This is a genomic window from Nostoc sp., from assembly GCF_036917575.1.
In the GTDB taxonomy this organism is placed as follows: domain Bacteria; phylum Cyanobacteriota; class Cyanobacteriia; order Cyanobacteriales; family Nostocaceae; genus Nostoc.
The window spans coordinates 1-57,671 of sequence record NZ_JBALDC010000090.1; the positions used below are offsets into that span (position 1 = coordinate 1).

The 57,671-nt window shown below is 42.1% G+C and carries 39 protein-coding genes and 2 pseudogenes (1 of these 41 running past the window's edge); 20 read left to right on the forward strand and 21 right to left on the reverse strand.

From position 1 onward, the window contains the following. The first annotated feature begins 102 nt into the window (after nt 1-102). On the forward strand, nt 103-417 hold the full coding sequence (locus tag V7K79_RS26160) for a DUF29 domain-containing protein (protein WP_335051859.1): 315 nt from the start codon (nt 103-105) through the stop codon (nt 415-417). Between the two features lie 309 nt (nt 418-726). Continuing rightward, nucleotides 727-1,347 (forward strand): TMEM165/GDT1 family protein, encoded by a 621-nt coding sequence (locus V7K79_RS26165; RefSeq protein WP_335051861.1) that lies wholly within the window; start codon nt 727-729, stop codon nt 1,345-1,347. Nucleotides 1,348-1,468: 121 nt separating this feature from the next. On the opposite strand, the gene V7K79_RS26170 is transcribed toward V7K79_RS26165, so the two are convergent. After that, nucleotides 1,469-2,362 carry a tetratricopeptide repeat protein gene (locus tag V7K79_RS26170; protein WP_335051863.1) on the reverse strand — a complete coding sequence of 298 codons (894 nt, stop codon included), beginning with the start codon at nt 2,360-2,362 and terminating at the stop codon, nt 1,469-1,471. A gap of 378 nt (nt 2,363-2,740) precedes the next feature. Between V7K79_RS26170 and V7K79_RS26175 the strand changes: the two genes are divergently transcribed. Continuing rightward, nucleotides 2,741-3,766, forward strand: coding sequence for a hypothetical protein (locus tag V7K79_RS26175; RefSeq protein WP_335051864.1), 1,026 nt, complete (start codon nt 2,741-2,743; stop codon nt 3,764-3,766). A 121-nt stretch (nt 3,767-3,887) separates the two neighbouring features. Here V7K79_RS26175 and V7K79_RS26180 read toward each other — a convergent pair whose 3' ends face one another. Then, a complete protein-coding gene (locus V7K79_RS26180) occupies nt 3,888-5,057 on the reverse strand; it encodes a homocysteine biosynthesis protein (RefSeq protein ID WP_335051866.1) in 1,170 nt (389 codons plus the stop codon). On the opposite strand from V7K79_RS26180, the gene V7K79_RS26185 reads away from it, so the two are divergent. The 3 genes from V7K79_RS26185 (at nt 5,048) to V7K79_RS26195 (ending at nt 8,645) form a co-directional block, all read left to right on the forward strand. Further along, nucleotides 5,048-5,245: a hypothetical protein gene (locus V7K79_RS26185; RefSeq protein ID WP_335051868.1), complete on the forward strand. Its 198-nt coding sequence runs from the start codon at nt 5,048-5,050 to the stop codon at nt 5,243-5,245. The two genes, V7K79_RS26180 and V7K79_RS26185, sit on opposite strands and share 10 nt — an antisense overlap. Before the next feature lie 713 nt (nt 5,246-5,958). Next, nucleotides 5,959-7,737: a protein kinase domain-containing protein gene (locus V7K79_RS26190; RefSeq protein WP_335051870.1), complete on the forward strand. Its 1,779-nt coding sequence runs from the start codon at nt 5,959-5,961 to the stop codon at nt 7,735-7,737. A 695-nt stretch (nt 7,738-8,432) separates the two neighbouring features. Next, a complete protein-coding gene (locus V7K79_RS26195; RefSeq protein ID WP_335051872.1) occupies nt 8,433-8,645 on the forward strand; it encodes a hypothetical protein in 213 nt (70 codons plus the stop codon). Between the two features lie 65 nt (nt 8,646-8,710). Here V7K79_RS26195 and ribD read toward each other — a convergent pair whose 3' ends face one another. Beyond that, nucleotides 8,711-9,928 carry a bifunctional diaminohydroxyphosphoribosylaminopyrimidine deaminase/5-amino-6-(5-phosphoribosylamino)uracil reductase RibD gene (gene ribD, locus V7K79_RS26200; RefSeq protein WP_335052031.1) on the reverse strand — a complete coding sequence of 406 codons (1,218 nt, stop codon included), beginning with the start codon at nt 9,926-9,928 and terminating at the stop codon, nt 8,711-8,713. A gap of 910 nt (nt 9,929-10,838) precedes the next feature. Between ribD and V7K79_RS26205 the strand changes: the two genes are divergently transcribed. Next, on the forward strand, nt 10,839-11,441 hold the full coding sequence (locus tag V7K79_RS26205; RefSeq protein ID WP_335051874.1) for a hypothetical protein: 603 nt from the start codon (nt 10,839-10,841) through the stop codon (nt 11,439-11,441). Nucleotides 11,442-11,556: 115 nt separating this feature from the next. Here V7K79_RS26205 and V7K79_RS26210 read toward each other — a convergent pair whose 3' ends face one another. Continuing rightward, complete coding sequence (locus V7K79_RS26210) at nt 11,557-12,888, reverse strand: serpin family protein (RefSeq protein ID WP_335051876.1); 1,332 nt, start codon at nt 12,886-12,888, stop codon at nt 11,557-11,559. 397 nt (nt 12,889-13,285) lie between these two features. After that, nucleotides 13,286-14,881 (reverse strand): S8 family serine peptidase, encoded by a 1,596-nt coding sequence (locus V7K79_RS26215; RefSeq protein WP_335051878.1) that lies wholly within the window; start codon nt 14,879-14,881, stop codon nt 13,286-13,288. A gap of 239 nt (nt 14,882-15,120) precedes the next feature. Between V7K79_RS26215 and rpe the strand changes: the two genes are divergently transcribed. Further along, nucleotides 15,121-15,831 carry a ribulose-phosphate 3-epimerase gene (gene rpe, locus V7K79_RS26220; protein ID WP_335052033.1) on the forward strand — a complete coding sequence of 237 codons (711 nt, stop codon included), beginning with the start codon at nt 15,121-15,123 and terminating at the stop codon, nt 15,829-15,831. Nucleotides 15,832-17,067: 1,236 nt separating this feature from the next. Here rpe and V7K79_RS26225 read toward each other — a convergent pair. The 3 genes from V7K79_RS26225 to V7K79_RS26235 all read right to left on the reverse strand — a co-directional run bounded on the left by V7K79_RS26225 (nt 17,068) and on the right by V7K79_RS26235 (nt 21,748). Continuing rightward, on the reverse strand, nt 17,068-17,415 hold the full coding sequence (locus V7K79_RS26225; RefSeq protein ID WP_335052035.1) for a HetP family heterocyst commitment protein: 348 nt from the start codon (nt 17,413-17,415) through the stop codon (nt 17,068-17,070). A gap of 1,077 nt (nt 17,416-18,492) precedes the next feature. Continuing rightward, nucleotides 18,493-18,615, reverse strand: coding sequence for a hypothetical protein (locus V7K79_RS26230; RefSeq protein ID WP_335051880.1), 123 nt, complete (start codon nt 18,613-18,615; stop codon nt 18,493-18,495). A gap of 724 nt (nt 18,616-19,339) precedes the next feature. Next, on the reverse strand, nt 19,340-21,748 hold the full coding sequence (locus V7K79_RS26235) for a GH116 family glycosyl hydrolase (protein ID WP_335051881.1): 2,409 nt from the start codon (nt 21,746-21,748) through the stop codon (nt 19,340-19,342). Nucleotides 21,749-22,087: 339 nt separating this feature from the next. On the opposite strand from V7K79_RS26235, the gene V7K79_RS26240 reads away from it, so the two are divergent. Both V7K79_RS26240 and V7K79_RS26245 read left to right on the forward strand, forming a co-directional pair. Beyond that, nucleotides 22,088-25,267 carry a WD40 repeat domain-containing protein gene (locus V7K79_RS26240; protein WP_335051882.1) on the forward strand — a complete coding sequence of 1,060 codons (3,180 nt, stop codon included), beginning with the start codon at nt 22,088-22,090 and terminating at the stop codon, nt 25,265-25,267. 98 nt (nt 25,268-25,365) lie between these two features. Next, nucleotides 25,366-25,686, forward strand: a pseudogene (locus V7K79_RS26245) (IS4 family transposase); the annotation flags it as partial. Between the two features lie 169 nt (nt 25,687-25,855). On the opposite strand, the gene V7K79_RS26250 reads toward V7K79_RS26245, so the two are convergent. From V7K79_RS26250 to V7K79_RS26270, 5 genes are all read right to left on the reverse strand, one after another. Continuing rightward, on the reverse strand, nt 25,856-28,417 hold the full coding sequence (locus V7K79_RS26250) for a CHAT domain-containing protein (protein ID WP_335052037.1): 2,562 nt from the start codon (nt 28,415-28,417) through the stop codon (nt 25,856-25,858). A 135-nt stretch (nt 28,418-28,552) separates the two neighbouring features. After that, entirely contained in the window at nt 28,553-31,867 is a 3,315-nt protein-coding gene (locus V7K79_RS26255) for a two-partner secretion domain-containing protein (RefSeq protein ID WP_335051884.1), read from the reverse strand. Nucleotides 31,868-31,997: 130 nt separating this feature from the next. Then, nucleotides 31,998-33,500 (reverse strand): HlyD family efflux transporter periplasmic adaptor subunit, encoded by a 1,503-nt coding sequence (locus V7K79_RS26260; RefSeq protein WP_335051886.1) that lies wholly within the window; start codon nt 33,498-33,500, stop codon nt 31,998-32,000. Between the two features lie 25 nt (nt 33,501-33,525). After that, the gene (locus V7K79_RS26265; protein ID WP_335051888.1) at nt 33,526-35,745 is read right to left on the reverse strand and encodes a peptidase domain-containing ABC transporter; all 2,220 of its coding nucleotides are present in this window, start codon (nt 35,743-35,745) and stop codon (nt 33,526-33,528) included. 392 nt (nt 35,746-36,137) lie between these two features. Further along, nucleotides 36,138-36,485: a hypothetical protein gene (locus V7K79_RS26270; RefSeq protein ID WP_335051890.1), complete on the reverse strand. Its 348-nt coding sequence runs from the start codon at nt 36,483-36,485 to the stop codon at nt 36,138-36,140. A gap of 335 nt (nt 36,486-36,820) precedes the next feature. On the opposite strand from V7K79_RS26270, the gene V7K79_RS26275 reads away from it, so the two are divergent. From V7K79_RS26275 to V7K79_RS26300, 6 genes and pseudogenes are all read left to right on the forward strand, one after another. Then, nucleotides 36,821-38,023, forward strand: coding sequence for a sigma-70 family RNA polymerase sigma factor (locus tag V7K79_RS26275; protein ID WP_335051892.1), 1,203 nt, complete (start codon nt 36,821-36,823; stop codon nt 38,021-38,023). A gap of 54 nt (nt 38,024-38,077) precedes the next feature. Further along, complete coding sequence (locus V7K79_RS26280; RefSeq protein WP_335051894.1) at nt 38,078-39,229, forward strand: DUF1822 family protein; 1,152 nt, start codon at nt 38,078-38,080, stop codon at nt 39,227-39,229. Nucleotides 39,230-39,665: 436 nt separating this feature from the next. Beyond that, entirely contained in the window at nt 39,666-42,044 is a 2,379-nt protein-coding gene (locus tag V7K79_RS26285; RefSeq protein WP_335051896.1) for a CHASE2 domain-containing protein, read from the forward strand. A 60-nt stretch (nt 42,045-42,104) separates the two neighbouring features. Further along, nucleotides 42,105-42,920, forward strand: coding sequence for a DUF928 domain-containing protein (locus V7K79_RS26290; RefSeq protein ID WP_335051897.1), 816 nt, complete (start codon nt 42,105-42,107; stop codon nt 42,918-42,920). Between the two features lie 350 nt (nt 42,921-43,270). Beyond that, nucleotides 43,271-43,554: pseudogene (locus V7K79_RS26295) on the forward strand (hypothetical protein); the annotation flags it as partial. 794 nt (nt 43,555-44,348) lie between these two features. After that, nucleotides 44,349-46,967: a chemotaxis protein CheB gene (locus tag V7K79_RS26300; RefSeq protein ID WP_335051899.1), complete on the forward strand. Its 2,619-nt coding sequence runs from the start codon at nt 44,349-44,351 to the stop codon at nt 46,965-46,967. Between the two features lie 71 nt (nt 46,968-47,038). Here V7K79_RS26300 and V7K79_RS26305 read toward each other — a convergent pair whose 3' ends face one another. The 6 genes from V7K79_RS26305 to surE form a co-directional block, all read right to left on the reverse strand. Next, a complete protein-coding gene (locus tag V7K79_RS26305; RefSeq protein ID WP_335051901.1) occupies nt 47,039-47,626 on the reverse strand; it encodes a cytochrome C in 588 nt (195 codons plus the stop codon). Between the two features lie 357 nt (nt 47,627-47,983). Continuing rightward, nucleotides 47,984-48,118 (reverse strand): hypothetical protein, encoded by a 135-nt coding sequence (locus V7K79_RS26310; RefSeq protein WP_335051903.1) that lies wholly within the window; start codon nt 48,116-48,118, stop codon nt 47,984-47,986. Between the two features lie 115 nt (nt 48,119-48,233). Then, nucleotides 48,234-49,142, reverse strand: a complete 909-nt coding sequence (locus tag V7K79_RS26315) for an AAA family ATPase (protein ID WP_335051904.1) — start codon at nt 49,140-49,142, stop codon at nt 48,234-48,236. Between the two features lie 167 nt (nt 49,143-49,309). Continuing rightward, the gene (locus V7K79_RS26320) at nt 49,310-50,374 is read right to left on the reverse strand and encodes a bifunctional riboflavin kinase/FAD synthetase (protein WP_335051906.1); all 1,065 of its coding nucleotides are present in this window, start codon (nt 50,372-50,374) and stop codon (nt 49,310-49,312) included. A 465-nt stretch (nt 50,375-50,839) separates the two neighbouring features. Beyond that, nucleotides 50,840-51,736, reverse strand: coding sequence for an MBL fold metallo-hydrolase (locus V7K79_RS26325; protein WP_335051908.1), 897 nt, complete (start codon nt 51,734-51,736; stop codon nt 50,840-50,842). A 277-nt stretch (nt 51,737-52,013) separates the two neighbouring features. Further along, entirely contained in the window at nt 52,014-52,820 is an 807-nt protein-coding gene (gene surE, locus V7K79_RS26330; RefSeq protein ID WP_335052039.1) for a 5'/3'-nucleotidase SurE, read from the reverse strand. Between the two features lie 306 nt (nt 52,821-53,126). On the opposite strand from surE, the gene pheS reads away from it, so the two are divergent. The 4 genes from pheS to V7K79_RS26350 all read left to right on the forward strand — a co-directional run bounded on the left by pheS (nt 53,127) and on the right by V7K79_RS26350 (nt 55,080). Further along, complete coding sequence (gene pheS / locus V7K79_RS26335) at nt 53,127-54,119, forward strand: phenylalanine--tRNA ligase subunit alpha (protein ID WP_335051910.1); 993 nt, start codon at nt 53,127-53,129, stop codon at nt 54,117-54,119. A gap of 124 nt (nt 54,120-54,243) precedes the next feature. Further along, nucleotides 54,244-54,366, forward strand: a complete 123-nt coding sequence (locus V7K79_RS26340; protein ID WP_335051912.1) for a hypothetical protein — start codon at nt 54,244-54,246, stop codon at nt 54,364-54,366. Between the two features lie 79 nt (nt 54,367-54,445). After that, a complete protein-coding gene (locus V7K79_RS26345) occupies nt 54,446-54,739 on the forward strand; it encodes a DUF433 domain-containing protein (RefSeq protein ID WP_335051914.1) in 294 nt (97 codons plus the stop codon). Further along, nucleotides 54,736-55,080: a DUF5615 family PIN-like protein gene (locus tag V7K79_RS26350; RefSeq protein WP_335051916.1), complete on the forward strand. Its 345-nt coding sequence runs from the start codon at nt 54,736-54,738 to the stop codon at nt 55,078-55,080. Before V7K79_RS26345 ends, V7K79_RS26350 begins: the two co-directional genes overlap by 4 nt. A 63-nt stretch (nt 55,081-55,143) precedes the next feature. On the opposite strand, the gene V7K79_RS26355 is transcribed toward V7K79_RS26350, so the two are convergent. Both V7K79_RS26355 and V7K79_RS26360 read right to left on the reverse strand, forming a co-directional pair. Then, nucleotides 55,144-57,030, reverse strand: coding sequence for a S9 family peptidase (locus tag V7K79_RS26355; protein WP_335051918.1), 1,887 nt, complete (start codon nt 57,028-57,030; stop codon nt 55,144-55,146). Between the two features lie 443 nt (nt 57,031-57,473). Continuing rightward, nucleotides 57,474-57,671: the 3' end of a RecQ family ATP-dependent DNA helicase gene (locus tag V7K79_RS26360; protein ID WP_335051920.1), read on the reverse strand. 1,248 nt of this gene lie beyond the right edge of the window; only the last 198 of its 1,446 coding nucleotides appear in the window; its start codon lies beyond the right edge, outside the window — the gene reads right to left on this strand; its stop codon occupies nt 57,474-57,476.

Below are 57,671 nucleotides of genomic sequence, written 5' to 3' on the forward strand. Positions count from 1 at the left end.
AGCTAAGAACATCGGGAGCCGTGTACACGGAAACGGGTACGCACGGATCTAACTGAGAGGTGCAGGGAATAATATCCCCCATCGACTCAACCAATTGCTGATATGGGAAGGAGTGAGCGCCGGAGTCTCAAGAGTAATTTGATTGTAATTCTGATGCATTTGCTCAAATGGCAATATCAGCCCGACAAAAGAAGCGGTAGCTGGGAAGGAAGCATAATTGAACATCGTAGACGTGTTAAAGAAGCTCTAGATGATTCACCTAGTCTCAAATCCTATCTTGAGATAGTTTTTGCTGAGTGTTATGCACAAGCGGTTAAGCAAGCAAAAGCTGAAACTGGCTTGTCAATGGAATCCTTTCCTCTGAACTGTCCATACCAACTAGCAGAAGTTACAGATGATGGGTTTTTACCTCAGTAAGCACTGAATTGTTCTGTATGTACTGTTTCACTCTCAAGTTATACCTCTTTATTCCCTACCGCCTTGACTTATACATGGGAAATATGTATAATTGTAATCGCATAGAAGGGGAGTAGCTGCTGGCAAAAAGCATAAAAGCCAGTACATCTGAATCAACATACTGGCGATGAGCCTGGTTCAGGTGGCAAGTAATCAATATTTGAAAGCGAGACCTTCACTAAGTTCACACCGAAAAGTGTAAACTTGGTGAGGTCTTTTGGCTCTCATCAAGCTTCACATCGGTAAACGATTCTTCAGGAGCTTGAGAGAGTGTTAACAGCTTTTACCGCAGGTTTATTACTAATTACAGTTTCCGAACTAGGCGATAAAACATTTTTTATTGCTGTAATTTTGGCAATGCACCACCCGCGGCGGTTGGTGTTTGTAGGTGTAACAGCTGCTTTAGCCGCGATGACAATCCTTTCGGTGCTATTTGGACAAGCAGTATCTTTATTGCCAAAAGTTTATATTCATTACGCCGAAATAGCTTTATTTATTGTCTTCGGTATCAAGCTGCTATATGACGCGAGTAAGATGTCAGCTGCTTCTTGTGATGCAGAAGTCGTAGAAGAGGCCCAAGCTGCGGTGAAAAAGGCAGATTTGCAGTTACCAAAGCAAAAAACTTCCTTAGGAATTGTCATAGAAGCTTTTGTGTTGACATTTATGGCAGAGTGGGGCGATCGCACCCAGATTGCCACTATTGCCTTAGCAGCAGGCAATAACCCCATTGGAGTCACAATAGGTGCAATTTTAGGACATTCGATTTGTGCTGCGATCGCAGTTATCGGTGGCAAAATGATTGCCGGACGCATTTCCGAGCGTCAACTCACCCTGATTGGCGGATGCCTGTTTTTAGTCTTTGGTGTCGTTGCTGCCATTGAAGGAGCGTGAGGGGGAAGAAGCAGGGGAGCAGGCGAGACAAGGAGGAATTATTGAACAAGTCTCTCCCTTGTCTTCCCCATCTTCCTTGTCTACCTTGTCTGTTCTCCATGCCCTGTTTGTCCAATGCCCATTACTTAGGCGTACTTTCCGGTGAAGGCGCGGGAGATGCAACAGGATTAGGCGTGGGGGAAGCCGTTGCTGCCTTTTTGATTCCGTCTTTGTACTGAGCAGGTGCTAAAGCTACGGCACTATCAAACAAAGGTTTTGCATCTGCGTCTTTGCCCTGTTGTTTTAGGAGCATCGCTTTTGCCACAACAGGGCGAAAATCTTTGGGATCTTTCTTAATTGCCTGGTCATATACAGAGCTAGCTTGAACGTAGCGTTTCTGGGAAGCGTGAACAGAACCTAACAGCACCTGCACGGCTACTATATCTACACTTCCAGGCTGAATTGTATTTGCTTGGGCTGCATTGGAGAGAGTTTCTTGCAACAAACCAATGGCTGCTTCGGGGCGTTGTTGACTAATCAATAGAGCTACCATTCCTTGCAAAGCCTTCAAATCCCCTGGTTTCGTAGACAAAATCGAGCGATAAGCTTGAGCGGCTCCTTCGCGATCGCCAATTTGCTGTTTGGCTTGAGCTAGTAACACTGAATATTCTGACTGTTCGGGATTCAGCTTTGCTAGCTTTTCTAGGGGTTCAATGACAACTTGGATATCGGCTGGTTTAACCTCGCTTTTATCTTTTTGACTCAGTAATTGCAGCCGTGCTTGTAACAGACCCTTAAGCGCAGTCTGATTTTCTGGTTCCCTTTGCAAAACCTGTTCATAACCCCGTACTTCGTCTTCCAGTTTTGATTTTTGGTCAGCAGAGGGCAAACTACCTCTGGTATTAGCGGTATTTTGACTTGAGGGTGGCGTATTATTAAATGCTCCAATTATGGGAATCACCGAAACACCCACAAAAGCAAGAATTGCCACTGCTAAGACGACTTGAACTATCCAACGATTGCGCGGTTGAGACACAGTTTTGTCTTTCTCCTGAACTCTAATGACATTATTATTTACACAAATCGTAAAGTTAAAAATTTCCAAAACTTTGCGGAATACCGCCAATTGCCTGTGAATTTTATAACAATTAACTATCCACACTGCTAAAGTAAGTGATGACTTTAGGAGGAGCCGTCAGAATTGTAGCTATGATATGCTTCCGAAACTAGTGTAAAGGCCTTAAATTAGACATTTAGTGTTTATACATTAAATTTAGCGCCTTTAGGATTGTATAGAGTACCCTAGTGTGATTTTGTGAAAAGCCAATATACTTTCATCAGTCGCACAAATGCTCTTTCCAGCTGCCTTTGTAAAATCCCACAATGGGATGTGTCTGTGCCGCAAGGAGTTTTTATGAATTCCGACCTGATGCCGTTGCCTGAATCTTCCAATTCTTCTGCCTCTAACCAGGGCCCAACTAACGTAGAAGCAGCCGCTAATGTTCATATAGCAGCCCAGTCCTCTAAAAAAGTTGAAAATTTGCCTGTCAACCTTAGTGAGACTGACTCAAATGGGAACTTGATTAATCGCCAGCAACCGATTCCACCTCCTAGTGAACCGATGCAGTATCGAGCCATCGGGTTAGTCCGGGGTCGCTATCATGCTAGCAGCGAACAATTTACTCAAGGTACGCTGCTGACCGCAGATGGTGTAGAACTCAATGCCGTCCTCCTAGGTCGGATTATGAGCTTAGTCAAGAATCATCTAGACTTAGAAAAAGAACATTTGTGGGTAGTATATCCACGTACTAGACAAGAAAATGATACCTTGCACATCCAAATCGTTGGAGTTTGGGAGCCAGAAAATCTGGCTAAAAACTTAACAGATGAGGACGAATCGGATTTTGAGTTGCAAGAGTTACAGACACTCGATGATGGCTTATCCGAGAACTCTGAACTAAGTACAACTGCCCCCAAACCTTCATCAGAAGTTGCAGATGGCGGTTTTTCTGTTCGTGGTGAAGTAGTATACCAATCTTTTGATGCTAAAAGCTTGGTAGTCAAAATTAGGCAGGCTCCACGCAAATCAACTGACAAACCGAAGTATTTTAAGTTGAAATTGAGGGGTGTGCTAACTACCAAAGCAGTGGGCAAATTCTGGGACTTCCAAGCCAAGCGAGAAGCTGACGTTTTGATAGTAGAAAAAGCCGAGGCGATCGCTGATTTGCCCAAAAAACGCAAACCACCATTTAAAGGCGGACTTCGTGCTGGCAGTGGTGGTGCTGGTGGTAGAAAACCATTCCCCCCCAGACGCACTGGCGAAACTCCTCGCCCCATCAAGAAAACAAGTACAGGCGGCGACCCCTCAGTGGTGTCAAAACCTATACCAAGAACACCCGCTCCTAAACCCATTAAGCGACCTAAACCAACTCAAGATTAGGGAATTGGGGATTAGGTACTGGGGACTGGGGATTAGGGATTGGGAGTTTAGATTCAATATTAGGGTTCAACTAATTTTTTCCATTCTCCATTCCCCAGTCCCTACTCCCCAGTCGCCACGATCAAAAATCCGTCCGACGATCTTGGGGTAGAAAAGATCGCTCCATCGGAATTGGAGAAACTGGTTCTGTAAGGGTAAACGTACCTGCTTCGATCCACTTTTTCAACTCTAGTGCGACTTGCCTAGAAAAAAACAAACTCGCTAAGGGGGCAGAGCGTACTGCTTTGCCCTCTATAATGACCCTCCCGGATTTGAGTTGAGCGTAACTCACTAAACCAAAGGTAGGACGGACGCGCCGGGGAATGGAAAAATCTACTATTGGGGCTACTAAGTCTTGATCTTGGACGGCACAGTGTTCAATTACTTGTTCATTTAATACAGGTAGCGGTACACCAACCCCTAACATTAATGAGGGTCCGTAACTTTTGAAGTAACACCCCCGCACCCAATAAGCATCCATTTGCTTGGCATCACCAATTAAAGCTAAAGTGGCAGAAGGCCCAATCGGTGTACGATTAGCTAAACGCTTTTGTAAGGGGAAGTGCTGAGTGCCTTCCCAGGCCACATATCCAACACCACCACCTAAAAAAATTCGAGTACCTATACCAACAAGTTGTAAATCGGGGTCGTTGAGTAAAGGGGAAATAGCACCGGGGTTAGAATAAACAGCATTCCCCAGACGCGGCTGTAAAGGCCCGAGATAGGTGAAGAGAGGGCGATCGCCACCATTTACACCAACAATAAAATTTTGATAAAGATTGCGCGGATTGAATAAATAAAACTGATTAATTGTGTCACTGGTAATTGTAGTTTCAAAATTTGCTCTGGGGTAACAATCTGTTACTTGTCCTTGCGCTTTTACGTGTATAGGTTTACCAGCGATTAAATCTTCGATTACATGACCACCACCACGTTCTCGCACTTCTTCCCCATCTGTCGTCTCCACAGCACAACTTGCACCCAAATACAAATCTACTGCCCCAAAACCAGAGTATGCTGGCACGCCATCTAACCAACAACGGCGAATTTTTATCGGGGGGTCAGTATGTCCCAGATTGATAATTGCACCACTTGATTCCATCGGCTCAAAAGTACCAGTGGTAATTACGTCAACTTCTTTAGTAGCTTTAGTAACACCGATTTCTACAACTCGTGCTTTTAATTCTTCAGTTGTCAACACCACTGCACGTTGGCGCTTAATTTTCTCGTTAATTTCGGCAATTGTTCGCATCTTATCAGTGCTTACGCTTCCTGGTGAGTGGGGAATGGGCAGAGACGCGATTAATCGCATCTGATTTTATTGCTACATTTGATCAAAAGGCAAGTCAGGCATTAGAATATTTTATTGTTCAAGTAAACAATCCAGGACTTACGCAACTGGCACAGTGCGATCGCTATTTTTTAGTACATCAGTATTAATAAATCGCTTTATCTTAGCTTTCTAAAGTCGCTGTCTTGGAAGCACTATTAAAATATTTATGAGAAAATAAATATAGGTTGTATTAGATAAATTTTGCTGACGGTAATGAGATTTACTAAGCAGGACTTACGCAACTGGCACAGCGCGATCGCATTGTTAAGCTTATAAAAGTAGTCAAACAATTTATCAAATAAAACATGGATTATTGCCGAATTATTTAGTTCAGCAAATAAAACGTGGGGATATTGCCATGTTTATCACCTAGTTGTTTGGTGCACACCGCGCCATTGCTCAATTGTAAATGCAGATTTGAACGCAAGTGCGAATATTTTCTGAAAAGTAGCCAGCAATCTAGTAGTTTGCTTTCGTGACTTGGCGGGGTAAAGGGGAAGGGGGAAGGTGGGGCCCCCTCTGGGGATAAGGGGCAGGGGGAAAGGTTTTATAATCCCTTACCCTTTTCCCTTTCCCCTTTCCCCAGCCCTCACCCAGCATCTTTGGGTTGGCAGACTACTAGGCATCGACTTAGGCTTACTGAGTAGACGTTGTTTGACGAACGTAGCGAGAGTTAGACTTTGGATTCTTCAGAATTTTTCTCTGTCTATAGAATTTCAGTAAGACCTAAGAGAATCAACTGATGTACATTTGGAAAGGGCGATGTCTGACGACAAGCCCAGAGACGAAATGTCTCCGGTGTCTACGCTTGTAATTTTTCATGACTTTAACCCTGCTAAACAATCGCTATCAAGTTATCCAGGTAATCGGCGCTGGTGGGTTTGGTGAAACCTTTCTAGCAGAAGATGTCCACATGCCTTCTCGCCGTCGCTGTGTAATCAAGCAACTAAAACCGATAACCAATAATGACCCGCAAACCTACCAACTTATCCAACAACGGTTTGAACGGGAAGCAACAACCTTAGAGTTTTTAGGTGAAAGTAGTCACCAAATTCCCAAACTCTACGCCTACTTTTCTGAGAATGGACAATTTTACCTCGTCCAAGAATGGATTCATGGGCAAACCTTGACACAAATTGTCGAAGCGAAAGGATTTGAGAGTGAAACTGCTGTTCGGCAAATTCTCTTGAGTCTGCTTTCAGTCTTAGATTACATCCACAGTAAAGGCATTATTCACCGAGATATCAAGCCTGAGAATATTATTCTCCGTTCTGTTGATGGTGAGCCAGTTTTGATTGATTTTGGTGCAGTCAAAGAAACAATTCGTTCAGTGGTGAATTCTCCAGGATACCCCACGCGATCGCTTGTCATTGGTACGCCTGGGTATATGTCTAGCGAACAAGCCGTTGGCCGCCCAGTTTACGCCACTGATATCTACAGCTTGGGTTTAACGGCGATTTATCTGCTGACTGGTAAACACCCGCAAGAATTGCTAACCGATCTGAAAACTGGGGAAATACTTTGGCAGCAACACGTCCCTAACGTATCTTCTCAATTGGCGACGGTACTCAATCAGGCAATTAAGCCTCATGCTGGCGATCGCTACAGCACTGCTAGTAAAATGCTATATGCCTTGCAGTCAGCTGCAAATACTTCCACAGTCAGTTTTTCTGCCACTGCTACATCGACTCAACAAACCCAGCCATTATATTATCCGCAAAAAAATTCGGCGATTCCAGTATCTTCCACTTCTTCTGGTAACTGGCAAAAATCTGCTGTGATTGTTGGTAGTTTGCTCATCGGTGGCTTGATTGGTGCAGTAGCAATTCCTAGCATGATTCGTCAGCAACAACCAGAAACAACCATTGGCACAAATCCCACGCCATCGCCAGAATCTTTTCCAACTTCTGCATCTACCGAACCACCCGTTTCCTCCCAAACTTCTCCAGTCCCAGTTATCCCTAGTTCACCACCACGACAGCGACCAACTCTTAATCCTCCAGTTGTACCCATAGCACAGCCAAAAAAAGAGCCTGTCACTTTAGATACTCCAGTACCGATAGCAGTATCTACACCACAGCCAGAACCAAAGGATGAGACGAGCGCAGCTCCTATACCACAAAACAGCAAGCGACTGCCTAGTAAATTAGCTACCACTAACCAAAACGTTCCCGCATTTCCTACAGGTACACCAAGAAGCGCCGTAGAAGCTACCCTCGGCAAACCAAATCAAGATTTAAGAGGTGCATGGGGCAATACTCGTGCGATCGTTTACAAACTAGTGCCAAACAAAATTGACCTTGGCTACTTATTCGATCGTAATTCTAAAACGTTGCGTCAAACTGAGGTATCTTTTGCCCAATCGGTAGACCCACAGGTAATGAAGACTACCTTGAATGGAATGTTAGCAGGGCAAGTTACTGAAGAAATTAAGCAGGGACTCAAACAGGTACAACAGCGCCAATCTGATAATTTTAGTTTTAAAAATGGCTCAGTCAAAGGCCAAATTATCCGCCAAGAATGTGATTTTATTTATATCAGTATTTGGGATGTAGACTTACATGATTTTGTAAGTCCATCTACAGGCAAAAAGTGTTAATCTCTTAATGATATATTTTTAACATTTCCTTGAAGGCAAGAAATGAGGTTTTGAAAATAGTTCGTGAAATGCACTTAATTTTCCAAGAAAAATAGATAGTAAGCTCTAATGTATTGCCTACACAAGAGATAATATCAATTCAAAATTCACGCATTAAGAATCTAGACAGGACAAAGTTTTGGAGATGTGTATCTGTCGCATTCTTTTTTCAAATTAGTATAATTTTCAAAGTATTGAAAGGTATAGCAGGAGGCAGGAGGCAGGAGGCAGCTATGCTGGAGGTAAAACTATTACTATTCCTAGCTTTCACTCTTTTAAAATGTCTTAACCTATGTGACTACGGCTATATAATTTGACTCTTTTAATTTTGCTCAGATGCAAAGACAAATCAAGGTATCAGCCATGTACTGAGATTCTATGTGGCGATCGCTATGAAAGAAAATACCCTTTCTGTATAGAAATGTACCAAACTATATCAGGAATGAACCGCAAAGGGTAGAAAGCACACAAAGGAAGAAAGAAAATTTAGCACCGCCTCACAAAGAAAGTTTAAAATTCTTAATATTCATAAAGTTATAAATACCATTATTAAGTTTTTAATAATACTTGTCTCAATTTCTACATTCATGTAGTAATTTGCGATCAAAGTTGTGTAATCTGAAGACAGCAAAGCTAAATTATTCAATTGAGGTCTGATGACTCCTACAATCATGCGTCAGCTTTGGTCAGTGGTTGAAACCGCGCAAGCCAAGCTCCTCTTACAACTGGATGATGCTAGCTTAGTGCAGTGGTTAGTAAAACAAACCGAAACGCAAGTGTTGTTAGATTCTAACGAAACTGACTTTCTATGCCATTACATTCAATCTCGGCTAGCCCTTATACGTGATATTGTCCATGAACGCCAGTGATCGCGATGCTTAAGGCGGGCTACGCCAACACCAAATCAAGATAATAAATTGATCCTCAAGTGTTATTACTGTTGACTATTAGCTTTTGGGGAAAAATAACCTTCCACTAAGCAGTCAGAGCCGACTACACGCCAACGAACGCGTTCTAAAGACAACGCCTCAGTCATGGTAGTAAAACCTAAATCGCCCACTGGTGTGGGAGCAATATTACCACCAATGATTTTTGGAGCAATAAATGCCAAAACTTTTTGCACTGCTCCTTGAGCGATCGCACTAGCAGCTAAAGTACCACCACACTCCCACAGCACGCTACAAAAACCTCGTTCATATAAGTACGCCATTGCTTTATCCGGTACAAGTGATGCTAATTCCACCACCTCTACACCTTGTTTGAGCAACAGTTCTTGAAAATCGGGATTAGCACCCTTCTGTGTCAACACCAAAGTTGGAGCATCCGCAGTTTGCCACAGATGTGCGCTTGGCGGTAAATTGAGATGGCGACTCATTACTACCCGCAGAGGATTATGCGCCTCCAAATGATGGCTGGTTAAGTAAGGATTATCTTGTCGGACTGTATTTCCACCGACAATTATGGCATCACAAGCCGCCCGTACTAGATGTACTTCATTGCGGGCTTCTTGACTTGTTACCCAAGCGCTATGACCAGAGGTAGTAGCAATTTTACCATCTAAAGTCATGGCATATTTTAAAATTCCCAAAGGTCGCTTATGGAGAATGCGATGTACAAAAGCTTCATTTAGCTGACGGCAAGCTTCTTCTTCTACTCCTACCAACACTTCGATCCCCGCCGCCCGTAAACGGGCGATACCACCTCCAGCCACCAGTGGATTGGGATCAACCATACCCACTACTACTTTTGCCACCCCAGCTTGAATCAATCCTTCCGAACAAGGGGGAGTGCGCCCGTAGTGATTGCAAGGTTCGAGGCTGACATAGATTGTTGCACCACGAGAGCGATCGCCTGCTGCTTTTAAAGCAAACACTTCTGCATGAGGCTCACCTGCGCGAGGATGAAATCCTTCGCCGACAATCTCACCATCCTTGACAATCACCGCTCCCACTAATGGATTTGGCGAAGTCCGTCCTAAAGCACGGCGAGCCAGTTCCAAACACCGCAGCATCATGCGAGAGTCAAAGTCACTTCCTACTTTTTGCTTCGGTGGTGAATTCGAGCCAGCTACTGACTCTACTATTTGTGTATTTTCCTGAGTGTAATTTGGTAAAGATGCATCTGCTTGAGCGACCACTGGGGAATTATCCATAATTTTAGGCAATACTGTAATATTCTGCACGCGATCGCGCAGCCTCTCCACAAAAGAATCGTGCTTTGCTCCTGATAATTAAACAGTAATATCTAGGCGCATTATTGGCTGTCTCAACTTACATGAGTCTGTAATATTCACACTTACAGTTCAGGGTAACTGAAAGTTAGAGACATTTCAAAACCCTTTATCCAAATGAAGGGTTAATAAGATCAGGTCAGAGGAATTATTTTACACAATTCCTGCAACAGTAGGTTTACGACTTTAAAGCGATGTGCGACTTTTTTATTCTTGTGGGATGGACATCTTGTCCGTCCCTTGTGGTATAGCAAGATGCCTACCCCACAATGGAATCTTTAACAAAATTAAATTGCACACGGCGTGACTTTACTCATAAGCTTGCCTTGGATGTGCTTACCACCTAGCAGCTTCAGCTAAATGTCGGATTGCCGTTTGTCCGTCTTTGCGTAGCTTGCTGCCGTAAGCGTTGCGCTCGATTCGCTTCATGGCTTACCATTTACACCCAAGAATGATTCAAAAGCATAAATGCTGGTCAATAAACGCGATCGCATTCGCAAACCAAAGCTGAACTTGTAAAATACGCTTGTGTAGGGCTTGAGGGACGCATTTCACTGTGAACGTTGCACTTATATCTATATTAACTTGCAGACACTTTGGATACAACCCGCGACGGTGGTGCGATCGCAATTACGATTCATCAGGCGGGAAATGGATTTATGGACTTCTGTTAAAAAAGAAAGCAAACTATCGCGTGTAAAATTCGTGTAGTGCTATTTCAAATGTTTTAGCAGCAATAGGAATAGAATAGAAGCTAAAGTAATATTTATTCCTTACCTTTGTTTTAGTTTGATTTGTGAATTATCCGTTTGCATAAGGATTTTACAGAATTATGCCAATTAAAAAACATATTAATCTTAATCAAGGATGTTTCCTTAATCCTGAAAATAAACAGATAGTTGTCAATTTAGCCAGTGAATATATTTTAAATGTAATCACACAAGAATTAAAAAATCGTTACTCTCCAGAAACTCAAGAAAACATACTTGATGAAAGTTCAAAAGTATTACCTAATTTTGTTTTCCAAGAATTATTACAACGCCAACAGCAGGTAGTAGATATTAACATAGATAGTTTAATTGTCGTTAGCTGTCAGATAGCAGAGGCAGAAGTCGATGATTTGGGATTTAATTTAAATGTCGAAGTACATTTTGTAGTTGGAGATACAAAATGTCAAAACCATTTTCGGGCTAATCAAATAGTCCTTTGGTCGAATATATGGGGTGATGAAGAACAGCCTTTTGATTTAGAAGATGAATTAGGTGAACAATTCTGGACAATTTATCAAATTCAGTTGCTTTTCGATGAAAAAGAGCAGCAAACAATTGAACTGGAACTATCACAAACAGATGATTATGCGGCGAGATTAGAATTTTACCCATCACTAAAAGGATTTTCACCATCCATAGTTACTTTTACGAATAATGATTTATAAAAATTACTATCCGCACATACAATGAATGCAAATTAATCATTTACATTTACTGAGGATTTAATTTTTTAGAAGTTCTCGATTAAAAAGATTGAGTCTTCAATTTCTCCTAATATCCTCATTGTGGCTCGATAATTGAACCCATAAACAAAATGTTTCCCGTCTGATTATCCCTGATGGCACAGAAGAAGGGACGATCGACAATCATTCGGAATGGTTCTGGTTCCTGTCTTAAAGATGTTGCTACTATTCCCACTGAAGTAGCCGCAGCCGCTTCAGTGCCTTCTTCATTTACTTCAACAAAAGTTTTATGCTTAACTTGGCTAATGGCAAAATTTTTACCCATGCCAGAAAAATTGGCTTTGTTGCTGAAAGCTTCCCCCATGCCTAAAGTTTTTAACGCATCATTGAGTGTAATCTCGTAATCTGTTTTGAAGCGAGGTAGGCGAATAAATCCTTTTTGGTTATTGAACTGAGTCATCCATTTTTCCCAGTTCTCAACATTCAAGTTTTGATAAAACGCTTTGAGGTTAGAATTCTTTTTGGGTAAGAATATATAAAAACTTATTTTACTATCTTTACCATAAGGTAAACTAACTGCCTGAAATTTTTCGCTTTCATAGTATCTATAATCACCATCCTGTGACATCATTGGTTGTTGTTTTTGCCTGTCAGATGTGATGTAAAAAGGATATGGAGCAGTTTGCTTTTTGTCAAACTCATTACTCCAATTACCTTTAAAATATATGGCATTAATCAGAAATAACACCTGATTTGGTTCAATTTTTTCAACTATTTTAGTGATTTTGCTGTTAGTATTTTCTTTGACCCAGTTATTGATAATATTAGATGCGGCGGCATCTTGAAAGTTTAAATTGCTGACTTGGGCTTGATAGAAGTCCTGGGTTCTATTGAGAAAGTCTGGCGCAAAGCTAACATCTTGATTTGCCCAAAGTGAGTTAGCAATTTTCAATTGCACTTTCGTATCCGAGTTGTCTAAAAGCTGTTTTAATACCGCCGCGTAAGAAGAGTTAATTTCTGGTAGATTCATCCCCTGTAATTCCAGGGTTTTTGCCATTGCTTGTTGAGTCGAGCCGCTAGCGCCGTTATAAGTCATAGCAAGAGCGATCGCAACACTTGAAGGTGAGATAAAAACATTCTGATCACCGCCATCGTTTTTCAGAACTTCTGAAAATAGTTTAAAGCCAAACTTATTGCTAGACTCAACGATTTTTGTCTCAGTTTTGGCTGTTTTTTTTTGCAATGGAGTTTCTGGCTGAGGTAAACTAGATTGCGCAAGGGCACTTTTATTACTATCTACTGGAGAATACCCTAATACACTGAATAAAACAACACTTGCAGCAGCTAGAGCATAACGTCTGCCTAGACTAACACCGTAACGTCTTTGCAGGAAATTTTCTTTTGCATTACTCAACTTCTGCCGATTCATTCTGCTACCTCACTTGCCAAAGATTCCCGATTTGTGCTCAGAGTTGACGCAGATACTGTGTCAATGACTAACTATTGCATTTACTTCAATGGAAAATAGGACTGTTACAGTTTTCGTAACAGCAAATTAATAGCTTAGAGGAATTAAATACAACTTGTAGAGTTGCTAATTCCTTATTGATAAAGCTATACAGATGAGTTATAAAAATTTTTGATTTGAATAAATTTTATCTTTACGTATAAACGTATTCTAAGCTACGTAATCATAAATTAATCACTTCAGTTAAATTTTGATAGATCGAATAACGTTTTTCAGAGGCAAGAAATCTCGTTTCCATAGGGAGTAAGGAAACGAGAAAAACGCTGTAATTTTACACAGATATTTGTGCTACCCTATTTCAATTAATCGGTACACTCCACCAAGCTAAACTATAGGGTTGAGTCGCTTCATTCAGCTTTTGACGAAACTGGACACGGATTTTGTAATTGCCAGTAGCACTAACAGGACAGAAAATATGTTCTACACTATCAATTTGGCTGATTGAGGAGCAAACAGCACCAGCATCTGAATTTTGAGCATCAGCTTTTACTAAGTAAAGGTCAAGATTATTCAAACCGCGATCGCGAAAACTTTCGCCTACATCATATTGCTGGTTTTTATTTTTATCGTTGAGTTCTACCAATCGATCCCAACTCAAAGTGATAGCAACAAAACTTCCCTGCTTTAACGGTTTTGCTAATATATAGTCAACAGATGCTCCAACATCAACTGTGCGATAATCCCAACCAATAGCTGGCACCGCAGCTGATGCCTGCCATTGACCAGCATTAAACTGCTGATAAGCGCGAAATGCATTCAAATGACCCGCTCCCATTTGAGCATCTAAGGGAATCTTTGGATCTTTGTAAGCATCAGAATCTAGCCAGTTTTGATTTTGCTTATCAATTAGCGTCCGAGTCATTCCCAGCTTTAAGCCATCGCCGCTATCTAAAATTTTGTCTGCTGAATTCAGCAATACAGCTTTCATCACTTGATGACGCCGAGCATCAATGCTCCAGTGAAGTTGTTTTGTCCGCAACTGTCGATCAGCAAGTTCTTGTAACAGAGCAACAGTAGCTGTAACTTGAGGTGCTGCAAAACTTGTACCTGTAACCTTGTTCAATTTGCCATCAGGATTGAGCAAAGAAATATTATTGCCAGGAGCAACTAAACTGATAGCGCGACGCCCATCAAGGTCAAATTCCTTTCCAGCAAGTCTTCCACTCACCCCTTGGTTAACACCCGCTAGATTCGCCACATCTACTTTATTAAAAACTCCCCCTCGGCGGGATGAAAAAGCCACATTAATTCCGTTAAAATTATCTGTAGGAATAGGAATACCGCCTTTCCCCTGGTTGCCAGCGATCGCATACAAAACATCATGAAAGCGACTAGACCAGTCAACACATAAAGTTAGTAAAGCATTACCATCTAAAGCAGCTTCCGGTCGAGGATCACGGCTCAAAGGTTCTCCGAAGCTAAAGTTAATCGCACGGACATCACCACCATTTTGGAGCGCTATGTGCTGTGCCGATAAGCACTCTTCTGGCTGACCCATGTTTTTAGTAGAACCCACTGCTGATGAATACAATCGCGCTCCGGGAGCAACTCCTGGCAAAGCTTTGTCTTGACTCACCATCACACCAGCAACATTGTAGGCGTGGGGGTCAACACCTGTATTAGACTTAGCTGGGCCATTGCGTAAGAAAACCGCAGCTACAGATATAGCACGATTTTTAGACACCGCCTTATCCCACCCAAACATTCCTGGCCGACCAATTTCCACTTGCCCAATAGCAATCTTACGACCGATTAAATTATAAGGAGGTTTATGTAGCTTTAGAGCATCAATGCCGTTAGTTCCTAGTCCAGATTCTAAAGCTGAAGCAATTACCGGCGCACTTATACAAGAAGCAGTTAATCCCCAAAATATCCAGATTAGTTTTTTAGTCATTAGTTATTAGTTATTAGTCATTAGTCATTAGTCATTAGTCATCGGTTATTGGGCATTGGGCATAAGTTATTCTCCTTGTCCCTAATCCCCAGTCTCTAATCCCCATTACCCCTTATCCCCAGAGGGGGCCCCACCTTCCCCAATCCCTAGTCCCCAAAAAACCGGGATCAAAATTATGAGTCTTGCTCAATGTTTTGTTACAATGCGTACAGATGAGGACGCTTAAAAATCCACAAGCCATGACCCAAAACCACCTATCTCAAAAGCCCATTGTAATTGCTCCATCTATCCTATCAGCCGATTTTAGTCGTCTGGGTGACGAAATTCGCGCCATAGATGCAGCTGGAGCAGATTGGATTCATGTTGATGTAATGGACGGCCGTTTTGTACCTAATATTACGATAGGCCCTCTGATTGTGGAGGCGATTCGTCCGATTACGACCAAGCCACTTGACGTCCACTTGATGATTGTGGAGCCAGAAAAGTATGTAGAGGATTTTGCTAAGGCGGGTGCCGATCATATCACTGTGCATTGCGAGCATAATGCTTCTCCACACCTGCACCGTACCTTGGGGCAAATTAAAGAGCTTGGTAAGACAGCTGGAGTTGTACTTAATCCTGGTAGCCCTCTAGAACTAATTGAACACGTTTTAGATTTGTGCGATTTAATACTAATTATGAGCGTCAACCCTGGTTTTGGTGGTCAAAGCTTTATCCCAGGTGTGTTACCCAAAATCCGCAAGCTACGCCAAATGTGTGATGAACGTGGTCTTGACCCTTGGATTGAAGTAGATGGGGGACTGAAGGCAAATAATACCTGGCAAGTTTTAGAAGCGGGAGCCAATGCGATCGTCGCCGGCTCAGCTGTGTTTAACGCTAAAGATTATGCTGAGGCTATTACAGCAATTCGCAACAGCAAGAGTCCTACTCCAGAATTAGCTAAGGTTTAATTCATTTTTGAATTAACCATTAAACAAGAAATCTAGTAGTGCTACGTCTCTAGGAGACTTCTAGATTGATTTCACCAAATGTTTATTCTCCACAAAAATAAGGCGGGCAATTTGCCCGCCTTATTTATTTTTCAATACAGATAAAAAACTGGAAGATATTCAAGTTTTGAACTTCCAGTCTTGCTATATAAATTGAAAATCTAGAAACTAAAGATAATCCAGGTTAGGAGGACTAGGATTACAATAGTCGAAAGAGAAGCGTATAAGCTACTAGTTCTACCAGCCAAAGACAACAATTAATTTCACCGTAACTTTTCTATTTCTGTTCCTGGAATTGATGTTAAGCGTTTGCTTTATTAACTAAAGCAACATCAACCACAGGATAGAAAGTTTTATCAGCATTACTCACACCGTCTGCAGTCAGTGAAAGCTGTGTAAAATTTGGCTTGGGGGAATCCACCTCCCCAAATTCTTTTTGCTCAGACTTCCTCAAAAAAAGAACCACCAGTAGCAACGGTTGGATTATTGGTCTTGGTCTAGGAGTTATTTAGTCTATGAAATGCTGACTACTTTTGTAATTAGTTTGATTTATTTCATAGTCAGAACTAATCATTGATTTTATTTTTAAAATTAACTTGCTTGGCAAACCACCTCTATTTTGGTTTAAGTTGTAGTTATTATTAGTTTACCAATATCATTAGTATATATTTGCCATTTTGGCAGATTTTTACAAAAAACTATCAAATTCATGACTACTATGGAAAACCCGCCATGCTATAAATTTTCAATTAGCATCGCCGGGTTTCAGATAATCAACTTTAGAGCAGAATCTATTGATTCTAAATACTTTTTAATTTATAGGACTTACACAAAATAATGAAAAAACGAACCGCCTTCTCTGCAAGAGGCTCCGCCAACGCGTAGCGTTTCGTTAGAGAAGGACGCAAAGGACGCAGAGAAACAAGAGTTTTAGAGAGTTATTGTGTAAATCCTGATTTAATCCCTAGAATTTAAAAGAAGCGTCTTGAACACTTTCTAGTTTTAATGGCGATTTGCTTGATTGATATTTGTTAATTTGCTGTGTCAATCTTTGGTCTAAACTCTCACCAAGGATTTATAAAAAAAGTTAGGTTAAAAGCCTCGCCTTCGTGGGCGAAAAAATCCTTGTCTCACTCAGTAGGTGGAAACCCCACAAGAAAGTGCATGGCTGTATTTCATGTTGAATTTTGAATTAATTCATGCTTTTTGCTTTCTAACTACTTCTAGATAAGCTACGTCTTTAATTTTGCTTAAGCAGCTTGATGACACATTATTCTCAGACCGGGAATCATGAGTATGTTTCAGCATTTTTAGATTTTCACTTTGCTGTTGTTTTGTCCTATCTGCCTGAGAGTGCTCTTTGAGCAACCGATTGTAGGTGCGATATGGAATGTAATGGAGAGGATTGTAACCACCAAATCGCAGCATTAAAACACATGCCCAAGAATACTTTCCAGCAAGAATTGCTTCAACTACTTTGTCAAATTGTTGAGCTTTTACTGTCTTTTCTAAGTTGCTACTAATACCAGCAATGTCTTGATTCATCATAGCTTTTAGTTGTTTTATGTGAAGGAAACTATTTTCTTCTCTGCAATTGTTGATGTTTCAATTGAAGTGTACAGATTGCACTAGCCTTTTTACAAATCTTGAATTGCTAGTGGTATTTATTGGTTCACACGCTTATATTTATTACTACTGTTGAATTAGGCAATTTCCGGGAAGTTTGCATATTTTTTGAGACTACAATAGAAAACATATTTATCTTTGAGAGTTAGTAACACCATTTGTATTTATACTATTCTTTGTCGTTAACCTCATCTCCTAATCTAGTATAGTTATAGGTCAAATTTACTGAATAGATTCCGATACTTACTTATATATTGTGCAGCTTTTAGTTTTGTCCTATTTGGCTAATTTATGAGGGGTAAGACCCCTCACCCGATATTATTTATAAACCTTTATTATTGTTGGGTAACTAGAAAACAATACCATTAAATAGAATGTAAAACAACTAATAAAAATATAAGGTGGTGGGAAGCAAAACCTTTCACAGCCATAGGATTGAACCTATTTATCGATAAGTTCAATTAAACAATGATACTTATTAGAGTTGTCTTAATTGGTTTACAAAAACTACAGCTTTAACGTATCTATATAATTGCTGTAAACTACTCATAAATATTTTATAATAATTCAGTCAGTAATTAGAAATTAGACTAGAAAAAAAATTCCTGGTTAGTAAGAATATAGATAGATAGTAATAATGATCCTTAGCTAAGTTAAGAAAAATATCCACAAGTGGATAACTCTACTCAAAACAATGTAGCAAGCTAAGTTTGTACAATATTAGAGAATTTAAGAATAGATATAAAGTTAACTAATACAAAATATTATTAATTTGATTATGTAGCGATTTATATATGTATTAATATCTAACAAATTTATTAAATTGAGATTAAAAATGTAGTAGTAATTGGGCTAAATGGTGGTACAAGAGCAAAAATAAATATGCGATCGCCTTTATCTCTCCAGACAACTACACAATTAATTTATTGACAATAAGCTATTCACGGGTTATAGTATGAGTCCACCTTACTAAGACTCGCCCTCACTGATAGCACTTCATATCCTGCAAAGTTGGGCTATTTCTGCTAAAGGCTGAAAAAATGTAGATGTAGGGTTTGCTAACACTAAGTTACGCAGATCGTAGAGATTTAAGCGTATGTCGTAGTATTGGCTAATCATTGCCAAACACGCAGCGCTACAATCTGATGAACTTTGCAGTTAAGTAAAGAAATAGGCACGTGATAATCCAGTTTTTGATTGTGAACGTAGTCTGGAAAATATTAGCAATATTTATAGCTAAAGCCAGTAATATTTGCATTTTTTGAAACAGTATTGTTGAATTATCAATACTTCAACTCTTACCATTACTGAAATTTTCCCTCACTTCCGGAAACACTCGAAAAATAAAATCGAAAATCTAAAGTCAGCTTTCTCAGATGAAGATCGGTTAAATTTGGTACGGACGTATATCTGTCATTGGTGTCAACTTACAGCTATTTTCAGGTAGGTAGACCACGCGATAGGGGCGCAAGGTCTTGCGTCCATACGATAGATGTGGTTCAACCACATGAAAACTGCTGTAAGACAGTAAGGTAGAAGTTAGGTAAGGTAAGGGTTCTAGGGTTGCTTCCCCTCATACCCTAACTTCTTCTCCCAATATGGGGGTAACTAGAGAATTTGCTCCCCTCTGCCAATTTTGGAGAGAGGGCAAAACTCGTACAGTCAGAAGATTTCATCTGAAGTTGACACCAATGACATATATAACAGGAGGCAGGAGGTAGGAGGCAGAGGGCAGGAGGCAGGAGTTAAAACTATTGCTAACTCTCTTCTTTCACTCTTTCCAAATCTCCTAACCTGTGTGACTACGGCTATATGTGTTAATTACAATCGCTTTGATAGTCAATCAATTAATAACTAAGTAAATTCCCCAAATCGCCATTGGTCGCAGGTAAGTGCTAGCGCGAAAAGTACCAGTTGCGGTGATAGCTTCTGGCGTGCGAAATTGCAGACCATTTTCATAAATTTGCTGCACTACAGCTTGCGTCAACCTCAACGCTTCATCCTTCATTTCCATCTGCACGAGAAAGGCCGCCAGTCCAAAATTTATCCCTGTCCAAACTTCTAAGGGATGAGTAGCTTTGGGATTTTCTGGTGAACCATCACGACGAACACCATTAGCAGCACCAAATTCACCATTAGAGAATTTCAAAAAGCAAGCATCATAAACAGTTTTCAGAGCAGAAAGAGCGCGATCGCTCGGTACAATATCGGGTAAATCCAGCAGACGAGCGTAAAATTGTCCGCACAATTGATCTGCCATTACTACATCGGAACCACTTTTACTATCCAGTCGGTAATATTCCCCATTCCAGAGTTTTTGATCGTAAATGGGGCGGGATTGTTGTAACCAAGTTTCATAAGTGGATTTTTGCGCCGCCAACTTTGTTGTGTTACCTATCTGGTAAGTTAATAAAATATCGCTAATGGCGATCGCAGCTTCTAACGCCGCCAACCACAACCCTCCACAATAGGCGCTGACACCCTGTAATCGCCAATCATCAAAGGTCTGATCGGGTGCGCCAGAATTTTCCGGAATCCCATCGCCATCGAGGTCAAAAGTTTTCAGGTAGTCGAGGGTTTGAACGATCGCATTCCAGCAATCTGCCAAAAATTCTACATCGTCAGCACCTGTGAGTAAAAAATCACGGTATACTTGTAAGACAAAATCACTACCTAAATCTTTCCATAAATTACAGTCTTGATAACTGGTGTAATTAGTTTTCTCCCAGACGTGTTCATTGGGTGCGCCTAAATCGTGGGGTGTTGCACCTGCAACTTTGCGAACTGCAATCGGGCTTTCTGCCTTAATTGTCATGTAATAGCCAATGATTCGGGGAGTATTATCACCTTCAGGAATCGCCCGTGCAAATGCCCGAATTACCGATTTTTCTAATTCTGGAAATAGCATCAGCAGGGCAAAAGAGCCATACAACCGCACATCTAGACTTTCATACCAACGGTAATCTAAGCACTCTAGCACCGCAAACTGACCGATGGGGTCAAGTTCTGATGCTGCACTCCAGAGAGTACCGCCACTGGTGAGGTCATAAAGCTCATTAAATAGAGCCATTTTAAACCAATTGGGTAAATCTTCCCGGTCGAGAATGGGTTTTTGCCAACTTTGAATTTGCGATCGCCAGGTTTGGTATTCTTGTAACGCAGTCGAGGCGATCGCCCAAGCATTATTTCCACTTTTATCAAAAAAGTCTGTATATCTGCGATAATAGTTGACTCCAGCAGTAAATTCTGTGATCGGCAAATCCCAAGCGAGGACAAAGGGAATTTCAAGAGTTTCGCCTGGTTGGAGAGTGAAACGGATTGCGATCGCAGCCCCGATTTGTGTATTCTCTGTTGCTGGAGTTGTATCAACATAATTGGGCAAAGAGCCATCTTTAGCAAAGCTTTCCCATATTTCCTTACCCGTTCCTTCAGGATTCCATCTGCTGTGGTGGAATACTTCTACTTGCGGATGCTTCAAGGTCGCAATACACCAAGTTCCGTCGCCTTCTTGCAAAGGTTCATCGCTACTAACCCGACCTAAAAGACAGCCAAATTGTTGTGTATTTTCAACTATCTGATTGTAGTTTCCTTGACTTTCGCCCCAGCGCGGTTGGTATTCGTAAACCGGACTACCATCATCGCGCACCCGCACTTCCGGAGATTTGAAAGCGTTTGTAAACCAGCCCACCATATTTTGCCAAGTGAGCATAATACTGAGAGTAATCGGTGCATCTGTCGGGTTATAAGCATTCCAGAGGAATATTGCCAGAGGGTAGCTAGTTTCTTGGTAATTGCCTGCCCAGACTGGAGAAAATTGCTCACAAGTCAACTGTGCTTGAAATACATTTTCATACACAAACCAGCTACGTGGATATAGCGCGTGATAATTACCCGTCTTTTCTGTGGTGGGAGTTGTCGGATACCATTGCCAAGCTTTGAGAGTACTATCATCAGGCGCTTGGGTAGATAAAGCATAGGCTTGAAAAGATGCACCATTGGATTCAAACACACTAAATTGACAAGCGGGAATATTTTTGAAGGTATGCTCACCACCGTCGATGTGCCACAAGTTAAAGTCTCCCCGTGAAGAACGACCGATGCAACCTGCACCAAAGCCGCCTAAAGGCATACCATGCCAAGGACCATCATCGATATTACTTGCGTAGCGAACGGTATAAGGTTTATCCCAGCCTAAGCCGATAGGACGGCTCCAAGTGCAAGAGGGAATTACTGGAGAGAGTTGATTTGTCATCGCTTAATGTTACAGCGTGCAGTTACGTCAATGAAGACTAACGCGATGTGAGATTTTTCTCAAGGTAGTAGCACAGTAATGGCCATTAGTGTCAACTTAAGCTGAAATTTTCTAACTGGTCGTAGCCCACCCTGAGACATCGCTACCGTAATTACTAGCAAATCATTAGGTATAGAGCTTATCTCAGTGATTAAAAATTTAATATTGTCCTTCTACCGTGTATTGCTCAACCGCTACTGAATTTTAAATTTAGAGTTTTTAACTCTAATGAGTAAATCACTATTAAATTTGGGTATTTTAAAGCACAGAGGTAATTGATCAATTGTTTTAATAAAAGAGATGACACAATATGCCCTTGTGGTTGAAATTGCTCAGAATGACAACAGTTTCGCCAGCCTGACTAAACCCATCAATGATGCAGAGGCTGTGGCTAACACAGAAAAATTTTTGCTGGTGGTAGATGAGTTTGAGAAAGTATTTACAGTTTGTATAGATAAGGAAGAACAGCAGAGATTTATTGAACTACTTACTGGGGTAGTAGAAATTCATGATTCGCGGTTAGCAGTTGTAATTACTATACGAGGCAATTTTCTTGAATCTTGTTTAGATAATCCTTCTCTAACTCACCTGATTCAAACTCAGGCAGCAGTTATGCTGCCTTCAACTGGAGTTGATTTAAAGGAAACAATCGCCAAGCCTACCAAGCTTCAGGTTCATAGTGTTGAAGAAGCAGGAGTATTAAAAATACTTCCAAATCTTCAACAAGAATTAGGGAGTTTGCCATTGTTAGAGTTTGCCTTAACTAAACTCTGGGAGAAACGCGAGCAAAAGAAACATCAACTAACCCAACAAGAGTATGAGAAGTTGGGAGGATTAACTGCGGTGTTAAATCTCCATGCAGAAAATGTTTATCACTACCAAGATTATGAGAAAAAATATCCAACTCAAGAACGCACTCAGCAAGAAAAAGAATGGATTAAGCAGATTTTTCTGCGGTTAGTGCGAACGGGAGAGGGAGAAAATGATACCCGACAGCGCCAACCAAAAGCCACATTATTAAATATTGCAGGTGATGAAGCCAATCAACAGCAACAACTTAGTGAGTTGCTAGATGGTGAAGCAGGATTGGTTAAAGGACGCTTATTAGTTACTGAAAAAGATGAAAAAGGAGAAGTCTGGATTGATTTAGCCCATGAAGCTTTAATTAAAAGTTGGCAGCAGTTTGCCCAGTGGCGACAACAAGACCGAGACTTGCGACCATTGAGCGATACATTAGAAAATACCCGACGAGAATGGTTGAACGAAAGGCCGGATAACAAATATTTAATCCAAAAAGAATTACTGGCAAAAGTCAGGGATAGCTGGCAACAATTGCAATCACCCCAACAAGATGAGGATTTTTACCAGTACAAAAATACTGATGAAAAAGACCAGATTGCCGAGATGGAAAGGGCGCTTACTGAATCCCAGTTGCGAGAGAAAGCGGCTAGAGTAGACGATTTATTGCCCTTACAACCGCTAGATAGTCTAGTTTTGGCAATTCAAGCTATAGGAGAGAATCAAGAAAAACTACCCCAGCAGATTCTTGCATCAGTTCAGAACAGTTTAAATCAGGTGGTGAATAAAGCAAGAGTCTCGATTCCCTTCTGTGGTCATCAGGGTAATGTCTCTTCTGTCGCCATCAGTGCCGATGGGCAGACGATTATCAGTGGCGGTGCTGATGGTACAGTGCGGTTGTGGAATCACCAAGGTCTTTCCTTAGCTGAACCTTTGTGCGGTCATCAGGGTAATGTCTCTTCTGTCGCCATCAGCGCTGATGGGCAAACAATTGTCAGTGGCGGTGCTGACGGTACGGTGCAGTTGTGGAACCGCCAAGGTCTTTCCTTAGCTGAACCTTTACGCAGTCATCAGGGTAATGTCTCTTCTGTAGCTATCAGCGCCGATGGGCAGACGATTGTCAGTGGCGGTGCTGATGGTAGAGTGCGGTTATGGAACCACCAAGGTCTTTCCTTAGCTGAACCTTTGCACAGTCATCAGAATAATGTCTATTCTGTAGCTATCAGCGCTGATGGGCAGACAATTGTCAGTGGCGGTGCTGATGGTACGGTGCGGTTGTGGAATCGCCAAGGTCTTCCCTTAGCTAAACCATTGCGTGGACATAAAAATTATGTCTCTTCTGTTGCCATCAGTGCCGATGGGCAGACGATTGTCAGTGGCGGTACTGACGGTATGGTGCGGTTGTGGAATCTGCAAGGTCTTCTCTTGGCTGAACCTTTGTATGGTCATGAGGGTAATGTCTCTTCTGTTGCCATCAGCGCCAATGGGCAGACGATTGTTAGTGGCGGTGCTGATGGTACGGTGCGGTTGTGGAATCGCCAAGGTCTTTCCTTAGCTGAACCTTTGCGTGTGCATGAGGGTAATGTCTCTTCTATCGCCATTAGTACCGATGGCCAGACGATTGTCAGTGGTAGTGCCGATGGTATGGTGCGATTATGGAATCGCCAAGGTCTTGCCTTAGCTGAACCTTTACGTGGTCATCAGGGTAATGTTAGGTCTGTCGCCATCAGCACTAATGGACAGACGATTGTTAGTGGTAGTACTGACGGCACGGTGCAGTTGTGGAATCGTCAAGGTCTTCCCTTAGCGGAATCTTTGCATGGTCATAAGGGTTGGGTCTATTCTGTCGCTATCAGTACCGATGGACAGACGATTGTTAGTGGCGGTACTGACGGCACAGTACGGTTGTGGAATCTGCAAGGTCTTCCCTTAGCTGAACCTTTGTGGGGTCATCAGGGTTGGGTCTATTCTGTCGCTATCAGCGTCGATGGGCAGACGATTGTTAGTGGTGGTAGTGACGGCACGGTGCGGTTGTGGAACCGTGAAGGTCTACCTTTAGCCGAACCTTTGCCTGGTCATCAGGGTTATGTCAATTCTGTTGCTATCAGTACCGATGGGCAGACGATTGTTAGTGGCGGTGATGACGGCACTGTGCGGTTGTGGAATCGTCAAGGTCTTGCCTTAGCTGAACCTTTGCCTGGTCATCAGGGTTTCGTCAATTCCGTTGCCATTAGCGCTGATGGGCAGACGATTGTTAGTGGCGGTACTGATGGCACTGTGCGTTTATGGAATCGTCAAGGTTTTGCTTTAGCTGAACCTTTGCGTGGTCATAAAGGTTGGGTCTATTCTGTTGCCATTAGCACCGATGGGCAGACGATTGTTAGCGGCGGTGATGATGGTACAGTACGGTTGTGGAACCTGCAAGGTCTTCCCTTGGCTGAACCTTTACCTGGACATGAGGGTTGGGTTTATTCCGTTGCCATTAGCGCCGATGGGCAGACGATTGTTAGCGGCGGTGAAGATGGTACTGTGCGGTTGTGGCGCGGTGACTGGCGTGCATGGTTGCAAGTCTGTTGTGACAGGTTACGTTACCATCCCATCTTCACCAATCCGCAAACAGAGGAAGCAAAAGCCGCCTGCGAAACCTGCCAAAAATATGTTTGGAGTAAAGTAAGTGGGTAAGAAAGGGCACGGCAATGCCCATTAGTGTCAACTTAAGCAAAAAGTAAGTAAAAGATGTAATCTAAGAGCATTAATAATGATGTTCTTAGAGATACATCATGGCAAGAAAACGTCCAGCGCGAATAGTCAACCCAGACTTGCGGCAACAAAAACAAGTACCAATGCCGCCAATAGAGGAAGTTGAGTAAAAAATCTACTCATTACTATCTCCGCTCAACTTTAAACCCTTGAAATTGTACGAAAAGGAAGCAAACAAACCATTCCGCGACAGAATACTAACCTTACCCGTAATGATGGCGATCGTTGTGAGTTTAGTGTATCGTCAGATTCCTGGATTAAGAGAAGTGCAAAGAGTCTTATGGTCAGAAGGATTGTTGTGGGCAGGTGGAATTGAAGTGAGTGCCCAAGCAGTTTCAAAATGATTGAGAACACTGCCAATAGAATTATTTGCGCAAATTTTCGAGCAAGTATAGCCGTAGTCACATAAGTTGGGACAGTGTTAATTCCTCAAAGCCACCAAGCAACTGGATTTCTACTCAGCACTCAGCACTTTGCTATATCACCATACCCATAAGTGGATAAAGTTTGTCAAAGCCAGTTACCAACTAAAACATAAGGTGCCCAGTAACCAGGACGACTGTAATTAGGATAATCTTTTAACAACTTTACTTGGGCACGACGTAAGGCTTCAGCCTTTGTCACCTCAGTTTTAACTAACTCACGATAAAATTCACCAATTAAGATAGCAGTAGATTTATCGCTGATATGCCATAGTGAAGCCAACGTACTACGGGCGCCAGCTTTCACAGATGCTCCTGCTAGCCCTAGCGTGGCGCGATTGTCACCAGTAGCAGTTTGGCAAGCACTTAACACCAGCATTTCCAAAGCTTCTGAGCGAGTTTGATCCCGACGGCGCAGTAGACTATCAAATTGCGTGACGTTGATCGGACCATCATCAGCAAGTATAAAAGTATTCTCAACACTGGAGCTAAATTGACCGTGAGTTGCCAGATGTAAGACGTTAAATGGTACAGTATTTACCTTATTCTCTAGGTTTTTGCTGTTGAAGTCTCGGTCTAGTAACTGGGTAGTAGACGCGATCGCTTGGGAAATAGAGTCGAATTCTGATTTAATTTCTGGTAGCGGTGGAAACTGCTGTTGAAAGCCTTGTGGTGGTTGCACTAACCCGGCAGCTAATACATTGAGTTTTGTTTGTGTCAAGGGTTTGAGTGCGAGTAACTGAAGTCCCAAGCTGAGTGCTACAGCGTATTTTTCTACCAGATATTGCTGACCGTCATACAATATAGCCATTGGTACATTTCGCAATATTCCATCCAGTACAAATACAAGGGTTTTGACTCCACTATCTTTTAAATCTGACTCAATTTCTTTGATTAACCACCCATAGACTTCCTGTGATAGCGCCTGCACTTCCTCAGTCCGATCGGGTTCTAATAAATACTCTTTGAGTTCTCTTATAATGCCTTCTACCTCATTTTGGGACTTATTTACTGTATAATTACGCAGTGGTTGTTTAGGAATTTTGACAATCACCTGGAGTTCATCGGGCAAAATAATTGGATAAATGATCGCGGCTGTAGGATTATCTTTATCTACCACTGTGTCAAGCAAAACAGTTTTGGCATTAATGCAAGCTTCCCGAAAAAAGTCGTCTAATTCCGCTAGTTGCAGTGCTTCAATCCTCTGTCTAGCTTTATCTAGGATTGATTCGCTCGGATGAGTTTGCTGAAACTGCAACAATAATTCTACAGACTCTCGATATACAGGTTCTACACTTTCTTTAAAGGAAAACTGGACATCTCGATTCACAACTACTAAGTCACTACGGAGAGTCTGCAACTCACTGATCGCAGTATCATAGGTGGCAATAGCGCCCTCGATTTCTCCCTGCTGTTTTAATAAACGCCCTAACTGCCAATGCCAACGATAAGCGATATCTGGGGCATTGATAGTTTGGGCTATGTTCAGTGCCTGTTGCGTGAGGTTCTGAGCAATTGACCATTGTTTAGTTTGTTCGTATACACTACCCAAAGTCCCAATGGCAAAGCTCTCGGCTCGTTTATCTGCCAAATCTTGAGCTTGTTGCAATGCTCTGGCGCAGATTTGAGCGATCGCTTGGGGCGTAGTCCCAAATTTCATCAAGCTTTGAGCTAGATTAATCTGGGCATAAATAGTTGTTACAGAAGCAGGTAGTTGTGCCAGTTGAGTTTGGATTTGCGGCAATAGTGTCTGCACGGCGGCTGTTTGTCTTGCGTTCACTAGTAAGTTCAACTGATTTATTTGAGCCTGAACTTTGCTAATCGGGTTAGGAGCGATCGCAGCAGCTTGCTGATAAAACTGTATTGCACCCTTAAAATCTTGCTGTACTTGTGCCGTGTTGCCTAAACTGAATAAAGCCGCGCTCACATCTTGGGGAGAATCCAATTTTTGGGCAATTGACAAACTTTGCTGTAATACCTGACGGGATTGATTCAAATCTCCTGCTAATTGCAGAGCATTCCCGAACGACCGTAATTCTACTGCTTTGGTAATAGAGTTAGGTTTTGATTGTAACTCCTGCTGTAATTGAGTCAAGATTGTCAAAGCCCGACGGTAAAATCCCAAAACTTGCCATGCTTGTGCTTGATTGATGCGATCGCGGGTAATGCCATTGCGATCGCCTAATTGATTATAGCTGGCTTCTGCACGTTGCCAGGTGTTAAGTGCCTTTTCAGCTTGTCCCAAGTCTAGCTGAATACTACCTTGAATATCTAGAATTGGAGCCAAAACCTGAAGATTTTGAGAATTAGAGGATTTTTCGAGTAACTCCAAGCTATCTGTAATTGCCTGTTGCGCTAATGGCAAATTACCCATTTTTTGATATGCCAATGCCAAATTACTTAATGCTACAGCTTGCGGCAATTCATTGCCTTGGTTGCCATAACTTTTAACTGCTTGTTGCAAAACTTTAACCGCTTCTGCAAATTGTCCTGCCTCATACAGCACTTTACCCTGTTGCAGCAAGTCTTGTGTTTGTGCAGTAGAATTTTGGATTGACAGCCCAAAAGTTGCGATATGTTGTGTGTCTACAGTTGCAGCAACAGGAAAAGCAGTAATGGACAAAAAAGCTGTTACCAGAACCAAGAGCATGAAAACAGGCAACTTATGGATTTTAAAGGGATGAATCAACCATATATTACATCCGTTACATATCCGTTGCCATTGATTGTTTTTATGACTCTTGAACTTCATCGAAATTCCTCCTTTGAATCTTGAAGTAACGAATTATTGACTACAAGACATGGCAGAGGGAATAGAAGAACTTTGCCCAGATTGAGCCACAAGCATAATATCACCGTTACCATCAATGATCCATCCTTGAGCCTCCACAATGCGATCGCTAGATTTGGTTATAGTTGCAGTAGATGATTTATCTGTTACTCTCTGTGTCGCTTGTGCGGGCAAATCTACCCAACCAGTAATCACTGCTCGTCCGCGCAACGGTTCATTAGGACTTTGGGGTAATCCACCGCGTCCTGTAGCAATAAAGCTACTGGCATTTTGTCCTCTTCTATGAGTGCAACCTTGGGTAATTTGTTGGGATACATCCACGAGGTTAGAGGGTAGTTGAATTAAGCCGCGACTAGGGTCAGTATCTGGACTGTTGATAGTTACTTCCCCACTCACTCCCAATTCTGAACTCGCTGTAATGTCGCTGTTTTCGGTTGGGCTTTTTTGCGGAAGAATACCGAAAATACCGTTTGTTGTAATGTCAACTCTACCACCAATCCCTGTAAAGGCATTAGCGCTGATATCGCTATTTTCATTGGGAACTGCAACGATAAATTTGGAGTTGATATTGATGTCACCGCCATTGCCACCTAATTTTTCTGTACCTGCGTTAGTGGAGATTTGACTGTTGTGACGGAGTAAGAGTAAGTCGCTATTGAGGTTGATATTACCACCGTTACCGGATGCAGATTCTGCGTTGAGTTGACCTTGGTTATCTAAGGTAATTTTGGGTGAGTTAATTTCGATGTCGCCTGTGATTCCTGAACCAGTGGCACTGACAAATAAGCCACTGTTAGCACCGATATTTAATACGTTATCAGGAAATTTAGTAACCCTGTCATTGTAATTAGGGTCACTACCGCTAATAATTACTTTGTCATTAGTATTGACTGTAATTTTACCTGCACGTCCATTGCTTGAGGTCGTAGTAGTGAGTTGCCCGCCACCCGTTGCTTCAAAGACATTTGCATTCACCCTAATATCACCACCCTTACTATCATTGTAAGTGCGTGCATTTAATAGAGCACCATCTCGTAACTTCAAGGAACCAGCATCAATGATAATATTTCCCCCATTCCCTTCTGTACCTGTATCCACATAGCTGAAAATCGCACTGGAAAAACTATTTTTCACACCAGCAATATCAACTTCCCCAGTAACTTTCACTTTCACATTCCCCGCATCCCCTTTTCCTGCTGGTTGAGTATCAGATGCAGGACTAGTAACAGTTATCAGTTGAGCGCCATCTTGTAGTGTCAGTGTTGCAGCATTGATGTCAAGATTGCCACCCTTACCCACACCCCCTGCATCCACTTGGGTGAAGATGGCAGCACCTGCAAGGGAAACAGCATCTTTTGCAGTCACTGTCACATTCCCTGCATTCCCTTGTCCACGAGTTACGGCAGAAAGTTCAGCGCCATCTCCTAACTTTAAGGAAGCAGCATCAATGGTAATATTACCTCCATTGCCTACTGTACCTATTTCCACATTGCTGTAAATCCCAGTAGGAGTGGAAATGTTACCAATATAAACAATATCTGCAATATCCACTTCTTTGGTAACTTTCACATTCACATTCCCCGCATCCCCCCTACCTGCGGGTTGGGTTGCAGATGCACCACTAGTCGCAGTTACTAGTTGAGCGCTATCTCGTAGTGTCAGTGTTGCAGCTTTGATGTCGATATTGCCACCCTTACCCACACCCCCTGGTCCTACTGCACTAGATATCTCAGCACCTGCAAGGGAAACGGCATCTTTTGCAGTCACTGTCACATTCCCCCCATTCCCCTCTCCATAAGTTGAGGCTTCAAGTTTAGCACCGTCTCGTAATGAGAAGGAACCGGAATCGATGGTAATGTTACCCCCATTACCAACTGTTCCTGTTTCTAGAGAGCTGTAAATTGCACTGAAAAAACCGTTTTTCTCCCCAGTAATCTCAACTTCCCCAGTAACTTTGATATTGACATTACCTGCATCCCCTTTTGCTGCTGGTTGGGTATCAAATGCTTCCCTAGCAATAGTTAACAGTTGAGTGCCATCAATTAGTGATAGTGTTGCAGCATTGATGTCGATGTTGCCTCCCTTACCTACACCTCCGGCTTCCACTGCACTGATGATGGCAGCATTACCTGCAAGGGAAACAGCATCTTTTGCAGTCACTGTCACATTCCCCGCATTCCCCTGTCCATAAGTTGAGGTAACAAGTTGATCGCCGTCTTGTAATGAGAATGAACCAGAATCGATAATTATGTTACCCCCATTGCCTTTTGCTCCCAAGCGCACAAAATTGCGAATTATGCTCTCAGAACCTGCAATTTTGATTTCCCCCGTAGCTTTGAGGGTAATATCCCCGGCAACACTTTCAGGTGTACCCAAACCTACCCCGATACCAGCAGAAAGTAAACTTCCTCCTAATATCTCTACATTTCGGGCATTGACTGCAATATTACCGCTACCAGCCCCAGTCACAAATATACCCGCTTGATTGTTAAGTGATACATCTGCATGAGTCACATTTTCAGGAAATTTCAAGCTGAGATTATCGCCATTTAAAACAAGATTGATATTTCCAGGTGACGCTAACCCTCCTAACTCAACTCGGCCACCAAAGGCATTCAATTCTCCTCCATCCATGCTGATGTTGCCACCCACTAGCAGCAAACTTTGACCATCTGCTACACGTAGACCAAAGGCATCAGAGCCGGACTGATTTAATCCTGCTGGAGCTACTGAGTTGTTTTGAATCGGTGCAGCTGCAATTTGGTTGAATAGCAAAGCTGAAGGATTGACTGTTAGCAGTGGAGGAGTATTCGGATTTGAAGCGCTAAAAAAACCTTGATTGCCAAACCCAAGAGCATTTGCAGTCGTTGCTACAAATGAACCTCCAATATTTAGGCTGGCATTTGGCCCAAAAATTATCCCATTGGGATTAATCAAAAACAACTTAGCTGTGCCATTAGCGCGGATTAATCCATCAATATTTGATACTGACTTACCCGTTACCCGGCTAATGATATTTTGAATATCTGAAGCGTTGTTGAAGTAAGCTATACTCTCAATTGGTACAGAAAACTCTTCAAAACTATGGAATAAGTTACTTCCTGCTTTGGTACCACCTTGAATTATTCTAATGTTGTCCTGCAATGTGACACGAGAATTATTGGGTAGAGTGTTATCGGGGGTAATTTGAGCAAAAGCACAATTTGCCCAAAAAGTGATCGCAATTCCCATCCCCACAGAAACAGCAATTGTTGAATCAAGCTTAGTTTGTATAGTGATTGTGGTGATGGGTATTTTAGGCTGTGTCATCGCTTTGGCGATCGCTTCTAATCAGCAACGCCCATAAATTTATCTACAATTAATTTCAGCAGATATTTTAACTAGATGAGAGTGAAGTTTTTAAAACTTAAGGTTAGGCAATGCTTCCCAAAATAAAAAGTTACAAATCACTAATCAACCTCGCCTTACGGAGGAAAAATTGCAGCACAGTTTCTTCACGGGAAATAATATCAACCCTACCCTCCATACCCAATTGAATATGACACTGATTTTTCCCTTTACCTAAAACCAAAGTTTCCGGTTCAATAGTCACTTCATAGAAAGCACCAGGTGCAGTAGCTTTTGGACTAGTAGTGCCATTCATCGATGCATTTGTGCCATTATTTTGAGGAGCGATCGCATCTGGAGAAATCGTCTGCACTTGACCATTCAGAGTACCATAATCTGGATAGGGGCAAGCGCTCACCCGCATTTGGACTTTTTGACCAATTTTTAACTTACTTTGCTCATCAGATGCCACCGCAGCTTTCAAAATCTGAGGTGCATCAGTGGGGACAATTTGTAATACTTCCTCGCCAACTCGCACAGTTTGACCTGGGTTTCGCAGATTGAGTTGAGAAATGATACCATCGGCGGTAGCTGCGATCGCGGTTTGAGCTAAATCTATTTCAGCTTGTTTGAGTTCGCTAGTATCGCGTTCTAACTGCTTTTCAATTTCAATCCGCTGGTTAACTAAGGCTTGGCGTTCCTTTTCTATTGTTGCTTTGTTACTTTCCCCTCCAGCTTTTTCTTGAGCTATCCTTTCAGTAGCAACAGTTACCTCTGCGTTAGTTGGATTTACGGCAACTTGGGCGCGTTGTCTTCTCGCAATCACAGCAGATACTGCTTGTTGTAACCGTTCAATTGTCTGTTTTTGTGCTTCCACTGCTGCTGCTTGCGCCTTTACCGCTTGCTCTTGCTGTTTGGTAGCTAATTGTGCTTCTTCAAATTGATCCTGAGATAGCGCCCCTTGGTTAGCTACACTCTCATATCGCTTTTGTTTTGACTGGGCTACACCCAAAGCAGATTCAGTAGCATGGAGATTTGCTTGTGTTGTTTTTAACTGTGCTTTCCCAGCTAGCAATTCTTTCTCGGCTATTTTGACGTTGGCATCAGCTTCTTGGAGTTCGGAAACAGTGGTCAGATTTTTATCTTGATATTCCCGACGACGACCGCTCAATTCGGCTTGTGCGCCAGTAATAATCCGGTTGATCCGGTCAGTTTCGGCTCGAATCTGACTATTAAGGGAACTAATCTGGGCATTAATTTGCACTAGTTGTAACTTAGATTGTTGAATACTAGTTTGCAATTGGCTTTTTTTGGTTTGCAAACGGGAGTCATCGATAGTTGCGATCGCATCTCCTTTTTTGATAAGTTGATTTTCTTTGACATAAATGTGCATCACCTGACCTTCAGTCGCCGCTTGCACAATTCGCAATTCACCCGCCGGACGCACAACCGCCTGTGCTTGGACTGTAACCTTATACTTACAAATTGCAGCAAGTGGCACAGCTAATCCGAGAACGCAGAGAATAAACATTCCGCCCCATGTTGTCCAACGAGTAATTGGTGGGAGAAACTCGTTTGTTTGAATTGGAGGAAGAAAATTTGTGTTGCTAACCATGATGTCTTACGAATTACGAATTATCTTAATTAATGGTGGCAGTCTTGCCGTTATGATGAGCCTGGGAAGATATTAGCGCCAATCCATTATGAGAGGTAAAAATATCATCTAAAAAATCTAAATGTTCGCCAGGTAAAGAGCGCAATTCTTCTGGTGTACCTTGTATTTTTAAGCGCCCTTGCTCTAAAAATACAATTAAATCTGCCCTCTGTATCACCTTGGGACGGTGACTAATTAAAATAGTTGTTTGATTGTGACGATAGGCTAAAAGTCTATCTAGTACTTGTCTTTCACTTACTGGATCGAGCGCGCCTGTGGATTCATCTAAAATTAAGGTTGGTGGCTGAGTAACTATGGCTCTGGCTATAGCTAATCTTTGGCGTTGTCCACCAGAAAGATTTGCCCCAAATTCTCCTAAAACAGTTTGATATTTATCAGGTAGTTTGCTAATAAATTCATCTGCACCTGCAATTTGACAAGCTTTGACAATTTCTTCAAAACTGATATGGGGATAGCTAAACTGGAAGTTATCAATAATCGAACGACTCCAAAAGTGGGGTTCTTGGGGAACTAATACCACTTGTTGCCGCAAACATTCTAAAGATAGGTCTTGCTGATTATAAAAACCATAACGAATATTGCCAGACTCGACTTTATATAAGCCAGTCAGCAATTTTGCCAAGGTACTTTTACCACAGCCAGATTTGCCAATTAAAGCAATGACTTTACCGCCAGGAATAGTTAGGGAAAAATCTTGTAAGAGATCAACTCTACCTGCATGATGAAAGTTAAGTTCAGTGCAAGTAATATCTGCATGACCAGGAATTTGTGCCCAAGGCTTTTTAAAATCATTTTCGGATTCTGGGGTAGCGTCAATAACTTCCGTCATGCGTTGAAGGACTATCTGGGCTGTGATAAACTCATCTACTAAGCCGATGGCAGCACCTAAGAAGCCAAGAAAGTTGCCACTCATGCCGTTATATGCCATTAATTGACCGATTGTTAAGCTGTGATTAATGACTAAATAGCTACCTATCCAAAGGATGCCAATACTAATGAAAGTAGAAAGAATACCAGTAACTGTACTGCTATACAGTCCCAGTTTCATCATACTCCAGCCCAAGTTGGCGAGGCGACCATAATTCCCTTGGTATTCTGACCAAGCTTGGGGAGTGGCTTGAGTAGTTTTTAATACTTGGATGCCGCGAAATGTTTCTACCAAAAAGCCTTGATTTTCTGTACCTGAAACAATTAAATTTCGGGTTTTCTGGCGCATTGCGGGTAAGAAAAGCAGGTTAACACCCGTGACAATCATAAATGCAACTATGGAAGCTAGAGTTAGTTCCCAACTGTAAAAGAGCATAAAACCCAAGGAAATTACCGCAATAAAGAATTGACTCGGTAATCCGAGGACAATTTGGGAAACTAAATTATTGATGGCTTTGACATCGGCAATGCGGCTGACAACTTCCCCACTGCGTCGTCCTTCAAAGTAGGAAAGGGGTAAATGTAAAAGTTTGCGTCCGTATTCTAGAATTAGTCCTAATTGCAATCTTTGACCGAAGTGACCGATAAGGTGAGATTGGACTAAACTAATGGCGCTTCTAATTAAGTTCATGGCGATAACGCCAATGGCAACGGTGGTTAGTAGTTGGGTATCACCTCGTACTAAAACATCATCGGTGAGGAGTTGCATCATAAAGGGAGATGCCAAAGAAAGCAGTCCAATGGCGATGTTAATAGCGATCGCTTGAGCGAGAATAGAGCGATAAGGCCAAACCCGTTGCAGATATCTTCCCAAACCGCCAATTTTATCTGACTCTTGTTGATAAAAACGACTGTCGTCTGGAGTCAGCAGTAACATGACGCCATTATTCCAACCCGCCATTAATTCTTGACGGCTAAGATGACGAATACCAACACCAGGGTCGGCGATGACATATTTTTTGCCTTTTTGTCCGTATAATACGACCCAGTGGTAGCCTTTCCAGTGGATAACGGCTGGTAAGGGAGCTTGATCTAATTGGTCGATTACTTGGGGACTGGCTTTAACTTGGCGGGCGTTGAATCCTAGTACTTCTGCACCCCGCTTCAATCCCAGCAAGGATGTTCCCCTAGAACCAGTACCTACGGCTTCTCGGACGCGGTTGAGGGTAAATGTGCGTCCGTGGTGTTTGGCAATGGTTGCAAGACTTGCAGCACCGCAGTCTTCTTCACTGTGTTGGAGGACTATTTGGTATTTCATTTTCAAGTACAATTATTTGGGAGAAAATAAAGTCATGTACGACTTAATATTTCTGTCATTGTGAGCGAGGCGCGGCAATCCTATTTACCTCTTATACTTCTCTGCAAGACGCTGCGCGTAGCTTGCTTTCTACCATGCGCTCACCCGATGGAGCGTCTATGCGGTTCGTTGTCTTAATTCTCAAAATTAATCCGACAGATCACTAGGACAATCTGGTATTTTATTTTTAAGCGCAATTATTAGTGAGAAAATCCAGTCGAGTCAACTGACCCGACTAGATTGAGGGTTTGGCTTGTTAGCTGATATTTTTGAGTAGTGATTCGATCTCAATTAAGACAGGACAATCTAAAGAAAGGAAATTCAAATCAGTAAGTCCACTTGAGAATTGCAAATTAGGATACCTTATAGAGGTTGATATCATAGGGATTGCCAATAGTTGTTGTGTCGTCTTGAAACTCATACACTCCTCCATCGGCCAAATCATATTTTTTGTATAGCTCGTAGCCATCTCGACCATCAGCGTCAAATTCAATGATTCCTCCACTGTACGCAGTCCATATACGATCGGAGCCAGGTGCTGGATCACCTGTTGTTTTACCATCGACAGTGTAAGGGATATTGTATCCCGTTTTGTTTTTAACTTCAAAAACTTCGTAACCACCACTAATTGTTTCAGCAGCTTGTTCGTCAAGTTCTTCAATTAAACCAAAAGATTCTAGACAGTTTTGATTAGTTAACATGGTTTTTCTCTCTTTGTTGATTAGGTCATGCAAAGATAATTAAGTAACTTTTAAGAAGTTGCATATTTGTGGGATAAATTTACAGCTGTAACTATCGAAATTTGGTTCTGTATTTGACGAACTTATTCAATGATTCCGCTATTCCCCAAAGAAAGCATCTTTTTAAATGAACTTCTCTGCATATCACTGTCTACGATGACTTTTAGTTTTTATGCACTTGGAACAGAAAAATTTGGAAAATCTGTAAAGTTCTGACGCAGCAAGCAATTAAATTTTGGCTGCATGGCTGTATTATAATTGAAACCAGCTATGGTTCAAATAACGGCAAGTATTCCATGCAACCCCGACAGGGCATTGTTGAAATCTTTTCTACCTTTGTGCAATTTGATGTAGATCAATTTAGTGGTTGGGCAACAGATGCCAAACTACGACGTAGTATGAAAGTTTGCCTGGAGGGAACATCAACTGAGGAATCAGATACCTTTTGGGCACTTTACTGGTATAGAGTTTGGCAAACTCAATCTAGTGCTGTGGCACTTGCACATATTTCTGCTTATTTACAAGAGGTGTGCTATTGGACTGCTAGAAAATTTGCCCTCAACTTTCCCATGCAGTCGTCTGTAGCAGATTATTTTCAGATGGCGATCGCTCATATTAACAAAATACTCAAAACTTTTAACCCTCAATACAGTTCGCATTTAAAAGCCTATGCAGAATTAGCTTTTGAATCGATTATCAAAGATGCACTGCGCTTACACAGGGAAGCAGACATTTGCTCAGACTGGGCATTATTGCATAAACTTAGCCGCAAACGACTAGTGCAGTCATTACAAAATGCCGGATTTAACGCTGAAAGCATCGAGAGTTATGTTTTAGCCTGGGAATGCTTTAAGGAACTCTACACAGGTGACAATACAAAAATTCGTCAGCTTGCCAAACCAGATGCTCGAACCTGGGAGGCTATTAGTCATCTTTATAATGCAGAACGTTTAAGCCAATTGAGTTCGCCCACTGCCGCAGTCAATCAGCAAACTACAGAAACCTGGGTATTATCTGCTGCTAAAGCTGCCCGTACTTTCCTTTATCCTAAGTTTGTTTCCGCAGACGCTCCCCTCAAAGAAGATGAGGGTAATTTATTAGATATATTGCCTGTAGATTTGCAAACATCTTTACTAACAGAAATTATTGAACAGGAAGAAGCTGCGAATATGCGATCGCAGCAAACTCAATTAAACCAAGTTTTGTCCCAAGCGATCGCTGCACTCGATGCTGAGTCTCAAAAAGTACTACAATCTTACTACGTTCAACAACTGACTCAACAAGAAATTGCTGCACAGTTAGAAATTAAGCAATATACTGTTTCCCGTCGCCTTAGCAGCATTAAAAAGTCATTACTTTTGACTCTGACGCAATGGAGTCAAAACACCTTGCATATTTCCCTTAAATCCGACGTAGTAGATGCCATAAACGCAAGTTTAGAGGAATGGCTGAAAGTCCAATATAGCCATACCCAGATTCAACAAGCAGACAAGAAATAATTTTGTCTCCTCTCCCTAATATGGTCTTTATATGCAGCCATTCTCAAATTATTTATGTTGAACCTACCTCCCCCATTCACCATTGACTCACAGCATTTATACTTAGAAATTACGCAATTTCCAGAGGCGCAAGAACAACCATACTCAACAGCTGGTGCTTGTCAACGTGGGTGGATAAATCAAAAATGCTTGCAAGCATTTTTACCTTGGTTCAAGGAGGAAATTGCTGCCACCGCTAGGGTTTATCCTAATAGTGCGGCATTGCCGAGTTTTTGGGAAGTAGTCAATGGCACAGCTATTACTTTCGATCGCGATCGCCTTGTCTTAATTCCCACCTTGGCGATGGATGGCGATGAGTTGCGCGTACCGCAAGAATGGGTAGATATACCAGAATGGGTTGCTGACTATTACATAGCAGTACAAGTTAATCCCGATGATGGCTGGATAAAGATTTTTGGCTATACAACCCATCAAATTCTGAAAACGAAAGGGGTTTTTGATGCTGGCGATCGCACTTACAGCTTAGAAAGTGAAGATTTAATTTCGGATATTAATGTGCTGTGGGTTACACGCCAACTCGAACAGTCAGAAGTTTTACGTGCCGAGATTCCACCTTTAGATTCTATTACCAAAATCCAGGCAGAAAACCTTTTAGAAAGATTGAGCGATCGCGATGTGAAATTTCCGCGTTTAGCAGTTCCATTTTCACTCTGGGGTGCGCTCTTAGCACATAGCGGTTGGCAAAAAAAGTTGTATGAACTGCGTCAGGGTTTACTCATACAGCGCTCAATTCCGCAATGGTTACAGACAAAAGTAGCCAATTTAGCTCAACAGTGGGGATGGGAAAAAAGAGAATTCGTTCTAGCACCTGCCAGAATGCGGAGTGCAGAACCAGTTCTCGGCTTGTCTCGGCAAATAATAGTTGCAGAGCAAACATACGAGTTACGTATTTTCCCAAAAAGCGCTTCTGAGGACTATGTTTGGCGTTTTGAATTGCGAAGTACAATTGTTGATGGTCAAATTCCGGCTGGGTTTAAACTCCGACTACTAACGGAAGACTTACAACCTTTTGAAAACAATCAAGATACGGCAACAACTCCTGTAGATATGTTGTATTTAGAAGTAATTTTGGAACAAGGAGAAGGATTGGTTTGGGAAATAGAACCCACGCCTGAAGACTATGACCGAGAAATTTTGCGGTTTTAAGTATTATAAGGAGGCAGAGGGCAGTTCTTGCTGGAGGTAAAACTATTGCTAACTCTCTTCTTTCACTTTTTCCAAATGTCCTAACCTGTGTGACTACGGCTATACCTTAAAAAATATTCACGTTTAGCCTCTATTATTAACTCTTACACTGAATTTAACGCCCCTCCCCGATGCCTTGGGACTACGCTGTACACACAAATTACCCCCCTCAATCCCCCCTTGTAAAGGGGGGAAGCCGGAAATTAAGTTCCCTCCCTTTTATAAGGGGAGGGTTAGGGTGGGGTAAAAGGAGAAGCCGGAAATCAAGTTCCCTCCCCTTTACAAGGGGAGGGTTAGGGTGGGGTAAAGCGTATGTGGGACAAGCGTTTTAGAAGTTGATACCAATGGATAGTGCCGTGCCCCTACGGGTGTACTCAACATCTAGGGAGAAGTAGCTGTGGACAAGTTAATCATCTTAAAGTTAGGGGAGGGAAACTTTGAACAAGGGTTTACCGTGACTCTCCAGATTGGTAATGAAAATGTCCGCCCGACTGTGGAAATCACAGGCGAACTTCCTCCCAACCCAGAAATTCTCCGCGATTATCACCGTTGGCAATCTATTTATCGTAATTTAAGGCTGCCGTCTCGTCCGATTGGTTTACCTAAAGAACTTAACCAAGTCCCCAGCTTAGAATACTGCCAGCAAGTGAGTGAGGAATTTAAAATAAGTTTTAATACTTGGCTTGCTTGCGATTCCTTTCGTTCCATCCGCGAGAAATTGTTAGAAAAACTCATGCTTGCGGATAATATCCGTATGCTTTTACAGACCAAAGACCTGCGATTACAGAAATTCCCTTGGCATCTTTGGGATTTGATAGAACGCTATCCCCAAGCAGAAATAGCCCTGAGCGCTCCTGTCTACGAACAAGTTAACCTTAACTGCATAGCAACTACATCCGACAAAGTAAAAATCTTAGCAATTTTGGGTAACAGTCAAGGTATTGATACCAAAGCAGACCAAGCGTTACTTAATTTGTTACCCAATACAGATATCACTTTTTTAGTTGAACCACAATGCCTTGACCTGACTGACCAGCTATGGGAGCAGAATTGGCAGATTCTATTTTTCGCCGGACATAGTTGCACTCAAGAAACGAATCAAACAGGAAAAATCTACATTAATCAAACAGAAAGTCTAACAATTAGCCAGTTAAAGTATGCCTTGAAAAAGGCAGTAGAACGAGGTCTACAACTAGCAATTTTTAATTCCTGCGATGGCTTGGGATTAGCATGGGAGTTTGCAGATTTACATATTCCTCAAATTATCGTCATGCGAGAGCCTGTACCCGATCGCGTGGCGCAACAGTTTTTAAAGTATTTTTTGTCAGCCTTCGCGCAGGGAGGTTCGTTGTATTTAGCCGTAAGGGAAGCACGAGAAAGGTTACAGGGACTAGAAAACCAATTTCCTTGCGCTACATGGTTGCCTGTTATCTTTCAAAATCCAGCTGAGATGCCGTTGAATTGGGGAAAATTGTTTAGAAATACACACAATTTTCCTGCATCTTTGTCTCAAACTACACCTGTTAAAAGAACCACAAATCGGCTTGGCTTCTCATTAATCTTACTGGCGAGCATGGTAGTAACTGGAATATTAATCGGGATACGGTATTTGGGAGTGCTGCAACCATTAGAGCTAAGTGCATTTGACCAACTCTTACGCTTGCGTCCTCCTGAAAAACCAGACTCACGCCTACTAATTGTGACTGTGACTGAAGAAGATGTACAGGCGCAAAAACCGGAAAAACCTCAAGGTTCGTTGTCAGACAAATCACTTGCTCAACTGTTAGAAAAATTAGAGGCATATCAACCACAAGTTATTGGTTTGGATATATACCGAGATTATCCAGTGGATAAGAATTATCCAGCATTGGCAGAAAGGATGCGAAAAAGCGATCGCATTGTCGGGGTGTGTCAACTCAGCGATTTCCAAGCAGGAAAACCAGGTGTGAAACCACCCCCAGAACTTTCTTCACAGAATCTCGGTTTTAGCGATATTGTCGTAGATTCAGATAATGTCGTGCGTCGCCATCTGTTATCGTTAACTCATTCGCCCTCATCGCCTTGCACTGCGCCCTATGCCCTGAGCGTTCAGCTGGCTCTGCATTACCTGTATACAAAGGGAATTGAGTTGCAGTTTACCCCTGATGACGCGTGGCAATTAGGGAAGCTGACATTTAAACCAATAGAAGCTCATACCGGAGGTTATCAAGGAGTTGATGCTTTGGGACACCAAATTTTATTAAATTATCGTTCTTCTGTTGAACCAGAAGCTATATCTTCGGCAGGCTTCGCCAACGCACCAAGTATCACCTTACAACAAGTGCTAACGAGTAAGCTAAATGCCAATGAAGTCAAAGACAAAATAGTAATTATTGGCACAACAGCAGAAACTTTTGGTGATTACTGGTTAACTCCCTACACCACTCCTCAAGGAAAATTACAGGCAATACCAGGAGTATTTTTACAAGCTCAGATGGTCAGTCAACTGCTCAGTGCTGCTTTGGACGGAAAACCTCTGTTGTGGACTTGGCCGCTTTGGGGTGAAGTAATTTGGGTTTGGGGTTGGTCTTTTTTAGGCGGTTTATTTACTGCTTATCTGCACCGATTCATTTATTTAAGCTTGGCAGGAGGAATAGCGATTATCAGTTTATACGTTAGCTGTTTTATATTTTTAATTGTATATAGTTGTTGGGTTCCTCTCATTCCTGCTATGTTGGCTTTAGTAGTTAATAGTTTAATATCTAAAACTTACTTAAATAAAAAGTTTAAAAATTAAAAATAACGTTAATCTGAAGTATAAAAATTCTCGTTTATAAAGTAAAAGATAGGAGTTTTTATGAAAAGCTATTGGCAAAAAAATCAATTAATCACGGTACTCGGAATAACTTTGTTGGGAATTATCAGCTACTTACCAATGATTTTGAGCGCACCGGCTGCGGCCATTCCTAAAAAATTTTCGCCTCCTCCGCCTCCTCCACACAGAGGTGCAGCAGGCGATCGCGGCGGAGCTGCAAGTCGTGGTTGTGGTGTTAGTAATCAGTCTATTATTGCACTTGTACCTATATACGAAGAGAAACTCAAACAAGGACAAACAGAAGCTGTTTCTGTTACTAAAGTTTGGGGTTTGACGAATCAGGAATATCCAACCTTTTGGTTTTTTGTCCCCTATAAAAAATCTACAATTGATTCCATCGAGTTTGTTCTCAAAGATGAGTCAATTAAACCAAGTCAAACTCTTTACCGAACAGTAGTAACAATACCAGAAGTACCAGGAATTATTAGCATTCCCTTAAGCGCAAATACTCCCCCATTGCAAGTAGATAAGATGTATCACTGGTTTTTGAAGATAAAAGTCATTTGCAATCCACAACAACCCGTAGAACAGGAGTATGTAGAAGGATGGGTGCAACGGGCAAATCTAAATCCTAAATTAGTAGATAGCTTGAAGCAAGCAACTCCTCAGCAACGGATAAACCTTTATGCCCAAAATGGTATTTGGTACGATGCTTTGACTACTTTGGCTGAATTACGTCTTAGCAAACCTGAAGATCCAACTCTAGCGGTGGAATGGATGAATTTGCTTAAATCCGTAGATTTAGAGAGTTTAACTAAACAACCTCTAATAAAATGTTGCCAAGCCAATGCAAAGTAGCACAGCAAAGCAATAGACCTTTTGCAAAAATCGGTTAGGCGAATTGCGCTTCTCGTTTGCGTGATGTTAGTAATAGTTTTACCTGCTGCCTTCTCCCAAGGGGAGACGCTAAAAGCGATCTGCCTCCTGCAATCTGCTGTAAACTGCGAAAAACCATCTCTGTAGAAATCAGGTCTTAGAGGATGTTTGAAAAGTCATGATTGATGTACCAACGTTTTTTTACCCCACCCTAACCCTCCCCTTATAAAGGGGAGGGAACTAGATTTTCCAGTTTCCCCCCTTTATAAGGGGGGACTAAGGGGGGTAAAAATTCGATTAAAATCACAGCCAACCGCTTTTCAAACAACCTCTTAGTGTTAACTCCAAAACAAACCTTGATTGCAACAATTGAAAATCAAATGGCCCAAATTAGCGATCGCATTGCCGCTGGTCTGATAAAATCAATTCTAGCCAACTTCCGTACAGTAATCTTATTGTCAAAATTAGTGATAATTGGTACAGTCTCAAATAATCTCAACAAGACAAACTAGCAGCCGACATCTTACAACGCTCTAAAAACAGACTAGCTCGTAACTGTGTTCTCGGTAGTGACATGATAATTTCTAAACGCACAGAGTCAATAAATTCTGACTGAGAGTGATAATTACTGATGAATTTTACAGTAAGCCTACTGTGTAAAAAAAAACACATCAAGTATTCTTTTGTGATTTATTATTTGATTATAAGTAAAAATGTCATAGATATACTATTGTAAAGATGTATATGATATTGTAGAAAGACTGTATGCAACCTATCTACAATGTTCTTTATGAATAGGAATCATTAGACCTCTTACACGATTGCAAAACTACCCTCAACCCCCAACCCCTTCTCCCAAAATTGGGAGAAGGGGAGGCAATTTCAAAGTCCCTCTTTTATATTTGGGATAGGGATTTAGGGTGAAAGCTTATTGATTTATGCAAGAGGTCTATTGAATTAAAAATATTAAGTAATTGATATCTTTTTAGGAAATAATTCATCGATAAATTATTTACAAAAGTAAACGTTAAGCCTTCTTATTATTGGTCAAATGTACATTTATTTATATAAGGTAAAACAACAATAGTCAATAGAAATAGCTGATTTGAAAAAGAAAGTGATTAATTACTCCTAGCAATTTACAAAGCACTAAATTTATTAAGGTACAACGATAAATGTATAAATTACAGCGATTTGCATCTAAGAGAATGTTTTAAAAGGGTCTTTTTCTCATAAATAGTACAGCAAAGCATCTCAGTACATGGCGTAACCTTGATTATGCGTTGCGCTTAACCTAGTGCAGAACTGCAAGATTATACCTTTTGAGACTTTTAAAACATCCTCTAAAGAACACAACCTAGTTCTCAAAATCAAGCATAAACTCTGTCCCCTGCTTTTTTTTTGCATACTATGACATCTAAGCAGCCTTCTAATAAATTTCAATCTGATTCCACTGCTGCTAATGGGTCTGAAATGGAGCAGCAGAACAACGATAATAAATTATTTCCCATTGTTGCGATGGGAGCTTCAGCAGGCGGATTGGAAGCATTCATAGAATTACTGCGTAATTTACCAACTGATACTGGTATGGGATTTGTGCTAGTTCAGCACTTAAGTCCTGATCAAAAAAGCTTATTGAGCGAAATTCTTGCCAGGACAACCCAAATGCCTGTAAAAGAAGTAGAACAGGGGATGAGTGTAGAACCGAACAATGTATACGTGATTCCGCCCAACAAAACGATGACTATTTCTCAAGGGGTGCTACAACTGATACCACGGGAAAAAGTACGAGGGCTATCGAAGACAGTCGATGCTTTCTTTACTTCGTTAGCAGAGGAGCGGGGAAGTAAAGCGATTGGAGTTGTGCTATCAGGAGGCGATGGAGATGGCGTACAGGGATTGGAAGAAATTAAGGCAGCTGGCGGTATTACCTTTGCTCAGTGTGAAGACAGCGCCAGAGTCAGTAGTATGCCTAACACCGCCGTCGCTTCGGGTAATGTAGATTTTATCTTAACACCGCAAGCGATTGCACAAGAACTAGCAAAACTCAGCTCTCATCCCTATGTCAAAGACCTATCTATAGAAAAACCATCTGAAATAATACCCGAAGGTGAGAATGCTCTCTCGATAATCTTTCGTTTGCTTAATACCGCCACAGCAGTAGACTTTAGCCATTACAAGCAAACTACCTTAAAGCGGCGAATTTTGCGGCGGATGATTTTGTATAAACTTGAAAAACTGGAAGATTACGTCCACTATCTCCAAGAAAACTCTGGGGAAGTAAATGCTTTATATCAAGATTTACTGATCACCGTTACCAGTTTTTTCCGCGATGCTGAAGCCTTTGAAGCCTTAAAGACCAAAGTTTTTCCAGTGATTGTCAAAGGTCGAAGACCAGATTCCCCAATCCGCATTTGGGTAACAGGATGTTCTACAGGAGAAGAAGCTTACTCAATTGGCATTTGCTTACTAGAGTATTTGTCAGAACAGGGAATTAATCCATCTATCCAAATTTTTGCCACAGATATTAACGAAGTGGGGATTGATAAAGCTAGACTCGGTATTTACAAACCCAGCCAAATAGCACAAGTTTCTAAAGAACGTCTACAGCGCTTCTTTGTCCAAGTAGAGGATGGCTACCAAATCAGCAAGCCAGTGCGCGAACTGTGTGTCTTCGCCAGACAAAACCTGATTAAGGACCCACCATTTTCTCAACTGGATCTGATTACCTGTCGAAATGTGCTGATTTATTTGAGCGCAGCTGTACAGAAAAAACTCTTGCCAGTCTTCCACTATGGTCTCAAGCCAACAGGCTTTTTGATGTTAGGCACTTCAGAGACAGTTGGCGAGTTTTCCAACTTGTTTTCGCTAATAGACAGAAAGTACAAGATTTATGCTATGAAAATTGCATCTGCTGGACTAGGGATTGATTTAATCAGCAGCAGTTATCCCAAAAAACCCGCCAACTCTCAGCCAACATTAAACGAAGAAGAGTGGAACGACCTAGAAATACACAAAGAAGCTGACCGAATTATCTTAAATAGCTACGCTCCAGTCGGTGTAATTATCAACAACGAGCTAGAGATTATTCAATTCAGGGGACAGACTAGTTCTTTTCTCGAACCCGCACCTGGCAAAGCCAGCCTTAACTTGCTGAAAATGGCAAAAGAAGGATTGCGACTAGAGCTACGTACCGCCATCCACCAAGCAAAAAAACGGAATGAGGCGGTGACAAACGAAAGTATAAAGATTAAAGAAAATGATCAACTCAGGCAAATTAGAATTGATGTGATTCCGTTACAACCCTCTTTAGTGGGAGAATGCTACTTTTTGGTTATTTTTAAAAATGTACTAGAGGTAGAGACTGCTGTAACAGAGGTCGCCAAATCTGTTAAAAGCGCTTCCAAGCAGCGATTAACAGCACAAGAGCAAGAGAATACCCAACTCAAACAAGAATTAGCCACTACTAAAGAATATCTTCAATCGATTATCGAGGAGCAGCAAGCCACCAATCAAGACTTAAGAGCTGCTAACGAAGAAATTCTCTCCAGCAACGAAGAATTGCAGAGTACTAATGAGGAATTAGAAACCGCTAAAGAAGAAATTCAGGCAATCAATGAAGAACTGAATATGATTAACGACGAATTACAGCGGCGGAATGTCGAATCAACTCAGGTTGGCGACGATTTGCAAAATCTCCTGAGCAGTATTAACATTCCGATTTTAATGCTGGGCGGGGATTTGCGGATTCGGCGCTTTACTCCGGTAGCTGGGGAAATTTTTAACTTGATTGCTACAGATGTCGGGCGACCGCTCAGTGATATCAACCATAACCTAAATCTTTCCGACTTAGAAGGGCAGATATTAGAGGTGATTAAGACCCTAAATCATAAAGCTCAAGAAGTTCAAAACCAGCAGGGTTATTGGTATGATATGCGAATCCGACCCTACCGGACGATAGACAACAAAATTGATGGAGCTGTAGTCGTCTTAATTGACATTAATGCCCTCAAACACAGCGTCGATTAAAGGAAGAGTCCCTGCCTCCTCCTGCCCCCTGCCTTCTGCCTCACCTCACAAAATCGCATTGCTCCCACTCTTCACTTCCACTCTGGTGTCAGGCGGCGGAAATTGTAATCATTAGCACTGGGATGACAGCTGACACAACTGCCAATCTGGACAGGACGTGGTAACTTAACTCCTGGATGCAAAGCTTTGAAATAACGCGAGTCGTTGACGCGATATGGTGTTTCTTCGTCGTCTAGCTGCACACGGGAGAAAGTCGAAAGATATTTCCACACCAGGATGCGTGGCGGATCAACTAAAGGCTGGAGTTGTGTCCCGTAGTGCTGCGAGTCTTGCAGGAGATTTTTCCAAGTTTGGGTGGGTAAAACGGCTGGTGGTATGGCAATGTGACATCTGGAGCAGTTTTCTAAATACAGTTCTTGGCTGAGTTGGTATTGTGCAGGAACTACGTCAACTGTGCCAATTTCGGCGGGGGGAGTAGCACTGTGGCCATTAGTTGCCAAGGCTAGAATCCAGCCCATAGCTAAACTCCAGGTTATAATTACCAGAAGTAAACCGAAAAACTGGCGTTTTAACTCGCGTTCGGCGCTTTGCTGTAATGGTCGGCGTTGGCGTAGCCCGCCGTAGGCATCGCGGATTTTGCGCTTAACAAAAATTGACATTCCTCACATTCCCAAATATTTAAAAGTGGCGCTTGTGCTAATCATAAGACTTACGCAGTATTCGCAGTGTTTCAAGTCTTGTCTAAGTAGTTTTGGCAAGCAACACATTTTTCATATAGACAACAGTAATATAAATATCTATTCAGCGCACCAGTGACTATGCAAGGAAAAATGTTCTAGTAGTTTTAACCTGACTCACTAGAGAAATCTGCCACAATATCTCGGATTTCATTTGCACCAATATCTTCTCGGTCAGATTTGAAATAAATCGTTAGTAGCAAAATACTTGTAGTGACTCAACTTGATAAATCAATCGGTATCCAGCACTATTACCTTTTTGGATACTACTGTTACGAACTATCCCAGGAGAAACAATATATTCCTCACCAATGTCCGCGTGCGATCGCCGACAAAATTTCCTTGTTGTAATTGCTCAATAATCGGTTGAACATCAAAGCGAATATTGCGAAATTTTTTTGAAAGGTCACGCAAGTTTTATTTATATTCAGAAGTTAAATCGATGAATACCGATGGCTATTCATTCAGCATCAATTCCCTCACACATTTGAGATCAGCAATATATACAAGTTAAATGTGGAACAACTTACTAAGGAATAGAAACCGATCGCAATAATCGCTCAATAACAGTCCTTGAATTGCGTCCTCCTCTAGGAATAAGGCGATGGCAAAGAACATGAGGGACAAGAAATTTCACATCATCGGGAATGGCATAATCACGCCCTAATAGAAAAGCTAACGCTTGCGCTGCCCGTTGTAATGCTAATGTGCCGCGCGGACTGACACCAAGGGCGATTTCCTCATCTTGACGTGTTGCCCGTACTAATTCGAGAATGTACTGTTGCAAAGAAGTTGCCACTTTTACTTGAGAGCAGAGGTAACGCAATTCCTGTACTTCTGCCAAGGTAATACAAGGCTGCAAATTAGCAACTTTTACACCATTTTGGAGATTTTGCAGCATCAGGAGTTCTTCTGTCTCAGAAGGATAGCCCAAACTCAGCGACAACATAAACCGATCCATTTGCGCTTCTGGCAGAGGAAAAGTACCTTGATACTCAATAGGGTTTTGAGTGGCAATCACAAAAAAGGGCTGGGGAACTGCACGAGAGACACCATCAACTGTTACCTGGTGTTCTTCCATAACTTCCAATAAAGCTGACTGAGTGCGGGGTGTGGCGCGGTTAATTTCATCAGCTAATAACACATTGGTAAAGACTGGCCCAGGCAGAAAAGTAAATTCGCCGCTTTTTGGGTTCCAGATGTTGGTGCCAGTAATGTCAGTTGGTAGTAAATCGGGAGTGCATTGTAGCCGTTGAAACTTGCCATCCAGCGAACGAGCTAAGGATTTAGCGAGCAGGGTTTTACCAACACCAGGGACATCTTCTAAAAGAGCATGACCACCACCTAACAAGGCGACTAGCACTAAGCGTATTGCCTCAGCTTTGCCAACGATGGTAAGAGCCAGATTTTGTGTTAAAGCGTCGATTTTTTCTCTCATGCGTTGTAGAAAGTGGGGAATGGGGAAGGTGGGGCCCCCTCTGGGGATAAGGGGGAATGGGGAATAGGGAGATAAGGGGGATGAAGAGGATCAGCGAAGAGTTTTCACCCAATACCCAATCCCCAATCCCCAATCCCCAATCCCCAATGCCCTATCTATTATTCCCACTAAGCACTCAAAACTTCTCTAGCAACAACGCAGTCAAGTTGAATTTGTGTTTTCAGGGCTTCGAGAGAAGGAAATTTTTGTTCGGGGCGCAAAAATTTAACTAGCTGCACAACCAGTTTTTTGCCATACAAATCACCTGACCAATCAAATAAATGTACTTCCGCAGATGAATAAGTACCGTTTACAGTTGGACGATTACCGATATTCATAACGCCTAAGTTCTCACTAGGAGCGGTATCTGATGTTTCATCAAGAGTGAAAACGCGGACAGCGTAAACTCCTTGGCGGGGTACAAACTTTTCTTTTGGTAGTTGGAGGTTAGCAGTGGGAAAGCCAATTGTTCTGCCTAATTGTTGACCTTGAACGACATCACCAAGGAGGGTGTAGGGGCGTCCTAATAATAGATTTGCGTTTTCGATGTCTCCTTGCTCAAGGGTTTGGCGGATCAATGAAGTGCTAATCCGGGCATCTTGAGTTGAAGTAGTACTGACGCAACTGGTTTGGGTGGATGAATCACCTGTATAAGTTTGTAAGGGAACGATGGTAACGGGAATATTGTACTTGGCGGCGAGTAATTGCAAATCTTGAGCAGTACCACTGCGTTTTTCGCCAAAACAAAAATCCTGCCCGATGCTAATTCGCTGGCATCGCAGTTGTTGCACGAGAATTTTTTCGACAAATTCTTCGGGGGTCAACGCAGACAATTCTTTATCAAAAGGTAGTAGTACCAGTTGTTCTACCCCAAGCGATCGCAATTGTTGGACTTTTTCATCCAGTGGCGTTAACAAAGTCCGCGGTTGCCCTGTAAAGAACTCCTGTGGATGGGGGTCAAAGGTGACAACTGTTGAGTAGGTATATTCTTGATTTGTCAGTTGATTTTCCTTTGACTGCGGACTACTAGCTACTGACAAATGACCACCAGCGTGCAAGACTGGTTGAATTACCCTTTGATGCCCAAGATGAACACCATCAAACTTGCCAAGGGCAACAGCAGTCGGCGTTAGTAGCTCTTCGCTCGAAAAAGCAACCCGCACAGAACACCCATTTTTAGACAAATTTAGCACGTGGATTCTGAGATTTTAGGTTTATTTTAGCTATCAGCAGGAAGCTACCCTATGGTAAACCGCCTTCAGGAGGACTTCACCAACTGCCTATGAGGTCTTGTGCTATCAGCCAAAAGCCTAACCCAAGGAAAGTCGCCCAAGATGGTTTCTTGTGCCATCAGCTTGAGAGCTAACTGCTAAGTCCAGATAACCCCAAATACCAGAGCTAAAAAGGCTCTAGTCCCATGTTGAGACTTCAATGAGGTTTTAGATCGCCAGTAGCAATCTTAGGGTGTCACTGGGTGTGTGGGCTGTGTTGGTGAATCTATAAAGTTTGTCCTCTTGTTGTCGCCCCAATCCTCTAATCGGTGCTTAGACAACTCTGGGCAGGGCTGTCTCACCGTACAGCTAACAGGGACGCTCTCGCGCTGAAAGCCTCTGATCACCAATCTAATCTAAAATCTCCAATTCCTCCGATCGCAATCTTTAGGTAGAAAACTTGCTAACAGGAAAAGATTCTGATAAGACAACTGAGGTCGGAACCTGAAGTACCAATCCTTCCCGTGCCATAATAGCACCAGGAAATTTTTCAGCGGCTTTTTTGCCTACACAATCCAAAAAATCGTCATCGTGTGCTGGATCGTGGTGGTAAATCACCAGAGTTTTGACGTTAGCAGCTTGTGCCACTTTTACTGCTTCTTGCCAGGTAGAATGTCCCCAGCCAATTTTTGGGGATTTTGACGAGTAGTATTCCTCGTCTGTGTAGGTAGAATCGTAAACTAAAATGTCGGCATTACGAGCTAGCCACAGCACATTGTCATCAAGTCGATCGGGAAAATGTTCGGTATCAGTAATGTAAGTAGCAGCACCACCACGCCAGTTGACGCGGTATCCTACCGCTTCACCTGGATGATTTAAAGGTGCTGTTTCTACAGTAACTTCATCAATGTGGATTGGTTGCCCTGGCCGAATGTCGTAGAAATTTAAATTGGCTTGCATAATTTGCAAGGGTACAGGAAAGTTCGGGTGCAACATCTGGTCGTTGAGGCGCTGTTCTATGGTAGAACCATCAGGTGCGATCGCGCCGTAAATATGAAAGTCATTCCCCTTTACAAACCCTGGAGTAAAGAAGGGAAAACCTTGCATGTGATCCCAGTGAGAGTGGGTAAAAAATATGTGAGCTTCTAACGGCATTTGGCGCAACAGAGATTGCCCCAAAACATGTAGTCCTGTGCCAGCATCGAAAACTAAGCGTTTATCGCCCGCTTGCATTGATATGCAAGGGGTATTACCGCCGTAACGAACAGTGTGTGGCCCTGGGCTGGGGATGCTGCCACGAACGCCCCAAAATTGTACGGTAAATTGATTCTCTATCCTAGACATGGGTGTTGCTTGCTGGACTGAGCGGGCGATAAATGAAAGAATTGTTACTTATTTTGTCGAAGTTTATGCTGTCTTACTGATTTTGCTAGAGGGAAGATTTCTTGGTAGAACAGCATATCCTGTTTCTGGCTGATTGTGTAAATGTGAATCAAATAGTCAGTTAGAATTTCTCAGATTTTGGGGTGAATGTGTATCAGTTATTTCAAGAGTGCCCCTACGTTATAGCCTACATTTTTCCGTGATGTCATTTGAATAACCACATTTTTGTCCTGATAAATCAAATGATTCCAGGAAAATTGAATTCCCACTTTGATAATTTCTCTAATCCAGTTGCGTAAGTGAGATTGTATTGTAACGGAGTAATACTGATGTAGTTTTTACGTACAACTTCCACATCTGTAGGTACATTTTGAAGCAGATTTAATCCGCTTGGGGGTTCCACATCCTCAATTACCTCTCCGGTTAACCAGTAGTACGTTTTTCCACGAGGATCGACTCGTTTATTAAAGACATCAATGTAACGCCGTATTCCTTGACGGGTGAGAGTAACTCCAGCAATTTCTTCCCATTTGACCGCAGGAATGTTGACGTTGAGCAACATTAAATCTGGCAGCGGTTTTTGGGCTAACTGGTCTACGAGAACTGTGGCAAATTTAGCAGCAGCTTGAAAGTCTTTAGATGTGTGACTCATCAGACTCAGCGCTACGCTGGGAATGCCTTCAATTAAACCTTCCATTGCCGCAGAAACAGTACCAGAATATAAAATTTCAGTTCCCAAATTCGCACCTTGATTAATACCAGAGAGAACCAAATCCGGGGGAGTTTCTAGCAATGCCCACAGCGCCAATTTGACGCAATCTGAAGGCGTACCATCACAAGCCCAAGCTTTGACAGCAGGATGAAAAATCTCTTCAACAATTTCGGCGCGAATCGGTTGGTGTAAAGTTAACCCGTGTCCGGTTGCCGATCGCTCTCGATCTGGGCAAACTACACTCACATCATGACCAGCCTCTGCCAAGTAATTGGCTAGGGTACGAATCCCCAAGGCAGAAATGCCATCATCGTTGCTAATTAGTAATTTCATAGTCATTAGTCATTGGTCATTAGTTATTAGTTATTTGTTATTAGCCATTTGTCAATGTCTGAGGTCACAAGCAGCAAAAAACATTTATACTCACTAGATACTGTGGTGGAACTTTACCAACCTTTAAGACAAGTTGCTCAATTTTCAAGTCTGGTTAAGTAAGATGTTATGGATTTACAAGTCTAAAGGTTTGGTTTTGACCTTTACCTTTAGCTGATGTTAATGGCATAGCTATAAGTTTATTTATCGAGCAGTTCACAGCTTTTGACTATAGACTAATGACTAATGACCAATGACTAATAACTAATGACTAGCAATTTAGAAGCTCAACTTTTAGCACTGCGGCAGTCAGGAGAAAAAGCGATCGCAGATGCCGACACCTTAGAACGTCTGGAGGAACTCAGAGTTAACTATCTGGGTAAAAAAGGGGAACTGGGGGCGCTGTTGCGAAGTATGGGGCAAATGAGTGCAGAGGAACGACCAAAAATTGGAGCGATCGCCAATACAGTCAAAGAATCCCTGCAAACTAGTCTAGACCAGCAACGTGCTGCTTTAGAAGCCGCGCAAATTCAAGCTTTGTTAGAGGCGGAAACCCTGGATGTAACTATGCCAGGAATTTACAGCCCCCAAGGTCGCATTCATCCCCTCAACGGCATTATTGACCGGGCGCTGGATATCTTTGTTGGTATGGGCTACACCGTGGCTCAAGGGCCAGAGATGGAAACAGATTATTATAATTTCGAGGCTCTCAATACCCCACCTGACCATCCCGCCCGTGATATGCAGGATACCTTCTATCTACCAGATGGTAATCTTTTACGGACTCATACCTCGTCAGTGCAAATTCGTTACATGGAAAGAGAAGAACCACCAATTCGGGTTGTGGCTCCAGGGCGAGTTTATCGGCGAGATAATGTAGACGCAACTCACTCAGCAGTTTTCCATCAAATAGAACTTTTAGCCATTGATGAGGGACTAACTTTTACAGACCTCAAAGGCACAATTAAAGTATTTTTACAAGCAATATTTGGCGATTTACCAATTCGTTTCCGCGCCAGTTATTTCCCGTTTACTGAACCTTCGGCTGAGGTAGATTTGCAGTGGAATGGGCGCTGGTTAGAGGTGATGGGCTGCGGTATGGTCGATCCAAATGTACTTAAGTCCGTGGGTTACGACCCAGAAGTTTATACAGGGTTTGCAGCTGGTTTTGGTGTAGAACGCTTTGCAATGGTGTTACATCAAATTGATGATATTCGCCGATTATATGCTAGTGATTTGCGGTTTTTGCAGCAATTTTAGGAAAGCGATCGCTGTAGATAATCAGGCGTTTACTATATCTCTTGCAAAAGTCAAACATTTTTGGATTTTAAACTTTGAATTTTGGATTGAATAATTCAAAATTCAAAATTTAGCACCGTATCAGATGATGCAGTTCACTTGGGATGAAAATAAGCGGCAATCAAATTTGGGCAAACACGGGTTTTATGAAGAAACCAGATTTGTAGGAAATACTGCGATCGCATCTTTCGATCAAGCCATTTTCTAGTCTGGCAAACCAGCCTGGTGCTGACCAAAACTATTGGTAAACTGGAGGCAACGCCAGTTCTGCTTCCTTCATTTATTCTATGTTCGCTGAAACCTCCTCGCGCTACGTTACCCGTAACCCTGAAATTTTGAGTGGAGAGCCTATTATTATAGGTACTCGGACATCTGTTCGTGCCATTGTCGGTTTGTGGCGGTTGGGGATTATGCCAGAAGAAATCCTGAACCATTTGCCACATCTGACGCTGGCACAAGTGTTCGATGCCTTGAGTTTTTATCTCGATTATCAAGCAGAGATTAATGAATACATCGAGCAAAACCAAGTACCCGATGAATTAATACATCCATCTGTAAAACCTATGTTAGGCAAATCGTGACAGTTTTTGCTGCACTTTACAGCGATGAGGATATGTCAGCGTTGGTTGCTACACTGTTACGTTCGCGCGGTCTGGATATCACAACTGTTTCTGAACAGGCAACCCTCGGCAAAACTGACCGTGAGCAACTTGAACTTGCAACTTCTGCGGGCAGATGTATCTTGACACATAACCGTGTCGATTTTGAGCGGTTGCATCTCCAGTATATAGATGAGAATAAAGAACATTTTGGGATTATTATTGTGCCTCAGAAAAACGCTTATGAAGTCGCACAACGGATTGGTATTTTGGTAACCACACTAACGGCTGATGAAATTAGGAATCAGTTGTTGTATGCATAAATCGTTTCAAATTAAAAATATTAAGGTGGTCGGTGAATGACACTAACCACCACGCGTGAGAATTTATTTAACTATTCCTGAATGACCAGGAATATCTGCCAAAGGTTCAAATCTACCGCCTATGTATTTGGCGAGAAATTCTTCGGCGATCGCAAAAAAGTGCAAGCGATTTTCTGGTCTGGCAAAACCATGTCCTTCATCTGTGTAAAGTGCATATTGCACTGGCAAACCAGCTTGTTGCATTGCGTTGACAATTTGATCACTTTCTGATTGTTTCACCCGTGGATCGTTTGCACCTTGACCGATGAGTAAAGGTTTTTGAATTCGGTCAGCGAAAAATAAAGGCGATCGCGATTTGAGAAACTCCTCTTCTGTCTCCAAGTTGCCAATGCGATGATAAATCATTGCTTTGATCGGTTCCCAATAGGGCGGTATAGTTTCTATCAGGGTAATCAGGTTACTCGGCCCGACAATATCCACGCCAGCAGCAAAGATTTCGGGTGTAAAAGTCAACCCCGCTAGGGTGGCGTAACCTCCATAAGAACCACCCATAATCGCAATCTTTTGCGGATCGGAAATGCCTTTTTCTACCAGCCAGTTCACGCTGTCAATCAAGTCATCGTGCATTGTGCCACCCCATTCGCGATTTCCAGCATTCAAAAATGCTTTACCATAGCCAGTGGAACCGCGAAAGTTGACTTGCAACACGGCATAACCTCGGTTAGCTAGCCATTGCGTTGTGGGAGAGAAACCCCAAGTATCCCGCGCCCAAGGGCCGCCATGAACCAGCAGGACTGTTGGGAGATTCTGCGTCGGTATTCCCACGGGAGTTGTCAGGTAACTATGGATAGTTAAGCCATCGCGTGCTTCGTAGGAAATCGGTTGCATTGAAGCTAACTGCAACGCTTCAAGTTTGGGCTGGTTGCTAAAAAGGAAAGTGCTAGTTTTGGACTCTCGATTGTAGGCATAGTAATAAACTGGCCCATTGTCAGTTCTATAAGCTAAAGCCCAAGTTTTATCTTCCAAGTCGCGGCTAATTATAGAGAATTCTCCAGGACGCACCTTGGCGATTTCCTCAAAATCTGCGGCGATACTGCGATCGATTACCTGCCATTCTTGTTTATCTTTGTAGAAAGAAACTGCTTGAATAACTCGCGTCAGTGGATGAATAATTATCCCCACGACATCATATTGTTCATCTTCAGCAATCACAGTTTCTTGACGAGTTTCTAGGTCAACAGCTAAGAGACGTTTAGCGTTAGCATCATGATTCGCTTGAATATAAAGGGTTTTGCCATCATCTGAGAAACTTACAGAATTTCCTTCCTCTTCTGGCCCCCAGTGGCGAAGAATTTCCCACTGTTTATCGGGTTTCTGCAACAATAAATCGTAACCACCATCGGGTGTACTAGCTGTTGCTGCACGTATTTGTAACTGGGCGTTAGATGTCCAACTGATAATGTTACCGGGGTTATCAGTGTCGAACTCAACTGCACCATTTTTGAGGTTGATGCGGTAAACGTCAAACTTTTGAGGATTGTTCAAGTTTAACGCTACCAGCACTTCATCTGGAAATTTGGGTTCTAGTTCCACAAGTTCGGCTTTCACACCCTGGAATGGCGTTAAGTCACGCACAATCTGGGAGTGAATATTAACTAAGTGGAGGTGAAAGTTCTCGTCGCCATCCGAGTCTTGCATATAAATCAACTGGTCAGCGTTATAAGTCCAGAAGAAAATGCGGATACCACGCTTTTTGTCAGCAGTTAATATCTTGTCATCTTCTTGTCCTATAGTTCGCAACCATACCTGCAAGACATTTTTCTCGTCAGGGGCGATATATGCCAAGTACTTGCCATCAGGGGAGAGTTGTGGGCTAGTTTTTTCGGGATTCCCAAACAGGATTTCGCGCGGAATCAACGGTGGTAGGGAGGGCGCTTGAGCAGATGACATATTTTTATCCTCTACTTGACCAAATAATTACTATTTCGTAATTCGTAATTCGTAATTCGTAATTAAAGAGGGTACAAACCCCCACCAAATCTTTGATTTGGTGGTGCAACAATTCAGTGGTGGGTTCAGAGCTAGCACTGATTGTAACTACGAATTATCAATTACGAATTATCTTGACTACCCATATTGTCACTTAGTGGTGAAAATGATAATTCATCCTATTGGATGAACCTAGCTGGAGAATATTTAGCAAAGCAGGGAAAAGAAAAAAGTTTTAACTTACTCCCTGTCTGGCTATAAGATTATTTATTTTTTCTTTTACGTCTTTCTCTAACCAGACGGTGGGCGATCGCAATTATGAAAATATTTTAGGTATTGTAGCAAGAACACCTGACGGCGAACAAGCAGCAAGAGAGTAATCTTCATAAATGAGTCTTTGATACTCATTTACGGCAATTGTCACAATGTCCGCAACGCAAGTTAGCTGCTTCTTTATCAAAACCAAAGGCATTTAATAAAAACTGCCAACGACACTGCTTTGTAGTCAAATATTGCTGCATTTGTTTAGCAGCGTGTAATTGCGTCGGTGGCTGGTTTCCCGCTTTTTGCCCAATGCTGTAATGGAAAGGGTCAAGCCAGTT

Bases quoted from the DNA above. Each gene is read 5' to 3' on its own strand.
- V7K79_RS26180 (WP_335051866.1), bottom strand. From the start codon at position 5,057: ATGCGAACAATTGCCGAAATTAACGAGAAAATTAAGCGCCAACGTGCA.
- V7K79_RS26265 (WP_335051888.1), bottom strand. From the start codon at position 35,745: ATGAAATACCAAATAGTCCTCCAACACAGTGAAGAAGACTGCGGTGCT.
- V7K79_RS26215 (WP_335051878.1), bottom strand. From the start codon at position 14,881: ATGACTAAAAAACTAATCTGGATATTTTGGGGATTAACTGCTTCTTGT.
- V7K79_RS26235 (WP_335051881.1), bottom strand. From the start codon at position 21,748: ATGACAAATCAACTCTCTCCAGTAATTCCCTCTTGCACTTGGAGCCGT.
- V7K79_RS26225 (WP_335052035.1), bottom strand. From the start codon at position 17,415: ATGAATCAAGACATTGCTGGTATTAGTAGCAACTTAGAAAAGACAGTA.
- ribD (WP_335052031.1), bottom strand. From the start codon at position 9,928: ATGGATAATTCCCCAGTGGTCGCTCAAGCAGATGCATCTTTACCAAAT.
- rpe (WP_335052033.1), top strand. From the start codon at position 15,121: ATGACCCAAAACCACCTATCTCAAAAGCCCATTGTAATTGCTCCATCT.
- V7K79_RS26325 (WP_335051908.1), bottom strand. From the start codon at position 51,736: ATGTCTAGGATAGAGAATCAATTTACCGTACAATTTTGGGGCGTTCGT.
- V7K79_RS26190 (WP_335051870.1), top strand. From the start codon at position 5,959: ATGACTTTAACCCTGCTAAACAATCGCTATCAAGTTATCCAGGTAATC.
- V7K79_RS26260 (WP_335051886.1), bottom strand. From the start codon at position 33,500: ATGGTTAGCAACACAAATTTTCTTCCTCCAATTCAAACAAACGAGTTT.
- V7K79_RS26345 (WP_335051914.1), top strand. From the start codon at position 54,446: ATGTTCGCTGAAACCTCCTCGCGCTACGTTACCCGTAACCCTGAAATT.
- pheS (WP_335051910.1), top strand. From the start codon at position 53,127: ATGACTAGCAATTTAGAAGCTCAACTTTTAGCACTGCGGCAGTCAGGA.
- V7K79_RS26270 (WP_335051890.1), bottom strand. From the start codon at position 36,485: ATGTTAACTAATCAAAACTGTCTAGAATCTTTTGGTTTAATTGAAGAA.
- V7K79_RS26205 (WP_335051874.1), top strand. From the start codon at position 10,839: ATGCCAATTAAAAAACATATTAATCTTAATCAAGGATGTTTCCTTAAT.
- V7K79_RS26250 (WP_335052037.1), bottom strand. From the start codon at position 28,417: ATGCTCTTGGTTCTGGTAACAGCTTTTTTGTCCATTACTGCTTTTCCT.
- V7K79_RS26340 (WP_335051912.1), top strand. From the start codon at position 54,244: ATGATGCAGTTCACTTGGGATGAAAATAAGCGGCAATCAAATTTGGGC.
- V7K79_RS26275 (WP_335051892.1), top strand. From the start codon at position 36,821: ATGCAACCCCGACAGGGCATTGTTGAAATCTTTTCTACCTTTGTGCAA.
- V7K79_RS26255 (WP_335051884.1), bottom strand. From the start codon at position 31,867: ATGACACAGCCTAAAATACCCATCACCACAATCACTATACAAACTAAG.
- V7K79_RS26300 (WP_335051899.1), top strand. From the start codon at position 44,349: ATGACATCTAAGCAGCCTTCTAATAAATTTCAATCTGATTCCACTGCT.
- V7K79_RS26175 (WP_335051864.1), top strand. From the start codon at position 2,741: ATGAATTCCGACCTGATGCCGTTGCCTGAATCTTCCAATTCTTCTGCC.
- V7K79_RS26355 (WP_335051918.1), bottom strand. From the start codon at position 57,030: ATGTCATCTGCTCAAGCGCCCTCCCTACCACCGTTGATTCCGCGCGAA.
- V7K79_RS26290 (WP_335051897.1), top strand. From the start codon at position 42,105: ATGAAAAGCTATTGGCAAAAAAATCAATTAATCACGGTACTCGGAATA.
- V7K79_RS26315 (WP_335051904.1), bottom strand. From the start codon at position 49,142: ATGAGAGAAAAAATCGACGCTTTAACACAAAATCTGGCTCTTACCATC.
- V7K79_RS26305 (WP_335051901.1), bottom strand. From the start codon at position 47,626: ATGTCAATTTTTGTTAAGCGCAAAATCCGCGATGCCTACGGCGGGCTA.
- V7K79_RS26210 (WP_335051876.1), bottom strand. From the start codon at position 12,888: ATGAATCGGCAGAAGTTGAGTAATGCAAAAGAAAATTTCCTGCAAAGA.
- surE (WP_335052039.1), bottom strand. From the start codon at position 52,820: ATGAAATTACTAATTAGCAACGATGATGGCATTTCTGCCTTGGGGATT.
- V7K79_RS26195 (WP_335051872.1), top strand. From the start codon at position 8,433: ATGACTCCTACAATCATGCGTCAGCTTTGGTCAGTGGTTGAAACCGCG.
- V7K79_RS26230 (WP_335051880.1), bottom strand. From the start codon at position 18,615: ATGATTAGCCAATACTACGACATACGCTTAAATCTCTACGATCTGCGT.
- V7K79_RS26280 (WP_335051894.1), top strand. From the start codon at position 38,078: ATGTTGAACCTACCTCCCCCATTCACCATTGACTCACAGCATTTATAC.
- V7K79_RS26160 (WP_335051859.1), top strand. From the start codon at position 103: ATGGGAAGGAGTGAGCGCCGGAGTCTCAAGAGTAATTTGATTGTAATT.
- V7K79_RS26240 (WP_335051882.1), top strand. From the start codon at position 22,088: ATGACACAATATGCCCTTGTGGTTGAAATTGCTCAGAATGACAACAGT.